We start from the raw sequence: 57,671 nt of genomic DNA, 5'->3' as shown, positions 1-57,671 counted from the left end.
AAGGTTATATGGATATCAGCAAAGGCTATCTGGATGAGTGCAATCAAGTCGCTCCGGACGACAGAGCTTTTGAGTTTTTTATGAACCGCTTTCGTTTACTCGAAGCCTGCCCTAAACAGGATTTCAGCGCTTATACCGGCCTGCCCATCACATCTGTGGAGGATGCGCTTGCCAAAGCAGAGCAACTGGGGTTAATTAGCAGTACTGAAACAGACTGGCAAATCAGCCCGAAAGGTGCGCGCTACCTGAATGATTTGCTGTCGCTATTTATTTGATCCAATTAACTACAAAAAATAATGAAGGTCCAATTATGCATTTACGTTATTCAGCACTGGCGCTGGCGGTAAGTTTAGCAATAGTAGCAGGTTGCAAACCCGCTTCTACTCCTGTTGATCAAAGCAAAGTGATTGAAGCTACTGTGGTTTTAACTGAAAACCAAAAAGCTGATGCGCTGTTTGAACAAATTTTCCAGCAATCCGTCGAGAATAGCCCTGAGACTCAAACCGGCTTGGGTTTAAAAACGAATTATGATCAGTGGGATGATCTCTCTGAAGGCCAACGTCAAAAGGAATTAGAGCAAACTAAACAGCAATTAGCGCAGGTACAAGCGCTGAATATGCAAAGCCTCGACACCGGCCGTCAACTCAGCGTAAAGCTACTGACGGCCCGTCTGCAAGCACGTTTAGACGACGCCAAATGGGACTTATACAGCTACCCTGTGAATCAAATGTATGGCACTCACTCTAATGTGCCGTCGCTGTTGATTAACCAGCACAGCATCAGCAATGAAAGCGACGCCAAAGCTTATATTGGCCGCTTAAAAAATGTCACCACCTACTTTAAACAGTTGGAACAACAACTACAGGTACGGGCTGACGCTGGCATTCTGCCGCCGAAATTTGTCTTCGCTCATGTGATAGGGGCCAGCCGTAATATTATCAGCGGCGCACCTTTTGACGGCGGCAACGACAGCACACTGTTAGCCGATTTTCGTGGCAAAGTGCAGGAATTAAAACTGGAACAAGCAGAAAAAGATCTGCTGATCAAAGAAGCTGAACTGGCTTTAATTGGCAGCGTAAAACCCGCTTATGAAAGCCTGATCAAGTTACTGCTCGCTTTGGAAGAAAAAGCTGGTACTGAAGATGGCGTTTGGCGCTTTAAAGACGGCGATAAATTTTACGCTAACCGCTTAGCCCGTATCACCACCACCGACTACAGCGCTGAAAAGATCCACAACCTGGGTTTATCTGAAGTGGCCCGTATTCATAATGAAATGCAAGCCATTATGAAAAAGGTTGGTTTTAAAGGTGATTTACAGCAGTTTTTTGCCTTTATGCGTGACGATCCGCAGTTTTATTACCCGGACACCGCAGAAGGTAAAGCGGCCTATTTAGCCGAAGCTACCCGTATTATCGATACGATGAAATCACGGCTGGACGAGCTGTTTATCGTCAAACCTAAAGCCGATATGGTGGTCAAAGCGGTAGAGCCTTTCCGTGAGCAATCGGCCGGTAAAGCCTTTTACGAACAACCTTCAATGGACGGTAGCCGCCCTGGCATTTATTACGCCAACCTGTACCGCATGAGTGGTATGCCGAAGTACCAGATGGAAGCCTTGGCGTATCATGAAGGTATCCCAGGCCACCATATGCAAATCGCTATAGCGCAGGAGCTAGACAACGTACCTAAGTTCCGTAAGTTTGGTGGTTATACCGCTTATATTGAAGGCTGGGGTTTATACACTGAATTGCTGCCTAAAGAGATTGGTATGTATCAGGATCCCTACTCCGACTTTGGCCGTTTAGCGATGGAGCTGTGGCGCGCCTGCCGTTTAGTGGTCGACACTGGTTTACACGACAAAAAATGGACTCGAGAGCAGGCGATTCAGTATCTGGTCGACAATACGCCAAACTCCAAAGGCGAGGCCGTCAACGCTATTGAGCGTTACATCGTGATGCCTGGACAAGCTACCGCCTATACGGTCGGCCTGCTGAAACTGTTGGAGCTGCGTGAAAAAGCTAAAACAGCGCTGGGCGACAAGTTTGACATCCGCCAATTCCATGACGTAGTGCTGAAAAACGGCGCTGTGCCATTGGACGTACTGGAGCAGTTAGTGGATCAGTATATTCAGTCGGCAAAAGCTGCGGTTTAATATCTACTTTTTTAGTCAGGGCGCCCTTGTGGCGCCCTTTTGGTCTGAACGACCCACAACTAAAAATCAAGCTTCTACCTGCAAAACCTTACTTTGGCTTGCCCAGCTAGTGATCAAATAAGGTAAAGCTATTAACCGGATTCGTAACAGCTTTGCCGTTTCGTTATGCCGAAAATTTCTACAGACTATGCCTTATTCCATTGTTATGACTTAAGGATAGGCTTTCATGGTTACTGCTTTTATGCTCTGCACGCCCCAAAAACCTGGGGCGACATTATGCCTGGCTTTCGCTTTTTCAGGCTTATTGGCCTGCGCTACGGCACGGGCAGAGACGGCCCCCACAAGCTTCGATAATCCTATTATTAAATACGATACCCAGGACCCAACCCGACAGGTGGGAGATTTGATCTACACCGCAGATCCGGCCGCTTTGGTGCTGGGTGACACTTTGTATTTGTACAGTACACACGACGAGGCCTTGCCGGATGGTAAAGATTACCGGATGTACGACTACCGGCTCTGGACTAGCAAGGACTTAGTCAACTGGCAAAACAAAGGCGCGGTATTTCGCTACTCTGACTTTGCCTGGGCCAGAGGCGATCAGAAAACCGGCAACGCCTATGCCCATCATGTGATCCAACATAAAGATGCTTCAGGCAAAACCAACTACTACTTCTATGCCGCAGTAGAAGGCGGACAAACCGGCGGGAAATTTGGTTTCTCTATCGGCGTCGCCGTATCGGACAGCCCTGAAGGCCCCTTTAAAGACGCCCGTGGTATGCCGATGATTTTGCTGGAAGATACAGCACAATACAAAGACCACACCTGGCGTAATATAGACCCGGCGGTGTTTGTTGATGACGACGGCAAAGCCTATCTGTATTGGGGCAACAAGCAGTTATGGTGGGTGGAACTGGAAGCCGATTTAGTCCATCTGAAAGGCGAACGCTACAGCCTGGATGCAGAAGGACGGATGCAAAACCGCGATGCCAGCAAGGTGAAAATCCATGCTGTCGATACCTTGCCGAATTTCGAAGAAGGCCCGCATCTTTCCAAACACAACGGTATTTATTATCTGGTCTATGCGGCAGGTTTTCCGGAAAGTCTGGCCTATGCCACCAGCTCATCAGCAACCGGCCCCTGGCAGTACCGGGGCATCATTATGCAGCCGCTACCGAACACCACCACTATTCACCCGGCCATGTTTGATTTTAACGGCCAGACCTATCTTGCCTATCACAGCGCCGACCTGCCAGGAGGTGGCAATTACCGCCGTTCAGTCAGCCTGGACAGGGTGTATTTCAATACAGACGGCACGATAAAACCCATAGTGAGAACTTCTAAGAAATAGTGAGAACGTCTAAGAGATAGCCCGGACTTCTAAGAAATAACCATAAAATCTGTTTATTCAGACGATAAAAAAGGAAAGGAATGAGATGAAAGATCCAATGATACAGCTCAGCTCGTTAGGTGTTAGTAAGTTCCGGCTGGGCTTTCTGCTGGCCGCTTGTTTATGGACAGCACAGGCAGTGGCGCAGGCCAACGATGTTATGACACCTATCCCATCGCCCGATCAAAGCAATGCGATAGAGCTTGGTACTGGCCCTCTGCCAGATGCCAAGGCGCAGGAATCCTGGCATTCGCAGTACGGCAGCCGTTTTGCGCGTAATGTCACAGTCGCCACCCTCACGCCCTTTTTACCTGAAGCAAACAAAGCCAGCGGCGCTGCAGTCATAGTGGCACCAGGTGGAGGCTTTCGCACTTTGTCGATGGACAACGAAGGCTGGGATGTCGCCAAAGCTTTAGCTAGTCAGGGCATTGCCGCCTTTGTACTGAAGTATCGTTTAAACCAAACACCGGCCGATATGGCAGCCTTTGAGCAAGAAATGGCGCAAATGTTTTCCGGTACTGCCCGTCGCCCACCCCGCCCTGATCCGGCCGAGATGGTGAAGCGTCTGGCACCGCAACTGGAAGACTCCAGCGCGGCCTTTGCGCTTATCCGTAAGCGTGCCGCGCAGTGGAAGGTCGACCCGGACCGTATTGGCATGATAGGTTTTTCTGCAGGCGCCATGCTGACTATGGCTACAACGCTTGTAGGTAAAGATGCTAAACCTGCCTTTATCGCCAATATCTATGGCCCATTGGCTGAAGTCAAAGTACCTGCCGATGCACCACCGTTATTCGTAGCTCTTGCTGCAGACGATCCATTTTTCGCCAATGGTGACTTTGGCCTGATCAAAAGCTGGCAGTTGGCGAAAAAACCGATCGAGTTTCATTTGTACGAGCAAGGCGGCCACGGCTTTGGCATGTACCCGAAAGAAACCACCAGTACAGGCTGGTTGAGTGCCTTTAGCAGTTGGCTAAAAATGCACGGCATGATGCAGCCGAAAAGCTGAAAACCGGATGGCTCGGCTGGCTAGCTCAACATTGCTCTCAACAAGAAACTTAAGCCATTGAAAAATAAAACCAAGGAGTCAGCTAATGATCAGTATTCAAGTGTCTAAAACTTATGTCTGGCCCATCAGATTGGTTTTTATTGCTCTGGCTTTTGTTGTTGCTGATCTGATCTTAGATAAAATTGCACAGGGTTATGTCATTTCTTCAGGAGGCAGCCAGTATCTGGCCGGAACTACAGTGTTTTATACCAGCCTACTGAAATATCTAGTCCTGGATTTTGTTTTGGTACTTTTTGCTGTTCGTACCATTCCAAAAGAACAGGAGCCGGAGAAACCAAACTAACCTTTAGTCGAAAATCCACTGGCTGTTGCAGGTCCCTAGACTCAAACATCTGCTGTTTTTTCCATCAAAGTCTTTAATCTAAGTCTAAGATCCACAACAGCATTTGCATTCCTGTTGCCTTTTTGCTTATGCTGCCAACAGTATTCAGAAGGCCAGCAGCATGATTGAACTTCACCAGTATTGCCCCGAGCAACAACAATGGCAGATCAGCGATTTTCAGGCGCTGCGTTACCCTTTGCTCACTGATACCAAAATCTGGATCAACTTAACGGCCGCCAATCAGATGGAACAACGCCAGGTGCTGGAGTTTTTCCGCATTCACCCTGTAATAGCTGAGGATTTTTTACGTGAGCGCCATCCGCCGAAGATGGAATTCAGTGACAGCTTTAGCCTGCTGATTTTACGTGGCTTTTCTGGCCCTGATTTCAGCGATTATCCGGGGCATAGTCAGATTTCTGTGCTGTTTAACGATCAGGTGATTCTGGTGAAATACCATTGCCCACTGAATGACAGCAAAATTGATCTGCCCTTTTCTTCGTTTAGCGGTCTCGACAGATTTAAAGACTGGGTGAAAAAATACATTCATGCAGTCTCCGGCACTTATCTGGAGAAACTGCTGCAGTTTGAAGATGAGTTAGGTGAGCTGGAAGACAGCATGCAAAGCAATGGCAATGATCAAAAAATGGCGCAAATTATGAAGTATCGCTCGGTATTTCGTAAAATTGACCGCAATCTGGCGTACCAAAAAGAAATGTTTTCTGATCTTTTGTATGAAGAAGACGCCAGCCATCCATTTAAACGTCATTTTGAGGCGATAGAATTACGCGATTTTTACGAGAAGTTTGAGCGCCTGCACAGTATGACCCAAATGTATTACGATCAATTAAGTGATTTAGTAGATGGGTATATGTCGACCTCTTCGCATCAAATTAACGAAAAAATGAAAGTGCTGACCATGCTCAGCGCTGTGTTTATTCCGCTGACCTTTATTGTGGGCGTCTATGGCATGAATTTTAAGTACATGCCCGAGCTGGAAAACCCGTCCGGCTATTATATTACCTGGGGCTTAATGCTGGCTTTGGCATTAGGCCTACTGACTTTATTTAAAATCCGCCGCTGGTGGTAAAGCGGTTTAGGCGCATTGATGGTTGAAAATAGTCCACTGGATATTGAAGAGATAGTCCGCGACAGTTTTGATGAAAACGAAACTGAACAGCTGGCGGAAAAACTGGACCAACTGGAGCCGGAAGAGATCGCTTTTGCGCTGGAAGCCATGCCGCTGGAACAGCGGGTTGGCACCTGGCTGACACTGGAAAAAGAACAACAAATCGCCGCCTTAACCTACATGAGGGTGGATGCGCGCAGCAACATCTTTAAGCAGCTCGAAACAGCACAACTGCATGAACTGGTTGAAGAAATTGATGTTGACGATCTGATTGAACTGCTGGATGAATTACCGGACGCTATTTATCAGTACGCCTGTTCACGATTGGATCAAAGTGAAAAACGCTGGCTGGATCAGGCCTTAACCTACGATGACGAACAATGTGGTCGTTATGCTGACCACGACGTACTGATCTTAAGCAAAAACGCCAAAGTGCGGGATGCGGTGCGGTTATTTAAAAAACTAACCGAAGATGCTGAATATCAGGAAGCCTTGTTTGTGGTCGACCGCACCGGCCGTTATGTCGGTTTATTGCAGGGCATACGTTTATTAGGCCAGCCGAACCATATGCCTGTGGTGGAATTTATCGACGCCGAAGCCCCAGTGGTGCAAGGTGATATGGAGCTGGATCAAGGCTCGGATTTAGTGGCCCGCTCCGGTTACAGCGCTTTGGCTGTGGTCGATAGCGAAGGCAAACTGTTAGGCCGTTTATCTATAGGTGAGGCCTTAGAAAACGTGCGTCGTAGCCTCGAAGGCCAGTTTATGCATACGGCGGGTCTGGACGAAGAGGAAGACTTATTCGCTCCTATTATCAACAGCGCCAAACGCCGTGCTTTATGGCTGGGTATTAACTTACTGACCGCCTTTTTAGCGGCATGGACCATAGGTTTATTTGAAGCTACCTTGCAGCAAGTGGTGGCTTTGGCGGTGTTGATGCCGATAGTGGCTTCGATGGGTGGCATCGCAGGCAGTCAAACTTTAACTCTGATTATCCGGGGTTTAGCCCTGGGGCAAATAACCCCACAAACCTACTGGACTTTGATGCGCAAAGAGCTTGGGGTTGGCGCTATTAACGGCGTGCTCTGGGCTTTGGTGATTGCTGGTATTACCTATCTTTGGTTTGGTGACTGGATTATTGCCACTGTCATTAGCCTGGCCATAGTGATCAATATTTGCGTCGCGGCCTTTAGTGGCGTGGTGATCCCGGTTTGGCTGGAAAAAATGAAAATAGACCCGGCCCTGTCCGGTTCAGTGATCTTAACTACGGTGACAGACGTGATAGGTTTTTTTGCCTTCCTCGGCCTGGGTTCGCTGTTCTTACTTTAAAGCGGTATGGCTTTAATGTAAATTTTTTGATTTTATACAGATACTTGGCTGCTAAAGCACACTAGAATACTCATAACAAAAAAATTGAAGGTGTTGTTATGAAAATTGCGGTGTTATCGCGCAATAGTGAGTTGTATTCAACCCGCCGGCTGGTTGAAGCAGCACAAGAACGGGGTCATCAGATAGAAGTGATAGACCCGCTGATGTGCTACATGAACATCAATAAAACCAAATCCGGTATTCACTACAAAGGTGAAGTGCTGGAGCAATTTGATGCCGTGATCCCCCGGGTTGGCGCTTCCATTACCTTTTATGGTACTGCTGTGCTGCGTCAGTTTGAAATGATGGGCGTCTATGCATTGAATGAATCCAGCGCCATCAGCCGCGCCCGCGATAAACTCTGCTCGCTGCAACTTCTGGCCCGCGAAGGTATAGGCCTGCCTATTACAGGTTTTGCCGATAAACCCGGTGATATCCCTGATTTAATTGAGATGGTCGGTGGCGCACCGCTGGTGATCAAACTTTTAGAAGGTACTCAGGGTATTGGCGTGGTGTTGGCCGAAACCCGCACTGCCGCCGAAAGTGTGATTGAGGCTTTTATGGGCTTAAACGCTAATATTCTGGTGCAGGAGTACATCAAAGAAGCTAATGGTGCGGATATCCGCTGCTTTATTATTGGCAATAAAATAGTCGCATCAATGAAACGTCAGGCCAAAGCCGGCGAGTTTCGTTCCAATTTACACCGCGGTGGCACAGCCTCTGTTGTTAAACTCAGCGCTGAGGAAAAACGCACAGCTTTGGCTGCGGCTAAAACCATGGGCCTGCATGTGGCCGGGGTAGATATTTTGCGCTCTAACCATGGCCCTGTAGTGATGGAGGTCAACAGCTCGCCAGGTCTTGAAGGTATAGAAGGTGCAACCGACATAGATGTCGCAGGCCGGATGATTGAATATCTGGAGAAACATGTGCCTTTGCATCAGGCTCGGATGCAACAAAAAGCGCAGCAAAAAAAGCAGGTGAAATAGCCCATGTCCACAGCAGAAAGCAAAGTTGCCCCCGAAAAACAACAGCCTTTTAGCTTAGGGGGCACAGTGATCCAGCCGGGCCAGCGTGCCGTGGTGGATATTCCTTTTGGCAAACTATATACCCACACTGAGCTGAATATCGGCGCTCATGTAGTGCATGGCAAAAGACCTGGTCCGGTGTTACTCATTACCTCAGCTTTGCATGGCGATGAAATCAATGGCGTGGAGATTTGCCGTCGGCTGCTGAAGATGCCTAAGCTCAACCAGTTACGTGGCACTTTGGTGGTGGTTCCTATCGTTAACACCTATGGTTTTGTCCAGCAATCGCGTTATTTACCCGACAGACGCGACTTAAACCGCAGTTTTCCCGGCAGTGAAAAAGGCTCACTCGGTAGCCGTATGGCCTATCAGTTTACCGAACGTATTTTAAAGCAATGCACCCATGTCATTGATTTACACACAGGCGCTATTCATCGTAGCAACCTGCCTCAGGTTCGGGCCAGTGCCAAAGACAAAGTGGCGTTGCAAATGGCTGAGGTATTTAACGCCCCTATTATTATCAAAGCAGCCAGCCGGGAAGGCACCATGCGTGGCACAGCTAACGCCTTGGGTATTCCTATTATTTTGTACGAAGCAGGTGAAGCGCTGCGTTTTGATGAACAGTCGATCAAAATTGGTGTGCACGGCATTTTAAATGTGATGCAAGACCTCCGTATGTTCAGCCCAAGCAAGAAAGCGGTGAAAACCGGCTCTTTATTTAGTAAAAAAAGTAGCTGGATCAGAGCAGAACACGACGGTATAGCGCGGTATTACGTCGGCCTAGGGCAGACGGTACAACAAGGTGACGTATTGGCGCATATCTACAGTCCCTACTCCGACTTTGAAGTGGCGGTTGAAGCCAGCTTTAATGGCATAGTAATAGGCCGCAATAACTTACCGCTGGTGAACGAAGGTGAAGCTTTGTTCCATATAGCCGAAGTAAGCTCTTTGGATGAAGCAGAGAAAACGCTGGACGCCATCACAGACGAAGTGGATGCGGCTATGCCTTCGATTTTAGGTGTCGTATAAAACAGCCTCAGAGCAGACCCGCAAGGCCTGTCTGAGGCGATTGTCTTTAACTGATGGCCGCTGTGGTTACTATGCCTACAGTGGCAATACGTTGCCCAACCATATCCCGCACATAAAGCCTGACCTCGCCGAAATCTTTGCTTTGATCGTTTTCAGGCGCACCAGCAAAAGACTGACGTAATAATTCATCGAGCGATAAACCAGCTTCAGCCGACAGTTCGATGCCATAGGAATGCTGTAAATCCTCCACTTTGGTGTAGCCTTTTAAGCGTAATTCGCCAGCAGGCAGCTCCTGATGGCTGGCTTCAGACACTCCGGCACATACCAAGTCAACAAATTCACGCACATCAGGTTTCATCACAATAAACAAATGATCACCGGCATGCAGCAAGGTTGACCCCCGGGGTGGGATCACCTGATTGCCACGGGTGATCATCGCCACCACAGTGCCGTCCGGCAACGCCATCTGGGATAAACGACGACCTGACGCCCGTGAATTGTCACCCAGTTGATACTCCACTATATCCGCATCTACATCCCCCAAAGCGGTGATCTCCAGTGTAGCTGCCGGTGTTACCGGAGGGGGTTCGGTTAAACCCAAAGTACGGGCCACCCAGGGTAAAGTTGAGCCCTGTATAGTGGCTGAAATGAGCACCACGAAAAACACCACACTAAAAATCAGGTTGGCACCGGGTAAGCCATAAATCAGCGGGTAAATCGCCAGAATAATAGGCACAGACCCGCGTAACCCCACCCAGGATACTAAGGTCATTTCCCGCGCATTAAAGCCAAAAAGTTTCAGCACAGGAATCACTGACAAAGGGCGCGCTACTAAGGTCAACACTGCAGCGATCAGCAAACCTTCCAACCAGACATCAAGCAAAGAAGAGGGGTCAATCAGCAAACCTAAAAACACGAACATGATAATTTGCCCCAACCAGGCCAAACCGTCGTGAAACAAAAAGGTACTGCGCTGAAATACAAACCTACTGTTGCCTATCACCACACCAGCAATAAAAATGGCAAGAAAACCACTACCGCCCAGATTGGCTGCGATACCAAAAGCCAATAAACCAAAGGCCGCAACCATCACAGGGTATAAACCTGAGGTGGTTAAATGAATGCGGTTTATGATACGCACGGATAGCCAGCCACCTAGTAAACCTACGGCAGACCCTATGCCCATTTGCTGGACAAACAGCATCAATAAACCAGTACCGGGTTCCAGCCCTTTCACCATGACTTCTAACAAGCCCACGGTCAGAAAAATCGCCATAGGATCGTTGGTTGCACTTTCAATTTCCAGCGTCGATTTCAGCCGCGGATTGATATGAATACCGGCATTACGCAATAAGGAAAATACAGCAGCAGCGTCGGTAGAACCGACAATGGCACCAATAAGTAAGCCGTAAAATAACGATACGTCCAGAATATAAGCGGCCGCCACACCAGTGATAGCTGAGGTCACCAAAACCCCCAAAGTGGCCAGGACAGAGGCCGGCTTCCATACCTGTTTGATAGACGCCATAGGCGTTTGCAAACCGCCGTCAAACAGAATAATAGCTAATGCTAACGAGCCAAGCGCATGCGCAATTTGCGCATTATCAAACACTATGCCGCCCGGGCCGTCTTCCCCGGCCAGCATACCGACCATCAAAAACAGCACCAGCACAGGTAAACCTAAGCGGGCCGACAACTTGCTGGATAAAATGCCGAAAATAATCAGAATCGCGGCTAATAAAATAATTTGATCGATGACAAACATGAATAGGTTCCTCGTATTGAGGCTACAGGCCAAACCTACAGCATAACTTTATTGGGTAGCACCAGACTTTTTAGTTTCAGAAGCTAGATACTACCGGGCAAAAATAGTCAGTTTATTCAGTACCACCGGAGGAGCCCGCGCTAAAAAGGCCACAGCCCGCTGGGGATAATATGCCGTAGTTAATGCGCTATAGCTCTGGCTCAAGGCTGGCCCGATGACGTGGCTATACAGTTGCGCCAGCCCCTGGTCATCATCATCTGATAACATCAAATGTTTCACAGGTGATGATGTTACAGAGGTGAGTTGGGCCACACTATGAGTGGGTGAACTTTGAGGTGAAGCCAGCCACTGATCGGCAGCCAAACTCTGCACTGAAGGGAACAGCGAACTTAGATAAAAGAACAGCGCAATAAAACTTAACGGCTTCATTGTCAGCCACCTGAACACATAAGAGAAATAACCCCTTGATCTACAGAGCTCGTTAGCTTGGTGGCTTGATCATACCATCGGATCAGCAGCAGAGCCTGACAAATTTAGTCAAAAAATTAGATTTTTCAGTCTTTTAGCTTATCGTGTTTTGCTCTGAAGTACCAATCATCTTTAAAAGGCTGAATTTAAGCGCATATCTATGTCCATCTCTTGTCCTGGGTGGTTTTTTTATGCTGTGATGATGAACGACCCACTGGTTCAAAAGAAAAAAAAGGATTTCAGAATGCGCCTGCTGCCCCTCGCCTGTTTAATCAGCTCTGCTTTTATCAGCACCAGTAGTTTTGCCGTGCCAAAGCAGTTAGCTCACGCTATTCATACCGATTACCAACAGCATCTGGAGCCGCTGTTTAAGCACTTTCACCAAAACCCAGAACTGTCATTTATGGAGTTTAAAACCGCTGAGCGTTTAGCCAAAGAGCTCAAAGACGCGGGTTTTGAAGTGACCACTGGCGTTGGAAAAACTGGTGTGGTGGCGATTCTAAAAAATGGTAAAGGCCCACTGGTGATGATGCGAGCGGATATGGACGCCTTGCCAGTGGAGGAAAAGAGTGGTTTGCCTTACGCATCGAAAGTAAAAACTAAAGACTGGCATGGCAATGAGGTGTCGGTGATGCATGCCTGTGGCCATGATATGCACATCACCAGTTTAGTAGGTACGGCGCGTCAGATGGTCAAAATCAAAGATCAGTGGCAAGGTACCCTGATGCTGATAGGCCAGCCTGCCGAAGAATATGTGGGCGGTGCCCAAAGTATGCGCGACGATCACATCTGGCAGCGTTTTGGCACACCGGATTATGCGATGGCGCTGCATGTCTCCAGTGAAATTGAAGCGGGTAAAATTGTCGCTGTCGAAGGTTCGCCCTACTCGGGTGTCGATTCAGTAGATATCCATATTCATGGTGTTGGCGCTCATGGTGCCAGCCCACATCGGGGCAAAGACCCGATAGTGTTGGGTTCGCAAATCGTACTGGCACTGCAGACTATTGTCAGCCGCGAAGTGGCCCCCAAAGAGCCCAGTGTCATTACCGTCGGTTCGTTTCACGCTGGTTCAAAGCACAATATTATTCCGGATTCAGCACACTTACAGCTGACAGTGCGCAACGATACCTTAGAAACCCGCGAGCAACTGATTAGCGCTATTAAACGAGTGGCCACCAATATGGGCCGGGTCGCGGGTTTGCCTGAAGACAAACTGCCAGAAGTGACAGTCGACCCACAAACCACCCCGCCTACAGTCAATGATATTGCACTGACGCAAAGGTTAAAGCAGCGCTGGGTCGGTCATTTTGGTGCAGATATCCTGGATCAGAATTACAAACGTTTAGGCATGGGCGCTGAGGATTATCCGTTTTTAATTATGAACCCGACCATCCAGAGTGTGTATTTCCAGATTGGCGGTACCCCCAAAGCGGACTTTGAGCGGGAGAAACAAGGCGGCGCTCCAGTGCCGAGCCATCACAGTCCATTATTTAAAATTGCACCAGAGCCTGCCATTAAAACTGGCGTAGAGGCCACTGTTGTCGCTTTGCTGGACCTGATGCCCAAACCCTAAATGAGGCTTCAGAGAATACAAACCAAGGCTTGCCTCAGGCAGGCCTTTTTGTAAGATAAAGTTACAAATGAGTTTCGACTCAGAAGCAAAATCAGGTTAGTCTGACTATCACATCCTCAGTCCGGCTGTTTCAAACCGATGATGTTCCATAATCAATAACTAAAAGGAAAACGCAACGTGCGCCATTCATTATTAGCTCTTAGCATCGCCGCCTTATTGGCCGGCTGTAATCCGGCACAAGATAGCAAAACCACCACACCTGCTGCAGCAGAACCTGTCACCGCCGCAGAAACTAAAGCAGCGTTGTCTGAATCAGAACGGTTAAACCAATGGTTTGAAACCAAATACGAAGAACAGTTACAAATGAGTCCGCTGCAGATGACTTTCTTAGGTCGTAAAGATAAGCAGGACCAGATTGACGATGTGACTGAAGAAGCCGAAGACAAGCAACTGGCCTGGGCTGCAGCTTCTGTGGAAGAATTAAAGTCTCAGTTTGACTACAACAAGTTAGATACTGAAGCTAAAACCTCATACGACTTATGGATTTATCAGTATGAACAAAGCCGCGATGCCGCCGCATTCCGCGTTAATAGTTATGTGTTTAACCAGATGCAAGGGGTGCACGCCTTACTGCCTCAAGTGCTGATGAACTTCCATAAAGTAGACGAAGTGGTCGATATGGAGGCTTATGTCAAACGTATTGGCGGTATCGCCAAAGCTATTGCCGACTTACAGCAACGCGCCGCTAAATATGCGGAAGCTGGGGTACGGCCACCCCGTTTTGCCTACGAAGGTGTACTGGAACAAGTCAATAATCTGTTAGACGGCGCGCCTTTTAAACAAAGTGACAAAGATGCACCGTTGTGGGCGGATGCCAAAGCCAAAGTCGAAGCCCTGAAAAAAGCCGACAAACTGGATGATAAAAAAGCTGAACAGTTACTGGCGGATGCAAAATCGGCCTTAACCACTCAATTCCAACCTTCTTATGAGGCTTTATCAGCATTTTTAACCAGCGAGTTGGACAAAACTCAGGTGAATGTGACGGGTGTATCGACTCAGCCCAACGGTGTGGCGTACTACAACCATCGCCTGGCTCAGTCAACCACCACAGATCTGACTGCAGATGAAATTCACCAGATAGGTTTAAACGAAGTTGATCGTCTGACCAAAGAGATGATCGCAATTAAAGATAAAGTGGGCTTTAAAGGCTCGTTGAAAGAGTTCTTCACTTTTATCAAAACGGACGCCCAGTTCTTTTACCCGGATACAGATGAAGGCCGTCAGGGCTATATCAAAGACTCAGAGGCGTACTTAGCCTTTATTGAGAAAAAACTGCCTGAATACTTTGGTATTCTGCCCAAAGCAGCCTTAACGGTAAAACGTGTTGAAGCCTTCCGCGAACAACCGGGCGCTGCTCAGCATTATTACCCTGGCACACCAGATGGTAAACGCCCTGGCATTTATTACGCGCATTTATCGGACATGAAACAAATGCCGAAAAATGAAATGGAGGCGATCGCTTACCACGAAGGTAGCCCTGGTCACCATATGCAAATTTCTATTGCGCAGGAACTGACCTCAGTGCCTACTTTCCGTACTCAGGCAGGCTTTACCGCCTACGTTGAAGGCTGGGCTCTGTACTCAGAACTGCTGGCCAAAGAAATGGGCGCTTATCAGAACGACTACTCAGACTTTGGCCGCTTAATCACAGAAATGTGGCGTGCCGTGCGCTTAGTCGTCGATACAGGGATGCACAGCAAAGGCTGGACCGAACAACAGGGGATTGAATACTTTAAAGAAAAAACTCCTGTTGCTGAAGGCGCTGTGGTGTCTGAAGTAAGACGTTATCTGGTATGGCCGGGTCAGGCGACGGCTTATAAAATTGGTATGTTAAAAATTCTGGAAATCCGCGCTAAGGCCAAAGAGCAGTTAGGCGATAAGTTCGATATCAAAGGCTTCCATGACACTGTTTTAGGTGGCGGTGCATTGCCGTTACAAGTGCTGGAAAAACGGGTGCAGAACTGGGTCGATAGCGTAAAAGCAGCTTAAGCCTTGATTAGATTGTCTGAAATGGCCCCTGACCGGGCCATTTTTTTTTGCAAATCTGCCTCAGCATACAACCAGCCCCTCTGTGTTTACGTATTAGCTAAGGTTTTTCTCACAACAGGATGATGTTATGTTCAGTTATGCCACTTTAGGTTCAAACAATCTGGATAAGTCAGTCGCTTTTTATTTGGAGCTGCTAAAAGAGCAAGGTGCAAAAACACTGATTAAAATGGACCGGATCGTATTTATTGGCAAGAGTATGCAAAGCCCGATGCTGGCAATTTGTATCCCGTACAACAAAGAACCAGCCACTCCGGGCAATGGAACTATGCTGTCTATTGCACCAGGTAGCAAAGAAAAAGTAGACGAGTTGTATCATAAAGCGATAGCGCTGGGAGCCCGCTGTGAAGGCGCCCCCGGACAACGGATCCCTAACACCTTTTATGGTGCTTATGTGCGGGATTTAGACGGTAATAAGCTTTGCTTTAATCATTTCGGTTAATTTCTCATCCTCTGTTCAGAGCAGGAGTAAGGCGCGCCCTAACCTGCTCTTGACCTTGGTACGACCTTTATGTCAAATTATTGTAAATAAGTTGAACCTAAGGTCAGGTTCAACAAACACTCTGCCTGGTCCCGCTTGGGACAACACTATGTTATGAAAGGATTCGTCTATGCGCACCTTGCTGCTGCTTACCAGCCTTGCTGTTAGTCCGCAGGTTTACTCTGATATGCTCGATGCTTTAAAACACTACGAGCAACAAGACTACCATAAAGCCTCGACAGAGTTTTCTGCGCTCTTGCCGCTTGGAAATGAACTGGCTGCTTTTAATCTGGCCGTGATGCATTACAAGGGACAAGGCAACGCAGCCGACCCTGTCAAAGCGCTGGCCTATTTTCAACTGGCAGACCGGCTCGGCGATAAAAGAGCGGCATCTTTAGCCACCTCAGTCTCCGCTACACTAGGGCCTGCACAACAGCAGCAGGCGGCTGAACAATTTCAGGCGCTGTTCAGGACAGTGCAGATCGACGATTTACAGGATGACGAAGTAGATTTAACCGCGTTGCCCGAGGTGATCAGTCGTAAAGAGCCGGCTTATCCGTCTGAAGCTGCTCACAAAGGTATATTTGGCTACACAGTGATGAAGTATTTAATAGACGAGCAAGGCCAGGTCAGTACTGTGGAAGTGCTGGGTTCCTTTCCGGATAAGTCCTTCAATAAATCCTCAATCAGAGCAATCAAATCCTGGAAATACGCAGCCTCAGGCCAAAAGCATACAGGTAAGGTAATACTTCACTATAGCCTGGGTCCATTGCAACCTCATCAGGTCAAACACTTTATGCAGCAGCATAAGTTGATGGAATACGCGGTAGCTGGTTCACCTCAACACCAGTTTCTGCTGGGGACTCTGATGGATATGCTGGCAACGAACTCCAGCTACTTTGTGCAGTCAGATCCCAAGCTGGCGTTGGACCCTGCGGCTGAATTACCTGAGCAGTTTTTTAAACGCAGATCCGGTCTCAGTCGGCTTATCGAAGGCTTTTCGGGCAGCGCTATGGTAAAAACCGATGCCAAAGGCACCGTGACTGCAGTGCTCAATGCCGATAAAATGACCAAGCAGCAGGCCACTACTCTGTTAGTTGGAAAACAGTTAAATGAGGATGCCAGCGATGGCGTTTTCAGGCTCTGGGCTGATCCGGGTAAAGCGGCCTACATCACACCTGTTGTTTACGTTTCAGAATTACATACTGGTGGCTATTGGTGGACCATGGCGGCCAAAAATGGCAATGTAGACGCCCAGCGCCAGTTGGCTATGGTGTCTGAACGCTGGGAAAACTATCTGCTTCGCGCCAATGATCCACAAGTACAAGCCTGGAGTGGCGTCAGAAAAATAGTGCAGGGGCAGAAAGCTGAAGGCCAATTGTTACTGGAGAAAGCCATAGCACAACATTATCCTATCGCAGCAGAACTAAAAGCTGCGCTGTAGGTTTGCCGGCGAACAGCCCACATTGCTGTGGGCTTTAATTTAAGACTTTTTTTCCAGCGCAGCATGCATATCTTCCAGCCGGATCCCTCTGGTATCAATACCATGACGTTGCAATAAAAAAGCAGCCATCACTAACGCAGCCATAATCACCAGGCCTGACCATGCCATCTGATCAAACAACCCGATGACACCAAGCAAAGCACCTAAAATACCGCCGAATTTTGAGCTGGCAGCGACAATACCTGATCCTGTACCACGCAAATGCACCGGATATATCTCTGCGGCATAAGGAATAAGCATGGCAATAACGCCACTGGAGCTGACCAGCAGCAGTGCAATAGATACGGAAAGCAGTGTCACTGAACGGCTGTCAAGCCAATCAAAAATGCAGAAACTCAGCAAAGACAAGGCTGTGAGCAGAATAAACAGCAACAGGGTTTTGATACTGCTCCAGCTATGATACAGCCAGATCACCACAGCCACACCGGGCAACGCAAAAAAAGCCGATTTAGTAATAATAGCGCTGGCCTGCCCTGCTAAACCCATTTCGCCTAAATTAGTCGGCAGCCACAACATAAAACCAAAGTTCACCAAGCCCCAAGCCACACCTGCGGCCACTAAACCTAAAGTAATACCAGCATAATGCCCTTCAAGTAGCTGCTTAAACCCGGCCTTTGGCGCTGCAGGTTGTTCTTCAACTACGATGCTGCTTTGATCCTGCGCCTGCACAGCACTAAAACGTTGCAGCACCAAACGAGCCTCGCTGGTTAAGCCCTTGCTCGCCAGATAACGCGGCGATTCAGGAATGTAACGGTTTAAAAAAATCACCAATAAACCTGTTGGCAACCCCAGCATCCATAAAATACGCCAGCTAAACAGCGGCTCCAGCACAGCGGCAGAACCGGACGCTACCAGATAGCCTGCCGCAGTGCCAAAACCCCCCAGCGCCACCAGTAACCAACCTCTGTGCGCCGCCGGAATAGTTTCAGCCATCAGGGTAAAGGTAATAGGCAACAAGCCGCCGGCCGACATGCCCATCAAAAAACACATCACCAGATTCCACTCAAAAGACGGCATAGCACCACAAATAGCGGTACCAATAAACATTAAGGCAGACAACAAAATAGCCGCTCTGCGGCCAAACAAATCCGCCATCAGCCCCCAAATCACTGAGCCAATGGTGGTGCCTGTCAAAGCCACCAACGCCAACACACCCGCTTCTTTAGAGCTGATGCCGTATTCGTCTTTCATGCCCGGCATGACAAAACCTAAAGTAGCTGGTTTCATTACATCCACGATCACCGCCGCCATCAGTACCATCACCAAAGTCCAATGCTCCTTATTCAGTGGCAATTGGTCTGCGACGTGAAAGTGTAATCTGCTGTTGTCATTGCTGCGCAGTTGGTCCAGCCGTGGCATCAGGCCATAGACAGCCAGCACTAATCCCAGTGGGATCAGGCCCATCCCTACCAGCATATTGCTGTCCATCGGCATACCCACCATCTGATAATTCATATGAGATGCATGGATAAACATCGGGATATGCGCTAACACCCCCAACGTGATACCAATACATCCCAGCCAGAAGGCGAACGGATGATAAAAATTAATCCCCTGTGATTTCATCGCACTTGTCTCTGTGGGCGGCCCCTGCCGGGCATCTAGTTGAAGCGACAAGCATACTGGGCAATTTACTGGAATAGCAAGAACAGAAACCGCAGGGTGCGGCTCAAAGCTGTTGATTAGAAAACAAAAATTAGCGCTGTTTTGGCTGTTCAATTCAGCTACCATAAATATTCATTCTGTCAGCCTTAGAGCCCTGTACAGGGACTCTGGCTTGCCCTATTCCAATTGAGGATTCTATGCGTCGTTTTTCTGTTATTTTGCTGTGTTTATTCAGTGGTATTGCCTTTGCTAAACCCGGTGAACTGGTATTTTCCAGCGACTTTGAACAGGATGCCCATCAATGGAATATTCTCGCTGGTTGTCAGCGCAGCTCTGAGATGGCGCGTACTGGCGCAAGCAGCTTGTTTTGTCAGGATGGCAGCAGCTCTTTAGTCAGCCGTTACCCGGTATCTGAGCTGGGTTTACTGGAGTTTTGGGTCAAGCCTCAGTCCGCTTTTGCCAGTTATCGTATTAATATTTTAACCTCGTCTTCTGTCGCTTTGGATGCGCAGTGGCAACAGGTTGGTTTAATTGAAGCGCCTGCAGGTAACGAAGCCTATATGGCCCATCGGGTGTCTATTGATGATCCGGGCCGCAAATACCTGCGCTTAGATATAGAAAGCTTACACGGTGGTCTGGCACTGGATGATGTCACGCTGGACCGTATTTTGCTCGACACGGCGCTGCAAAAAAACGAGCAGAAAATTATCAGTGGCATTCTGGATAAACTGCAAACCAACAAGAACTACCAGCTACAAAGCGAGTCTTTCCGCACCATTGGCAAAAATTATGCAGCACAACTGGAAAGCCAGCGCCAGTATCTGGAATACGCCAACGCTATTTATTCAACCATCACTTTTGCGCTGGCCAGTTCAGAGCGCAATAAAATGTCGAATCCGATGGCTTATGCGTCGTTCCGCACTATCCTGGCCGACACCAAAAGAGTCACCTCGCCTTTGCAGCAAGCCCGGCTCAATTCGATGGTGAAGCCTTTTGGTGATTTAACCACCGCCACTTTAACTGTGGTCAGCGGCGGTTTGTATGCCGCTTTTGCCGAGCCTTTTAAGTCTTTTCTGGCGACAGCTTTTGATAAATCCAATTATGAGAATGCCGATTTAAACCGCAAAGATCGTAAGTTCGCCGAAGAAAACGGCTTAAAAATTTATGAGCAGGCGGAGAAATTTTTAAACGAGCTGGAAAAAGAGTTGGTGCAGGTCTCGGCGTTGGAAAACGATTTGCAAAGCATGCTGAAAATGGTGGAAGTATTCCGCAAGGATTTAGATAAACACCTGCGCGATTATCTGCAGCATGCTGGTCTTGCCCGCACTCAGGAAAACTACAGCAGAGTGATGAGCAAAGACGAATCCATTCGTGCTTTGGTGATCAACGAAGTAGGCGAAAATGTCACCACTAAAGCTCAGGGCTATCTGGCCGCCAATGACAATACGCAGTTGATCCAGTACATGTTAAAAACCTCAGAGCAGCTTGAGGGCATGCAGGAATTTAAAGAACGTTTTAACCAAATCACCTCGTCGGCTATTACTTTTTACGACAGATTTGAACGTTCGGTCGCACCGGATCAAAACCCCTTTACGGACGCCAAAGATAAAGCGGCCTGGGAGCAACACGCGCAAAAAGCCAGAAGTTATATCAAACAGTCCAAAGAGGCTTTTAGCAAAGCTTATATGTAAGGCTGCTGCAGAGGAAAGAAACCAGTCAAAGCACGTCCACTTTGACTGGTCAAAGCAAAGCAGGTTATTTCGTCGTGCGTGGCTTGGTTTTTGGCTTAGCCTTAGGTTTTACCTTGTTGGCGCTGTCCAGATCAATCCGGGTTTCACTGGCTTTGTTCGAACGGCCTGATAACACCTTGCGTGAAATAGTTTTTAACAACGACTCCCGATTACTGACCTCAAAGCCTGGTACCATCACCCGCTTAATTTTACTGCCAATCAGCTTTTGAATACGCTCTAAGGTCTGCTCTTCTTCACGGCTGACAAAGGAAATCGCCAATCCTTCTGCGCCAGCACGGCCGGTGCGGCCTATACGATGCACATAGTCTTCCGGCAGATAAGGCAGGTTAAAGTTCACCACATAATCCAGCCCCTGAATGTCCAGCCCCCGGGCCGCCACTTCAGTGGCAATCAGTACCTGTAACTTTGCCGATTTAAAGTCGGCGATAGCACGACGGCGGGCGCCCTGACTTTTATCGCCATGGCAGACCGCAGCGTCTATTTTTTTCATTTGCAGACCCGCCAATAAGCGGTCGGCCTGCTCTTTGGTACTGGTAAAGACCAGCACCTGGAACCAGTTATTTTCCAGCAGCAATTGCTCAAACAATTCAATTTTGCGGCTCTCTTCCACCGGATATACCAGATGCTCGACGGTATCCGCTGTACTGTTGGCTTTGGCCACGCGAATTTGCTGATGATTTTTCAGAATTTTATGCGACAGCTCGTTTACTGCTGGTGAAGTGGTAGCAGAGAACAACAGGGTTTGACGGTGGTTTGCTGTCATTTGTATCAGCTTCAGCACGTCTGTGACAAAGCCCATGTCCAGCATACGGTCGGCTTCGTCCAGCACCACAAATTCAACATCAGTTAGAATCACATGACCAAGCGCCATATGCTCAATCAAACGGCCCGGTGTGCTGATCACTATATCAACACCAGTGCGTAATTTATTCGCCTGCCCACCCATTTTGACGCCACCGTACAGCGCAGTTACGCTGATCGGCACAAATTTAGCGTATGCACAGATAGACTCGGCAATTTGTTCTGCCAGCTCGCGGGTCGGTGTCAGGATCAGCGCGCGTGGACGCTGTGCTACAGTCGCTTTAGGTTTATCCAGCATGCGTTGTAACACTGGGATCGCAAAAGCAGCAGTTTTGCCAGTGCCGGTTTGCGCTGTTACCTGCAAATCTTTGCCACGGCGCGCCGGCACTATGGCCTGCTCCTGCACCGGAGTCATAGTACTGTAGCCGCATTCCACAAGAGCACGTTGCAGATCCGGAGCCAAATCTAAAGATGAAAATTGCATAAAGAGTTCCTCTGTAGAATAGCTACAGTAAAAAATGAGGGCAGAATATACAGCATTTTAGCGCCTGATGAGACTATTCTTTGCCATTGGCAGAGTTTCATCCGGCGTTGCTGTATGGTTCCGGCTGTGAAATCGAGTTGATTTTCCTTGAAAAGTGAAATGCTTATCTGCAGCGACAAGCCGCTTTCCTTTTAGCTTTCGTCAAGGTCGTCACGGTCAAAATCAAATTCCCGTGGTTGATGCTTACAGGCTCTGGCCAGGATCTCCACATAGAAACTTTCCAGTTGTTGTTCTACAGCAGCATCAATATGTTTATTGATTTCAGAGGTGAATACTTTTTTAGCTTTATCTTCTGAGGCACCAAAACGGCAGTCGAAGGTCCAGTAATCCATACCAGCGGGCAGAGTTTTACGGCGCTCTCTTTTCAAATACTTTTTGATATCGTATTTGATGGCATCCACCCAACGGGCCGGTTGCAGTTTAGGGTGGGTTAACGCTATGGTTTTTTTCATTACAAATCCTGAATGGGTAGGCCGGCGCGCATTCTACATGGAAGAGCACAAGATCACTATAGCCGCTCCGGCCCACATCAGGCCAAACCTGACTCACTATTTCCAGTATTCGCTGATTTTTATCACTTTGTCAGCGCGAAACTCAAACACAGCCAAATGATTTTGTATCACCCCCTGGTGGACTTCCTGCCGCTCTACCGCCACAACGTTGTACCCCGGTAGTTGACTGAGAATACGATAACGGGGGGCAGTTTTGTCATACTTTCCTAAAGCCTGCAGCCGTAGTGTATTGTCGTAGAGCTATTTTTTGCTGTAGTTGCCACCATAGACGTCATGCCGATAGACAAAGTCGTCGCTATACAATGCAAAAAGTTGATCAACATCAGCCCTGGTGGAGCCTTTGAGCATCACCTTATTTTGTGCCTGGGTGATCTCTGCAACTTTTGCTTTGAGCTGCTCTGCTGATAACACCTGCAGTTCTGCCGCCTGCAGGCTGAAAAGCATCAAACCGGATAGAATAGTCAGAAATTTGTTCATATCGCCCCCTTGTCTGGGTATTTACTACCACTAATTGATAGCAACTACGCAGTGGAGCTCAACCAGTGGCGGAATGTATGGGACAAGCGGACGGGTCGACAGTCGCTTAACAGGGATAGCAGACCTGAAACATCTGACGGACTGAGCCATATTCCCTGAGCTCAGTACCGGACTATTTCATCGTGACCACATCAAAAGGCAGCAGTTGCGGGACACGCTGTTGTAGCTGCGTTTCTATTTGATCAAGCTCAATCAGGCGCTGGCAAAACAATACAGATTTTTGTTCCAACTCGTCGGCTTTTAAATCCAGCCCTGTATTAATCTTTGCTAATAATTCATCTGCAGGTTGCCAGTTCTGACTTTCGGTCCGTTCAAAATCATCTTCACTTTGACGCAACGCATCGCGCAGTGCATCCCAAACCGCACCCACCGTATATTTGGCCAGATCTTTCAGTTGAGTTTTTAACTCACCATGTAAAAAAGCGTCCAGTTCATTCAGACTCTGTGGTGCCAAATAAAAATGCTCGCCACTTCGGACAAAGCGTGATGTCAACTGATAGGTGGTTTCCCGGATCAACGCCTGCCACTCTTCCTGCTGCGCTGTGCTGCCAATACCGACCAACATATTTTCAATAGCCGTTAAACCAAGTTCGACACTGTCTACTGCGATACTGACCAGCTCAGGTACAAACTTGCGTAATCCCTGGGCATATTGGCGAACCAACTCCTGCTCAGCAGGATTTAACGTGATCCACTCACCACGAATAAATAGGTCTTTGTCCTGATTGATCTGAAACACAGTGCGGTTGGTGTTTTGGATACGGATTTGTTCCGGTGAAATCAGAATACCGTGACGAAACGCCATAGTGCATTCAGCCGCAAAACCTTGCCCACTAAAGCACATCAGAAACAGGATCAACACAAGGCGCAAAATATCAACTCTCTTTCAAGCGTATAAGTCTGGCAATGACGCCTAGCTTAGGTGAAAAAGATGGCAAAATCATCTGGAAGTAACGCATTGCTGTGGTCTTTCATCGAAAAGACCACAGCACAGACAGCCTTATTCGTCACTGAACCGGACTAAACGAACATAAAGCCGAATAATCTTTTCTTTCGTATTGTTTTTACCACTGTACATTGCGATGGCCCATGCCCTGTCAGGCTGATTGACCAGCGTGGTGCCTGTCCACATATTTTCGCTGTTACTGGCCGGAAATGCAGTCAGATTAATCGCAGGGTCAACACAGCTACGCTCGACCAGCGTCAGTACTTCTTTGGCGTTGGGTAAACGCCAGGTACTAAACCCTGCCAGAGTGCTGCGTTTGGCCTCAGTTAAAGCCTCGGCCCAATCCAGTTGCTGCGCTGTTCCGGTACAACTACTGCTGGAGCTGTCCCAGCTTTGTCCGACCAGACAACGGGACCACATCAGCTTAGTCGTTGTATCCAACACAGTACCGTCTGCATTGAGCTGAAAACGACTGATAGGTTTAGTGGTGGTAATATCGCTGTAACATACTTGAGCTGCATGGGCGGGTAATACCACCATCAGCATGATCAGAACATACTTTGACATAAAACTCCCTTATGGCGAGCGCACCAGGCGCACATAACCCAACTGATTTTGCTGTTTTGGCAAGGTATTGTCGTTGCCGTTGCGGATATCAAATACCCAGGCGGAAATCCCGCCGCCGCCCTCGGCGCTGGTTTGAGCGGTCCAGTAAAACATATTGTTTTGGATGGCATAATCGGGTTCAAACCGGAAAAAAGCCGGGTCTAACAAATGATTTTGACCTATACGACTGAAGTCAGCGATAGACATCAACTCTTCCAAAGTGGGTAAACGCCAGTTTGCGCCACCACAGTACGCCGTCTCGTTTACCTCTTCGACATACACTTCAATACCGCAATTCTCTGCACTTGGGCAGGTACTTAAAGCGGCTGCCGGTACACCCGCTTCATCGCCGTTACCGGCATTGGTATTAACAAAACTGTATCTGTTGTTGGCCGCACGTAAGGTACTTGCCGGGGGAGCTGAGATCACGGGCTCTTTAAGCTCCCAAATCAGTCCGGTGACATTATCCCGTACACAGGCAAATTCATTGGCGGTGTCAGGTAACTCATCACCAAACGAATCCAGCTTGGTAAAATCAAAAGCTTTTTCACCTTTGCCGATTTTACGCAGATATTGCACAACACTGTCACGTCCGCCATCGCCGTCCTGGCGCGGATAACTGTCATCACCGCAAGGGATCACGCCGGAGAGGTCATAACAATTCACCACACCAGTGTCAGGCAAATCCCCCAGTACCGCATTGCTGACCGTCACCAGCATCGTATCCGTGGACGTCTGGTTATTGCTGTCTGTTGCGGTTAACTGCAGTTCCAACTGACTGGTACCTGAGATATCCGGTGCAATAAATGAGGCCTGACAGGAGGTGGGGTTCATCAGCACCAATGCCTGACCTTTTAACTGACTCCAGCGACAACCAAAGCTGCCACTCACAGTGCGGGTACCGCGGCCATCCAACTGCACTTCAGCAAATTCCCGCACCTGCTGATCGGGTCCGGCATCGGCGATAATTTGTTGTGTACTGGCGCGTATTGGAACTTTAATACTGCCCTGAGCTGTTAAACCTTCATCGTCAGTGACCGTCAATGTCAACTCAATATCAGTCTGAGTCGCTACCAAAGGGGCAACAAAACTAAGGGTTGCAGTAGTAGCCCCTGTTAAGGTCACTGTCGGGCCCGAGGATTGAGTCCACTGGTAAGCGGCCACTGCACCATCTGCATCCAAATCATAAGAGGATGCAGCGCTGATACTGACGGTGAGCCCCTGTGCGACCGGCAATATCGAAGGCTGGGTAATTTGCAACACAGCAACAGGCGCCTGGTTTTCAGCTTTAACTATAACCTGCACTTCATCTGTTAAGTTCTGTCCCGCAGGTGTGGTGTAGGTCACCTGAAACACTAAAATACTGTCAGCTTTGACCTGAGGCGCAGTCAGAGTCACGGCTGCCGTACTGGCCGGCATGCCTGTAACTGCGGTGCCGGATAATTGCCGCCAGGCAAAAGTTCCACCTGATGGATCACCCAAAGCGCTTAGTGTGAAACTATCTGTTTCATTAACCGTCTGATCGACCCCGGCATTGACACTGGATGCGGAGCCTGTCGATCCGGAATCATCACCGCCGCCACCACCGCAACCAGCCAAAGCAGCAGTTAATAACAGTAAAATAAACCATCGTTGTGTTCGGAGCATTGTCTTGTTTCCACCACAGGCTGGCGTCAGTGCTGCCCATCAGCACCAACAACAGCAAAAAGTTGACATCAGAAATAATTTAACAAACTGAAGCAAAAGACAGGCCAGTTTTGCCTTAAGTTAAAGCAAAACTGCGATTAGACAGGCGATCACAAGGCTTCGACAACAACACCCTGCTCAGACAACCGGATACGGGACGGACCATATTCTTTTTTGGTTCTCAGCACCTCGTTGCCAAAACTACTCTCCACGCCGGCAAAGAGTTGCTGAGTCACCTCAACGCAGACCGACAATAACAACTGCCGTCGTTGCTCTTCCAACTGTTTAATGTCAGCAATAAAGGCCGCAGCAATGCTGCGATGCTCCTCAAACTCTTCTACCATAGCGGCCATTTGTTCTTGTACAGCCGCAGATTTTTCCATTTGCTTGAGCTGCTCAACATGCTGTTTCACCAGTTCCATCTCAGCTTTTAAGCTGGCCAGGCTGGCTCTTAACACAGTCTGTTTTTCGATCAACGGATCCATTTGTTTATTCAATATGATTTGCAACAAACTGCCGGACGGAGCCCCCAGATTGCCACAACGTAAGCCATTGCCCAGGTAATAACGGCCTCCGACGATTTTACCATTAGCTTTTTCTTCCGTGCCTGCCAAGACTGAATCTGCTTCGACCTGACAGTGCAGCAATTGTTTGGATACTGTCAGACGTCCTTCACATTTAAGAGCAGCATATTGTGCCAGAGTACAGTGGATATGGCCTTTGGCCCTGAGTTGAGTACTCAGCTCGGTATGCTCACTGACTTCACCTATTTGATGGCCAATGATCGCACCACCTATGGTGATATCACCGCCAGATTCAATCAGATCACCTTCAAATAGACCTTTGACAAATACATTGCCTCCGGCAATAACTTTCATCGCAGCGGCCACGTCGCCGTTAATCACTACAGCGCCTTTGAAGATAATATGACCTGAACCGGCATCAACTTTGTTGATCACAAACACTTCGTCGACAGCGACACTGGCATCCATCAAACGTGGCATGCCATCTTTGCTGGCGATTAACAGATCCGGGTTAGCGGGACTGATCTCTGATCCCTCAGCCGCGCCCCAGGGCAACTGCTGGCCGTCCAAAGCAGACAAACGGGTTCCGGTCACCGTCATGCCCTCTTTACCTTTGGTAGGTGGCAGACGGCGCATCAACGCTTCACCTGTTTTTACTGACGCAATAGCACCAAAATCGCGTAAATCCACTTTGCCCTCAGAGCGGGCAACGGGCTGTTTGTTGCGGTTGGACATATCGCGGATCAGTAGTTCAAACACCGAGTCGCGACCGGGAACAGGTAAACGCCCTACGGCGATTTCTGCTTTGATTTTACTGCCTGGCTCTGCACGACTGGCCTGAGCTACTAACTGCAGGATCTGCTCTTTTTGAAAACCAAAGACAATACCCGCTTCCTGCCCTGCTTTTACCGCGTCGTTGGCAGAAACCGGGTTACCCCCATAAGCAGCGGTGATTTCAGCAGTGGCGTGCATTGCATCGCTACTGATTTCAATCTTAAGCTGAGCATGCACGCGCTGAGCAACTTTGTATTTCAATACATAGCCTTCAGCTTGTAACTGCTGCTTAATTTTCTGTTGAATTTGCTGGTATTCCAGCAGTAAATTTTTGATTTGGTCCTGCAATAACAGGCAACGGCCGTAGCCTGCCTGTTGTAATTGCTCTTTCAGTACATCGATGGTCAGATTGGTCTGAGTCACAGGCATGTGAATAAAGACTAAATCGTCCTGGAGGCTAAACTGACACGCTAACACATTTACTGTCACAAGCAATTACCACTGAAATAGAACAAGCCACCATCCTGTCAAATTCACCCGGCCGCAACCGCTGGCGAATTTGTCCCTGATCACCCGTTAAATATAGTTCTCTTGATGGATACGGATAAATAAATCTGTTCCTGCTTTACTATAATCGACTTTGTATTCTTTATTGTTTAATGCCTGCACAAACAATAATGTCTTATTTTCACTGAATACATCAGAGCTGGCGATATCGACTAATTCCAGATAACGGGCTTTTGCGTCTGCTTTGCTAGACGGCACTTCTTCAGTAAATATTTTTACGCCATGGCGAGTGGCAACAATAACCGGATCACCCGTATCATTCACTATGACTAAATCGACCTTTTTTTGCTTATGGATCAGAGTGTTACGCCCACTAACCAAAAATGATTTTTCGTAATTATTCATAACTGACATACCGTTTTTAATTTCGTTTTATCGCGTCATTATGATACAGACGCACGTCAAGTGTCTAGGTGACTGTATTCTCTAAACATTGTAACCGGATTTGATTCACTTTTCGGCAAAACTCAGCAGGTTCTGCACCTATAGCACTGAGAGGAATAAACAGATCAAAGCCAGTAAATTGCCTCAATAATTGCATGCGTCGGGCGAACATTGCAATAGCACCGCTGTAACTGCGCGTCTGGCCCCTGTATTCCCCGACTTCGACCATCAGCTCTGTAGGACAGGTACCGGAGGGACACTGACTGCCCAGTGCAGCGATCAACAGGTGGCGTTGTTCAACCATCAGATGCACAGCTAAACGCGGCTGCAGTTGATTAAGAAACTCATCATAATTTTTAAGCTTGACACCTACATAAGCAATTTCGTTACCGTCCAGCTCAGGCACGGCGATAAATCCAAATCCGTGCCAGGGAATACGCCAGCAGCCTTTATGATGAATGTAACAAAACCCTTGCTGGTCAAGCTCGACCACATACAACGGCTCTGTCAATTTGGCATAACCGGCAATCAGCCCCAGCACGCAACAAATCAGCAGCAAAACCCAGGCCGAACTGTGCAACAGATCCGGCGTGAGCAGCAAGAACAGCAGCCATAGCAACAGAGCTGCACTGCTGACCAGCAGAGTCTTAACCCCCCCTTTGGCGGTGGCCGCTCTGTATTGCAATTTATCCATCAGCTTATGTACCAGAAATAAAATACGGCCATCAGTACCAGCCATACAAGGTAAAACCGCATATTCTGACAAAACTCACACTTTTGTTCCGACATTCACTACTCCGATACGACCAACACCTGAGTCATTGCGATAACCTGTGCTCTTTGCTAGCTATTATTCCCTACAATAAAGCCCATTATTCTAAGAGTACCAGACTGGGGTTGCCGTGACGCAAAAAAATTCGAAGCTGATATGGGTGTTATTTAGTGGACTCGCTGTATTTGTTATTTATCTTTTCTTTCAAAATCAATCACCTGAGCAGGAACAACGGGCGTCAGGCTCTGCCACTTTAGTCACGACGCAACTGGTTACTCATTCAGCCTTAGTCCGTCAGGTCAGCAGTCTTGGTACTGCACTTGCCAATGAATCGGTGCAAATTGTCAGTAACACCAATGATTATTTGATCGAGCTTCATATCAACGAAGGCAAAACCATTGAAAAGGGCCAGCTCATCGCGCAGTTAAATGATGTCGAGGAACGCGCCCGGGTCGCTGAACTGTCAGCCTCGTTGGTTGACCAAAAACGTCAGTTGGAACGAGTAAAAAATCTGGCCAAAACTCAGGCCACAGCTCAGTCGTTACTGGATGAGCAACAAACCCGGGTCAATACCACACAAGCACAATTGGACGCCGTCAAAGCCCGTTTAAATGAAATGACCATCCGTGCACCTTTTACCGGTGTTTTAGGGTTACGTCAGGTCAGTGAAGGTGCTTATTTAACAGCGGGCACAGTGCTCACCACACTGGATGATTTAAGCAAAATCCGGTTGGAATTCAGTGTGGCGGAGTATTATCTGGCTCAGCTACAACCAGGTATGACAGTCCATGCCAGCAATGTAGCCTATCCGGGCAGCATTTTTACTGGTCAAATCAAAGCCATAGATACCCGCTTAGACCCTGTCACCCGTTCGGTAAAAGTGCATGCCTTAATCAGCAATGATGAGATGAAATTACGCCCTGGTATGCTGCTGAATGTCAGCGTCACTCTGGCAGAGGTGCAGGCACTGCAAGTATCAGAAAAAGCCTTAGTACCGCTGCAAAACAAGCAGTATGTGTTTGTCGTCAATCAGGACAACACTGTCACCCAAACTGAAGTTCAAATCGGACAACGTATGCCGGGTCTGGTGGAAGTTGTCTCAGGGTTAAAGGCCGGCGATCAGATAGTGATTGAAGGCACCACCAAAATCCGCTCTGGTGCTGTGGTCGTTCCTACTGTCAGTAAAGCGGGGCTATAAGCATGTGGTTATCTGATGTTTCGGTCAAACGACCGGTCTTTGCCACTGTAGTGAATTTGATTTTACTGATTTTTGGTATTGTCTGTTTCACTATGCTGCCACTTCGGGAATTCCCTGATATTGACGCGCCTATCGTCACCATCAGTACCGACTATCCGGGCGCTTCGGCTGAAATTGTTGAAACCAAAATCACCCAGCCTATTGAGGATATGATTTCAGGCGTGGAGGGTATTAAGAATATCAACTCCAATAGCCGGGATGGCCGCTCCAACGTCACCATTGAATTTAACATCAGCCGCGACATAGACGCAGCAGCCAACGATGTGCGTGAGCGGGTGTCGCGTATTCTGGACAACCTGCCGGATCAGGCCTACCCGCCTGAGGTGTTTAAAGCCGACGGCGACGACGATACGATCGCCTGGTTTGTACTGAACAGCGAAACCATGACCAACCTGGAGTTATCCGACTATGCCGACCGTTACATCGTCGAGCGTTTTTCAGTCGTCGATGGGGTGGCACGTATTCAGATTGGTGGCGAACGTCGTTATGCCATGCGCTTGTGGCTTGACAAAGACGCCATGGCCGCCCGGGGGGTGACAGTGCAGGACATTGAAACTGTGCTGCGCGCTGAAAACGTGGAACTACCGGCTGGTAACATCAAATCTGAAGACCGCAACTTTACAGTCCGGGTGGTTCGGACTTACAAAACACAGCAAGACTTCAGACGTTTAGCTATTAAACGGGGTGAAGACAATTATCTGGTGCGTTTGGGCGAAGTGGCACAGGTGATCCTGAGCTCGGAGGATGAAGAAAACGAATTCCGCGGCGATGGCAAAAATCTTTTGGGTATCGGCATTATTAAACAATCCAAAGCCAATACGCTGGATGTGGTGCAAAATGCCCGTGCTGAAATGGAAAAAATTAAAGCCGCCTTGCCTGCTGGCACCACTATTGAACCGGGTTATGACTCGTCGCTTTTTATCGCTGAATCCATTAAAGAGGTATACAACACTCTGGGGATTGCCATGGGCATGGTGGTGCTGGTGATCTTCCTGTTCCTTGGTAATTTACGCGCCACTTTTATCCCGGCTATTACGGTGCCTGTGGCTTTAGTGGCGGCGGTGACCGTGCTTTATGCGCTGGACTTTTCGATTAACTTACTGACCCTGCTCGCGATGGTATTAGCCATAGGTTTAGTGGTGGATGACTCCATAGTCGTTTTGGAAAACATTTATCGGCGGATTGAGGAAGGTGAACATCCGTTACTGGCTTCCTACCGAGGCGCCCGCGAAGTAGGTTTTGCGGTTGTAGCCACAACTCTGGTGTTAATTGCGGTTTTTGTGCCGCTGGTATTTATGCAGGGAGAACTGGGGAAACTCTTTACTGAATTTGCGTTAGCCGTCGCGGCGGCTGTGGCCTTTTCGGCCATTACCGCTTTAACCCTATCCCCTATGCTGGCCAGTAAGTTATTAACCCATAAAAAACGTGAATCCCGTTTCAGTGCCGCGATGCATAAAGGGTTTGCCAAACTGGAGGAGCTTTACAGTCATCAGCTCAACGCCGTAATAGTCCGTCGCTGGCCCACTATGGCGGTGCTGGTGATGAGTTTTGTCGCCACTGTGCTGCTGCTGAAATTAATTCCGTCCGAGCTGGCGCCACAGGAAGACAGAGGCACCTTTTTTGTCAATATGAGTGGCGCTGAAGGCGCCAGTTACGCCAATAACAGCCGCAATATGCGCTTGATTGAAGATTTACTGATGCCCTACTACGAAAAAGGTGAGTTTAACCGCTTGCTGATCCGGGTTCCGGGCTGGGGCAATTCAGGTGGTGTGGCGATAGTAGGCACCGAAAACTGGAATAACGGCAAAAGACGCACTTCAGAGCTGATGCAGGAAGTCAGTGGCAAACTGAATGAATTGCCTGATGTCAAAGCCTTCACCTTTATGCGCAGCGGCTTAGGCGGCGGTCGGGGCGGTGGTCGTCCTGTGCAGTTTGTGATTCAGGGCAATACCTATCAGGAATTGGTGCAGTGGCGCGATATAGTGCTGGCCAAGGCGGCACAAAATCCAAACTTGCAGATGCTGGATCACGACTACAAAGAAACCGTGCCTCAGGTGCTGGTGGAAATTAACAGTGAACGCGCCGCCGATTTGGGCGTTTCTGTCGGTGCCGTAGGTCAGGCGTTGGAAGCCATGCTGGGTGGGCGTCGGGTTACTACTTTCCTGGACAGAGGTAAAGAATACGATGTGATTTTGGAAGGTGAAGACAAAGATTTTGCCAAACCCGGCAGTATCAGCAATGTTTATGTGCGGGCTAAAGAATCAGGCCAACTTATTCCTCTGGATAATCTGGTGGTACTGAAAGAAGAAGCCACCACCTCCAGCTTAAACCGCTACAACAGAATGCGCAGTATCACTATTACTGCCAACCTGGCGCCGGGCTACAGCTTAGGCGAAGCGCTGGAGTTTTTGGAAAAAACCGTCAAAGACAATATCGAAGGCACAGTGGGTATTGACTACAAAGGTGAGTCACTGCTGTTTAAAGAAAGTGGCGAATCGACCGTGCTGATTTTTGCTTTGGCACTTCTCATCACCTTTTTGGTGTTAGCAGCGCAGTTCGAAAGTTTTATCCATCCTTTTGTCATTATGCTGACAGTACCACTGGGTTTAGTTGGTGCTTTGGCTGGTTTGTATTTAGCCGGTATGACGCTGAATATTTACAGTCAGATAGGTTTGGTGATGCTAATAGGTTTAGTGGCGAAAAACGGTATTTTAATCGTTGAATTTGCCAACCAGTTGCGCGATGCCGGTGTAGAGTTTGAACAAGCCATCAAACGCGCTTCTGCCCTACGCTTACGTCCTATTGTGATGACCGCCTTTACCACAGTCTTCAGTGCTATTCCGCTGATCATCACCACAGGCCCGGGCTCTGAAAGCCGGATGGTGATAGGTATGGTGATCTTTGCTGGTGTCGGTGTGGCGACCTTACTGACCATTTATGTAGTACCAGTGGCTTATATGGTGCTGGCCCGCAATACCGGCTCACCGCTGGCAATCAGTAAAGAATTGGAATTGCTGGACAAAGAAGCGGCAGATAAGGCGCCCGAGCACTAAGGCGTCCGATAAAAACTGCTGACAAGACCCTGCGCAACGCGGGGTCTTTTTTTATATCCGCATAGAGCCTGCTGACAAGTGACAGTCGCTGCGTTGTACCTGATTACAATCGGCTCGATGGGGTCAGTGTCGTTATATTTTTTCGCTGATAACGCTGCACAGTGCGGTCAATAAGGCCTTGCTCATGCAGTTTTTTCCAGGCCTGCTGTAGTTTCACCAACATAGCTTTGGATAATGTCCTTTTACTAAAGCCAAAATAAACCGGGCTTTGATACACCAGCACTAAAGGTTGATACTTTTTCGCGTTCTTATACTGATGGGTCTGCCAGTACTGCAGCACCGACACATCTTCTAAAATCGCATTGACCCTGCCCGCCTCCAGCAACGCCAGCTTGTCCTGAATACTGCTGATGCTGACCAGTTGCCGGGCAAAAAATGGACTTTGTTTTAACAGCTCAAACTCTTCACCGTAATAGGCGCCATTGAGCTCAGCAATTCGGCCAAGATCAACATCTTGCGATAAATCCTGAAGTGTCGATATCCGAGGCAAAGTGTCGGGATCACCAATTAACCAAATGGATTCGATATGATGAGGACCAATAAAAGCAAAGTCGGATTTTCGCGCTTCGCTGTAGGACAAATGACTGACCACATCCAGTTCGCCACTATTGATCTGGACCAGGGAACGTAACCAGGGACTATTGATAAACGTCAGCTCACACCCCACCTCCCTGGCTAACAGTTGCAGCAACTCTACACTCTGTCCTTGCCAGCCTTGCTCTTTTAAAATCAAATGGGGAGGAAAGTCTGTTTCTGCAGCCATCCGCAGCACACAAGCCTGCACACTGACAGAACAAAGCACTACAGTGGCAGCTAACGCAGACAATAACCTTTTGCGCATTCCTGATCCTGTTGATTCAATACACCAGTTCTACTATTACACGACATCATTTGCTTTACCAGACACAGGCTGGCTGCACAGATAAATATCTGGGTCATGGCTTGTTTCCTCTTTCCATTCGTTTTATTGTCGATTATGTAAACATTTAGTTTCATTCATTAATACAAAGATAGGGAATCATCAAAGTGAATAAGAAAATACTGTTGTCCGCAGCCTTTTGCTGGGTATTTACCAGCACAACAGCGCTGGCTGCTGAAAAAGGAAAAATTGGGTTATCGCTGGATATTGCGGTTGAAGGAGGCTTTTTTAATTCGAAGTTGGCGACAGTCAAAGTAAAAAGTCTTGTTGCAGGAGGCGCAGCGGAAAAGGCTGGAGTCTTGGTAGGCGATCAAATTCTGAAGATTGCAGATTGTGCTATTCCCGGTTGCCCTGCCGGTGATGCCAAAGATTTGCTGAAGAAGAATAAAGGTGAGTCTGTCAGCTTTTTAATTAAACAAGCCGATGGTACTGAACTGACGAAAACAGTCATTGCAGAGTAACCCTCCCTCAAGCTAAAGACATCCAGACCGCCGGACATTTCTGCTGACGTCCGGTGTCGTGCTCTGCTACACTGCACTAGTTTTGTTGAAGGTGTTCTGCGACAGTGTGAGACTGTTGCAATGAACTGAAAAGGGAAACAGGTGCAAATCCTGTACTGTACCCGCAACTGTAAGCCACTCTACCCAGAGTCCGGCAAGTCAGATGTCCTGCCTTTACAAACCTCAGGCGTCGCAATGTTTTGTGACACACAGTGCGGGCTTACACTGTGCCGGAACTCTGCGGTATTGAACCGCTTTTCCTGGTCCCTGCCCGTTATTTTATGGAGCTTTGTTGTGGGCCAGACCCCGGTTGTCGAATTTTCTCAGGTACAGTTGTGCATCCATCAACAGCAGATCTTAACAGAGCTGAGTTTTGCTATAGCTCAGGGGCAGTTTGTCGCTTTGCTGGGTCCCAATGGCGCAGGCAAAACCAGCTTATTACGTTTACTGCAAAAAGAGTATCAGCCAAGCTCGGGCCTGATTAAATTACAAGGCCAGCCACTGAGCAGTTTTAGCCAATCTGAACTGGCGGCTAAGGTGGCGCTGGTCAGTCAGTTGCCCGGTCCTTTATTTGATTTAACTGTGGCTGATGTGGTGCTGATGGGGCTGATTCCGCATAAAGCCTTATGGCAAACCAATACAGAGCAGGACCTGCAGCAACTCAGGCACAGTCTGGAACTGGTTGGCCTGGCGGCTAAACAACACCATTCCTTTGCTCATTTATCCGGAGGTGAACAACAACGGGTGTTATTAGCCAGAGCTGTGATGCAAAAACCGCTGTTGTTATTGCTGGACGAACCCACCAATCATCTGGACTTGTATTACCAGCATCAGGTGCTGCGTATTGCCAAAGCACTGAATATTACTGTGATTGCCAGTATTCATGATTTAAATCTGGCATCGCGTTATTGCGACCGTTTATTGCTGCTGAACCGAGGTCGACTGGTGGCTGATGGCACAGCGGAGCACGTACTGCAACAAGAGTTACTGACCGAGGTATTCCGTATTCCCTGTTTAATAGACCAAAATCCTTTTGGTGATTGCCCACGGGTTAGCTTTGGTTACAAGGACATTCGATGAGCAAAATCTGGTTAGCCGCCTTGCCTGTGCCTTTCGTTGTTTTACTGGCTATCGCCTTGTTTGTGCTGGTTGGAGTGCTGGCTTTAACTACAGGTTCTGTGTCCGTCTCTGTTGCAGGCTTATTCGGCTTTACAGCTCTGGATGAGATGCAATCCACAGTATTATGGCAACTCAGATTTCCGCGTTTGTTGCTGGCGTTGCTGGCTGGCGCCGGTTTAGCTCTTTGCGGCGCATTATTACAAAATGCCAGCCGCAATCCGCTGGCTGATCCTTATTTGTTTGGCATAGTCTCAGGGGCAGCTTTAGGGGCGACCATAGCGACTATTCTGCTCCCCGACTGGCAGTTGTTCACCGCCTTGTTTGCCTTTGTTGGCGCTTTGCTGGCGGTGTTTCTGGTACTACTGATAGGTGCCAGCAGCCGCTGGCAACGCTTGGAAAGCCTGTTACTTTGTGGTGTTGCGGTCAGCTTTATGCTCAGCGCCATCACCACCACCTTGTTGTATTTATCTGAACCTTTTGCTGCCAATCGTGTGATGTTCTGGCTGATGGGCAGTTTGAGTCAGGCCAGTCTGACGCATGTGGCGTTGATAAGCCCACTGGTATTGCTCACCTTGCTGCTGGGTTTGTTGTATCGCCGCCAGCTTGATGCGTTGGTGTTGAGCGATGAAAGTGCTCGTAGCTTAGGGGTGAATGTGCAGCCCTTGCGTTTCATTATTCTGCTACTTTGTGCTGCGGTCAGCGCTGCTATTGTCGCCTGTTGTGGCGGTATAGCTTTTGTTGGGCTGATGATCCCGCATCTGGTGCGCTCCTTGTTTGGTTTATCCAGTGTCGCCTTGTTGCTGGGCTCAGTCTGGTTAGGCGCAGTGTTTTTGGCGCTCGTTGATACCTTGTCGCGCAGCCTGTTGCCGGATCAGGAATTACCTATAGGTGTCGTCACCTCCGCTATTGGTAGTCTGTTCTTTTTGTCGATGTTATTTAAATACCGGCGTGGTTAAACGGAGTTTTTTATGATGTTAGCTGAAATACCTGCTCTGGATAAAACGGCGACCACAGCAATACAACAACGTATTGATTTAAAAACAAAACCTGCAGGGGCTTTGGGGAAGCTGGAGGCATTGGCGCTGCAACTGGCGCTGATCCAAAACAAAAGCCCTTTATCACTAAATAAACCCGTGCTGCTGATCTTTGCCGGCGATCATGGCATCAATGTGCATGGCGTTAGCATAGCGCCCAGCGCCGTGACACAGCAGATGGTGCGCAATTTTTTAACCGGGGGTGCGGCAGCCAACTGTTTTTGCCGCAGCAATGGCATTGAGTTAGCTGTGATAGATGCCGGTATCTTATCTGCCCTGCCCGACGCACCGGGTTTAATTCAACAATCCTTAGGCTCTGGCACCGCAGATTTCAGTCAGAGACCTGCCATGACACTGGCACAGGTCGACGCAGGTTTGGCTTTAGGCCGCCATATCGCGCGGCAACATATTCTGGCTGGGTGTGATCTACTGCTGTTGGGTGAAATGGGCATCGCCAATACCAGCAGTGCCGCAGCTTTACTGGCCGCTGCCACTGGTTTGCCGGTTGAAACTTGTGTCGGTCGGGGGACCGGTATCAGCGATACACAATTTGAGCTCAAACTGAGTTTAATCAAACAGGCTTTAGAGCGGCCTTATGCCAAAGATCCAGTATCCATATTGGCGGAATTTGGTGGCTTTGAACTGGTTCAGCTTTGTGGCGCTATCTTAGGTGCGGCTGCTTTGCAAACACCTGTGTTAATTGATGGTTTTATTGTCTCAGTGGCGGCGTTATTAGCTTGTCAGATAGCACCGAATTGCCGCGATTATCTAATTTTTGCCCATCAGGGCGCTGAGGCCGGTCATAAGGCGGTGTTAGATGCCTTGAATGCCATCCCCTTGCTGGATTTAGCTTTACGCTTAGGTGAGGGCACAGGGGCCGCTTTGGCAGTGCCACTGCTGCGTGCTGCCATCAGTTTTTACAACGATATGGCCAGTTTCGCTGATGCCGGTGTAACCCAAGTGGTAGACAGCAGTGATTAGTCATGCTTTCAACTGGTCGCTCCGGCAATGGCAACTGTTTTGTCTGGCATTGGCATTTTTCAGCCGTATTCCAGTGCCCGCATCAACTCCCTATAGCCCTGAACTACTGAATCAAAGTAGTCGTTATTTAAGCCTGGTCGGCCTGTTATTAGGAACAGTACAAGCTTTGCTATTGCTTGCCACAGCCCAACTGCTGCCCTTTTCCATCGCTGTGCTGCTTAGCTTAGTCGCAGGTCTGGTGTTAACCGGTGCTTTTCATGAGGACGGTCTGGCCGATACAGCCGACGGTTTAGGTGGCGGACTGTCTTTGGAACGCAAGCTGGAGATTATGAAAGACAGCAGAGTCGGTACTTATGGCCTGGTCGCGCTGTTCTCTGTGTTTTTAATCAAATGGCAAAGCCTGCAGGCTTTAGACAGTCAAGCGGTTTGGGCCTTAGTGCTGGTGGCGGGATTATCGCGCGCCACTGCAGTCAGCCTGACCTTTGTCTTGCCTTATCAACAGTTGGATGCGGTCAGTAAAAGCAAACCTATCGCCACTTCTTTGCAAAAGCGTGCTTTGGTCTGGATTTGGCTGTTTGTTCTACCACTTTTGTCTTTGCTGCCTGTATCTTTAGCCTTGTCTCTGCTTGTGACGCTTATCTTATGTTTTGCACTGCTGTTTGTTTATTATCGAAGCCAGTTACAGGGTTATACAGGTGATCTATTAGGTGCAGCGCAGCAAGTCACTGAACTGAGTTGTTATTTGGTCTGGCTGGTTTGGTGGAGGCAACAGGGATGAAAAAGACGCTGATTTTAGGCGGCGCCCGCAGCGGTAAATCCAGCCTGGCAGAACAGCTTGCGACACCATCAGAGCAGATCTGTTACATCGCCACAGCCACAGCTTTTGACGTCGAAATGAGTCAAAGGATAAAACTGCATCAGCAACAAAGACCCAAACACTGGCAACTAGTCGAATGCCCTTTAATACTGAGTGAAACCTTAACTCAGCTTTCAGCCTCGGGCCAAACAGTGCTAGTCGATTGCCTGACCCTCTGGCTGAATAATCAGCTTTATCATAGTCCGGATCAAGACTTTGCGCTGTTACGCCAGCAGCTCGCTGATGCTGTTGCACAGTTTGAAGGCCAACTGATTTTGGTCAGCAACGAAGTAGGTATGGGGCTGGTGCCTTTAGGCGAGCTAAATCGTATTTTTGTCGACCAGCAAGGCTGGCTGAATCAGCAGCTTGCCAGGGTATGCGATGAGGTGATTTTTGTTGCCGCCGGGTTGCCGCTGTATTTAAAACGAGGCACTGATGCAGCAGATTGATTTAGTCCGTCACGGTCCTGTCGCTGGTCCTGCGGCTTTATACGGTTGGACAGACGTAGCGCTACGTCAATCTGCCCCGGCCTGCCTTGAGTGGTTAAACAAACAAGCTTATCAGCAGGTGCTGAGCTCACCATTACAACGCTGTCGCCACAGTGCCGAAACTCAGGCAAAACGTCTGGGGCTGCAACTTGTGCTTGAGCCGGATTTTAAAGAAATGAATTTTGGCCGTTGGGACGGTGTGGCTTTTGATGAGCAAAGCCCAGAGTGGCCGCTACAACAAGACTTCTGGCAGCAGCCTTTTGCAGTCACCCCACCTGAGGGTGAATCTTTAACTGATTTTCAGCAGCGGCTGTTACAGGCCTTTACACGACAGAGTCGGTATCAGAATGGTCAGGCATTATGGCTGCTGCATGGTGGTGTGATCCGTCTGCTGTTGGCTCACTTACTTCATATCGATCTGAGACAAAGCCATTGGCTACAACACTTATCCATTGGCTATGGCAGTGTCAGCCGGATCAGCCGTTACAACGCACAAAGTCCGTGGCAAATCCATTGTATTGCCGCACCGGGCTTCTCATTTTTACAACAGGATTTTTCATGACCGATCTCAAACAACACAACCATAAAAAGCGCCAGCAAAAACTGAAAGAACAGGTCGATAGCCGCATCGCCGCCGCCACCACCGACAAAGCTTTATTGCTGGTGATCACCGGCAATGGCAAAGGTAAATCTACTGCTGGTTTTGGCACTGTAGCCCGGGCAGTAGGCCATGGTTTAAAAGCCGCTGTCGCCCAGTTTATTAAAGGCACATGGGACTGTGGTGAACGCAATTTATTACAGCAACACGGGGTGGAATTTGCGGTCATGAACACTGGGTTTACCTGGGATACCCAGGACAGAGCTGCCGATATTGCCGCCGCAGAACTGGTTTGGGCTAAGGCCGAACAGTTTTTACAGGATGACAGTATTCAACTGGTATTGCTGGATGAGCTGACTTATATGGTGAGTTACCACTACATAGAATTAGACAGAGTGGTGAATGCACTCAATAACAGGCCCTCTACTCAGCATGTGGTGATCACAGGTCGCGCTGCCCATCGCACTTTAATCGAGATGGCCGATACCGTCAGTGAAGTGCAGTCAATCAAACATGCTTTCGACGCTGGCATACAAGTGCAAAAAGGAGTGGACTGGTAATGAAGATGCTACGCATGGTGCTGTGCTGCTGCGCGCTATTTACAGCGGCTGTGCAAGCCAAACCGGCTCAACGTATTGTAGCGCTCTCGCCTCATCTGGTTGAGCAGCTCTATAGCCTTGGTGTTGGTGACAGAATTGTCGGCACGACAGACCATGCCGATTACCCTGAGGCTGCGAAAAACATTCCTCGTGTTGGCAATTATGCGCACTTGCAAATCGAAAAAATTCTGGCGCTAAAACCGGATTTGGTTCTGGCCTGGACAGACGGTAATCCGCCAGCGGATTTAACTAAGTTACGCCAGCTAGGTTTAACCCTAGTGGATTCGAATCCATTGCAACTGACCGATATAGCCAAAGAGCTGCGTTTGTTAGGCCAACTGACAGGAGCCGAAGCTGAAGCTGAGCAACAAGCACAGTTGATGGAACAAGGCTTGGAAGAACTAGAGAAAAACTACGCAGGCAAAACTAAAGTCACAGTGTTTTACGAACTATGGCAACAACCTTTGTCTACTGTGGCGCAACAAGCCTGGCCACAGCAACAACTGGAGCTTTGTGGTGCCGCCAACCCTTTTGCCAATGCCATAGGGGATTACCCTCAGGTGAGTTTGGAGCATGTAATCGCCAGTCAGCCGCAACTGATTATTCAGCCGGTGTCAGTCAATGAGCCGCGTGCTCTGCTCGACTGGAGCAACTGGCCAGCCATTCCGGCCGTTAAATACCAACAATTTAGCCAACCTAATTCAGATCTGGTGCATCGTACCACCAGCAGAATGCTGCAGGGAGTGCGGCAACTTTGCGCCGACATTGACAAGACGCGGCAATTTTTTGCCAAAAAGTCCTAAAGTTATTCAAGCACACGCCGATAGGCTGATTAGTCAGAACTATACTGAACAGTATTCAGCCCCCAAGGGAGTGTATGTATGTCATCTGTAAACGGTGTCGGCGCGTCAAATGCTTCAGCCCAGGCTCAAGCCAACAAAGCAGAAAGCAGTGAAAAAACCGAAGAGAAAAAACTCTCGGGTTACGATGCTTCCCGTATGAACAAGCAAAAGCTCAATGCCGCCATTATGGAAAACCAGCTTAAACTGAGCGCAGGTGAAGACGATAACTCGATGAAGTTACTCTATAAAACTGCACTTGAAGGCATTAACAAAGAACTGGAAGCTGAATTTGGCCCCAATGCCGCTGAAAAAATTAAAAACAGCGGTGTCGATACCTCGCCACAGGCTACTGCCGATCGTATTGTCGGTTTCGCCACTGCTTTTTATCAGAAATACGCAGAGCAAAACCCGGATATGCCGGAGGAAGAACGTTTAGACAAATTCCTCGCTTTAGTGGGCGGTGGTGTCGACAAAGGTTTTGAAGATGCCCGCAGTGTTCTGGATGGTTTAGGTGTGCTAAATGGCAAAATTGCCGAAGACATCGACAGCACTTACTCGCTTATTCAGGATGGTTTCGCCAAATTCCGTGAAATGATTTTAAACCCTGATAAAACCACAGAAGATCAGGATATATCTGAATCTGTTGCCGCCAATACCGGCAGCGAACTGCGGTTTTCAGTGAAAGTGTAAGTGACTTCTGCTGTGTTATGACTCCTGACGTGCTGGTTTCGTCTAAGCCTTGAAACCAGCGGTTTTTTAAACTGGCCTTAGCTTTTTAAGGCCAGTTCTTTTTTTCATTTACCGCTGCTTAAAGCTGTTTGAATCAACAGCGCAGGATTCGCTTTATTGCCCTCTTCACTGATCCAAATCTGTTTATCCTGATCAATACACACTCCTTCTACCTGACCTGTAGTAGGTAGCGCTTTCGTCTCCAGCACTTGCAGCTTGTTATCATAACGGGCGATTTGAGGCTGAAAACCAGCATTGCTTAAATAAGCCCAAATCGCTTTACGTGGATCCGGGTACCCTACCAGCCACCACTCTTGTGTGCCTTGCTCAAATACCGCATCTGTGACCAAAAAGCCGGGGCTGACAAAAGGCATAGCTTCGCCAAGCTTTTGCTGTGTCAACTCAGGATCCAGTTTATAGCGGGCAGGAATTTGGCTTTGCCAGCTTTTACTGATCAGCCACAAAGTGTTTTGCTGATACACCAGAGCTTCAAAATCCAAATCATGTTGATACGGCTCAGGTTTTCCAGCCGTTGGCAGTAGTATCTCCAGCCGTTCAGGCCGATAAGGTTGCTTTAAACCAGACCAGTTCAGCGGTACTTTATAAATAAACAGAGTTGTTCTATGGCCTGCATTATTGCCGGTATCGGCCAGATAGAAAAACTTATCATCTGAGGTGATCGCCTCCCAATCGCTGTTTCTGACTGACAACTCTAGCTGTTGCTTGACCGCCCCGGTCCGGTCAAACCGGTACAACACCGGCTTCCCCACTGAATCATTAAAGCTGATAAAGTCCTGCTGCTCACAGTGTAACCCTGAGGTTTCCAGCAATGTTGGCGGCAAAGCGACCATGGACTGACCTTCAGCAGGTGCTGGTTGGCTGACGCTGCAGCCAGTTAACAGCAGCAACAGGACCAACAGTCCTGACAAGATGTGATGTCTGAATGAATGGCTCACAACAACTCCCCGCAATGGCGCAGCCGACGCTGCAGGCGCGGCGTGCACACTATCGCCAGCAGTGCTGAGCCGCCTGCTTGACCCGCGCCATCGATGACCGGACTGTGTGTTCTGCTACAAACGACAACAATACTGAGCCAAAGCCTTTTGTACATCCAAAATAGCACTGTCTTTACTAAAGGTTTTGCTGATAGGGCTGTCGGTGCCACTCAGCCAGATATGTAAGTCAGATTCCAGGTCAAAGTGCCCTTTGGTTTCGGCACTGAAGCGCACAATAGAGCGATAAGGCACGGACATAAACTGCTTTTTTGACCCGGTTAAGCCTTGTTTATCGACGAGGATCAAACGCCGGTCAGTAAATACAATCAGATCACGTATCACTTGATAGGCCTGTTGCAGCTTCTCGTCCGGCAATAAAATCTGGCTGAATTCAGTTTCAATATCAGCCAGGTCAATTTGTCCTGCATTACCTAATAAACCGCTAAAAAGTCCCATCTGTATTCCTTGTTCATACCTGTATGCCTGAGCTTATCTTTGCCTCAGACTTAGCGCAAGGACTAAAAACTCAGCACTTTGCCATCCCAGTTCAGTAATAAACCACTGTGTTCAGCCTGGAGCTGCTGAGCCACTTGTGCCAGATTCTGAGCGGTCCGGGCCGGCGTCTGCAACTGCCCCTCCGGTAAATTACGCTGAAAAGGCGCAGACAAAGCGGAGTCTGTCGTACCAGGGTGCAGTGTGACCACGGCGGCTGTTTTATTGCTGCGTTTGAGTTCAATACTGGCGGTTTTTATCCATTGATTCAGCGCTGCTTTGGCACTGCGATAGCTGTACCAGCCGCCTAGTTGGTTGTCACTGATGCTGCCTACTTTAGCACTTAACTGCAGATAACGAATCGCTGAAGTTTTAGTTAAATAAGGCCAGAGCCCCTGCAAATACATCACTGGCACTTCCAGATTCAGTTGCAAAGTTTTACGCAGCAACAGAGCGCTGCTTTGACTTAAACTTTTTTCCGGCGAAAGTTTTGGCTCAGTCTGCTGATGCAACCAGCCGATACAATTGAACACCAATCCGACCTGGTATTGCTGCAAAGTGCTGATCAAGGCGCTAAAAAAGCCTTGATGCAACGTCCAGTCTGCCGTCTGCGCCAGATCAGGCGCCTGGATCACCAGAAGCTGCGGATTTCTGAGCTCTGGGCTGTGACGGGACAACCAAATCACCGGCAAACCTTGCTGCAGATAATGCATCGCCAGCGCCTGCCCTATCGCACTGCTGGCGCCTATAATCAGTACTGCGCTCACTCTGTCCCCTCCTGCTGTTCGGCGTAGGTCAGCACGGCTTGCGCCAAACTCAGCCCGGCCAGATAAGCATTCTCAACCCGCCCGCCATAACTCCAATCACCACCAGCCCATAACGGCCGCTCAGGCAAAGCCAATAATCCCGGCAGGGGTACTTGGTCCCTTTGACTGGCATAAAGCCATCTGTGCGCCACCAAGGCCCTGATCTCGCCCTGCACACCAAGTTCCTGTTGTAAAATGTCAGTGGCTTTTGCAAACCAAAAGTCTGCAGACTGCTCCAGATGTAACGCGCTGAATGCGGCATTAAAATGCAAAATGTAACAGCTACTGCGGCCGGTCTTATGCTGTTGATGACTGATAAACCTCAGTTGAGGGTGCTGACAGAAAATAGCATCGCCCCAGGGGATAGACTGGGCTTGCACAGCCACAGCCCAACAGGGCTCCAGTACATCAGATGCAGAGCGAAAAAGTTCAGGCAAACCACTTTGCTTCAGCAACTGCTGCGCCTGCACTGGCGGTAGGGTCAGCAATACAGCGTCAAAATCGCTATAGTCCTGGCCAGTGTCGCTATGCAGTGTCCAACCTTGTTGTTGATAGTCCAGCCTCAGGACACGACAGCCGGTGATCAGGGGTATGTCCTGTAGTAAAGCAGTGACCGGACTGTGCATTGACGGGATCCCGATAAAACGCTGTTGTTTATCTTCTGAAGCCGTCAGGGAAATCACTCCTTCATCATCGGATAAAAGTGCGGTCTTGCAGCGCCATAACTCAACCTGGCCTGCCTCAAGCCACTGCTTAACCTGCTGTGTAAATGCTTCGCTGCGGGCAGTAAAATACTGAGCCCCCATATCCAGGTAGCCTTGTTCTGTCCTTTTACTGCTCATACGGCCACCTGCGGCACGACCTTTGTCGAATACGGTGACCTGATGGCCTTGCCGAACCAGACTTGCCGCTGCTGCAGCTCCCGTAAGGCCGGCCCCTAACACTGCTATTTTTTTCATGGTTGTATTTCTTTACATCGATCACTTAGTGTTGAACTGATATCGAACTTACGCTGTATCATAAGCTTAAGATCAACGATGGAGACAAACCTGTGGCTCAGACAGAAATAGCAACCTTTGGAGCTGGCTGCTTCTGGTGTATTGAATCGGCGCTCAATCAATTGCGCGGTGTCAACACCGCAATCAGTGGTTATATGGGAGGCCAGACGCGCAATCCGGACTACCGTCAGGTCTGCACTGGCACCACTGGCCATGCGGAAGTGGTGCAGGTGGAATTTGAGCCGCAGCAGATCAGTTTTGAGCAGTTGTTGCAGATCGTATTTTTTCTACATGACCCGACTCAGCTTAATCGTCAGGGCAATGATATAGGTACTCAATATCGCTCTGCGATATTTTACCATTCAGAGCAACAGCATCAGCAGGCAGTTGCTTTGATTAAAGCGGCGCAGCCATTGTTCGATTTACCTATAGTGACAGAAGTGACCGCGGCCAGTAGTTTTTATCCGGCTGAAGCGTATCATCAGGGCTACTATTTACAGAATACCAACCAACCCTATTGCCAGTTTTTGATCACGCCTAAGTTGGCTAAATTCCGCCAGACCTTTGCCAGTTTGCTAAAGGCTTAAAACAATTCGGCTTAGAGTAAAATTATCAGCAACAAAAGGGAGGGTCAGAGCCAAGGCTCCGACCCTGGTGATTAAAAATCAGGGGTCCAGTGTAAACGTACAGACCATTCAGCGCCTGCTGTGGCATAACCTGGCAAGTATAGATAATCTTTATTGGTCAGGTTGTCCGCTTTAGCCGCAATTTGTAGCTCGCTGCTTAACTGGTAACTGACACCGGCTCCCCATAAGGTGTATCCACCCAGTTGTGGTGTGGCAAAATCACCAGTCTGGAAATCACTCTGGTAGTCTGAGGTGACAAATAGCCGCCAATCCTGCCACTGATAAGCCCCCTGCCAATGCACTGTATGCTTAGAACGTTTGATCAGAGGCTGATTTGTGGTTTCATCTTTGGCATCCGTATAGCTGTAAGCCAGTTGCTGATGGAGCTGTTGCCAGCTCTGGCTGATACTGAATTCAGCTCCTTTGATTTCGGCTTCACCAACGTTTTGTGGCACCCAGTTGCCATCCTCCGCCGGAGCCCACTGGATAAGGTTATTCACTTTTTGCTGATACACTGAGCTTTCAATCTGCACATCACCAGCCTGGTACTTTATACCCAGCTCGTTGGAGGTTGCGGTTTCAGGCGTCAACTCTTTATTGCCACCGGATGGATAATACAGGTCGTTAAAGCTTGGCGCTTTAAACGCACTGCTGCGGCTGGCTCGTAGCAATAACTCGTTGCTCAGTTGATAACCTAAACCCAGTTCATAGGTGTTGGAATGACCATACTGACTTTGTTTGTCATGACGGCCCGTGACATCGGCCAACCAGACACCGGACTGATAACTGACGCCGGCAAATACGGCTTTATTGATGCGGGAATCAACCTCATAAGCCACATCACTGTCTGACACATCTTCCTGATACCAGTTCACACCAGTTAATGCCGTGAAACTGCGACTCAATGCACGGCTGTATTGATAATCCAGCTCCTGCCGCTTGGTTGCAAACAAACTGGCAGGGCTATCTTCGCCCCAGTTTAAGTCTTCTGTTTGATTCTCAGAGATACTCAGTTTCTGACTGGCTTTGTCGCCATCCAATGCCCAGCCTACACGGCTTTGGCTGGTTTTCGTTTCCACCTGATCAGCGCCAGGGCCCCATGCCGGGTCAAAATCATACTGGCCGCGGCTTCTTAGGACATGGTGATCGGCAGACCAGAGGCCGTACTCTGTGCTGTACTCTGCACCTAACTTGCCATAACGTTGATCAAAACCATCGTTGTCCGCTTGTGTGCCCGGACGCACATCAAAACCTTCAGAGTCAGACCAGCCTAAATTCGTCCGTACCTTCAAAGCGCCATACTGCTGGCTGGTGGCGATATCGGCTTCATGGCTCTGATACCGGCCGGTTTTTAACTGCACTGAGGTGTTTTCTGCTTTACGCGTAGTGATAGCAATCACACCAGCTAATGCATCCGAGCCGTATAAAGCGGCTTTTGGCCCTTTAATGACTTCTATTTGTTCAATTTGTTGCAAAGAAAGTTCAGCTAAAGAGGCATAACCTAAAGTGGCAGAGCCAGTACGGACACCGTCAACCAGTACCAGCGTATGACCTGCCGCACCCCCCCTTAAAAACACAGTGCTGGTCTGGCCTTTGCCACCAGAACGGCTGATTTGTACACCAGATACCTGACGCAATAAAGCGGGTAGATCAGATACCTGAGCCTGTTCAATTTGCTCACGGTCCAGCACAGTGACTGAGGATAAGATCTGCTGCACAGGCGCAGGCTGACGGGTGGCGTACACGCTGATATGTTCCAGTGGATCGTCTGAGCTGTCATCAGCCTGGACAGTCAGTGCAAAAGCAGGCAGGCCAGCGACTACTGTCGCCAGCAAAGATTTTTTAAACATGATGTCTCCCAAAGACGCCCACCGCGTCCTGAATAGTGAATAAACTTTTCAGGCCGGTCTCCGGGCTGACAACAGGTCATAGATATCCGAAGCATTTGCGGTTGCAGTCAACAAAGCTGCAGCTTCAATTACAAAGGATATATAAGCGACTTTCATCCCTTCCCATCCAAAGACAGTGGTTTGATCAAAGCCAGAGCCAAGCTCTCTGTTGTTTTACCGTTGCGGGGGCAGCTCTGGATTTTCACCAGATTCCCGTTTCACCCTCAAATGTGACAAACATTTGGCAGGCACCTGAAAAACGCGGCGTCAGTGTAGCTCTGAGCCGATGAAAGTCAACAGAAATCCAGACGTCTTTATCCTGCGTTTCGACCAGACAATTACAGCATGGGCACTGTCCAGCTTGCATCCGGGCCGGCTCATCAGCCTGAATTCGCTACACAGGAGGTTCGATCTGCGGGTTCTTTCGCTTATAATGGGCTTATAACTTTCAATGGAAAAAAGAGAACGCTATGCCTTCATTTGATATTGTTTCTGAAATTGATTTGAATCAAGCCAAAAATGCAGTTGAAAACGCCAAACGCGAGCTTGAAACCCGTTTCGATTTTCGTGGCGTAGATGCCAAAATTGAACTGAACAAAGAGCATATTGAGTTGACTGCCGAGGCGGATCAGCAAGTGATGCAACTGTTCGATATTTTTGCCACTAAAGCCAGCAAGCTTCAGCTCGATATCGGCAGTTTCAAAATTGAAAAAGAAGACCGTCACGGCAAATACATCACCCGTCATATCACAATCAAACAAGGTATTGACAAAGAGATGGCCAAAAAGGTCGTGAAACTGGTCAAAGACAGCGGTATTAAAGTGCAGGTTGCTATTCAGGGTGAAGAGCTGCGCGTTACCGGAAAAAAACGTGATGATCTGCAAGAGGTCATGCAGTTAGTCAGAAGCAGCAATCTGGGTCAACCCTTCCAGTTTAAAAACTTCAGAGACTAAGTTTTACTCTGATACAGGGCGGTGACAAAGAGCTATTGGCTCAAGGCGATAGCTCTTGCCATCGGCTTGACCATCACATGGTTTAGCCGGATCTCTCCTGATGTTTTGCCGGCTCAGCCTCTTTTGGCGATCACTTTTTAACAGATCCGCAGCACCAGACAGCAACCTCTGTGGCTTTGAGGCTGGAGATTGTAATCCTAAAGCTGATACAATCCGGCCAGGTCTTACAAAGAAGAGTATCTTGTGAAGCGTCATCTCTACCATGCGATATGCTTGCTGGTTTTTACCGCTGCAACTTTTGGTTTTCTGACTGAAGTGAAAAGTAGTGGCATCAACCTGAACAGCTACGACAAGCATCTGCATTTTCTTATCTTTTTTTGTCTTACCGCTCTGTTGCAGTGGAGCTACAAACCTAAATTGTGGCAAGCCGTCGTTATTATGGCTGCATATGGCGTTGCTATTGAGTTTCTGCAGAATTATCTGACCAGTTACCGCAGAGCCGAATTGCTCGATTGGGTAGCCGATATACTGGGTGTGGCTGCGTTTTATTTGTGCTACGTTGCAGTCAAAGCATGGCGCCATCGCAGCCGATGATCGCGCAGCCGTGGACTGTCGTAGGCGAAGGTGCTATCGGCCTGCTGGCGGCAGCCCACTTACATCAGGCAGGCTATCCGGTACAACTGCATCGTCGTAGTGCCGGCAGTTTCGCTTTTACCCTCCGCTCGATGGATGCGGTTGTCTCTTTGTCGTTGCCCAACACAGTGCACAGCCCCTACTGTTTTATCCTTCTCCCTGTCAAAGCTTATGCGGTTGCAGAAGCAGTGCAGCAGTTACAACCTTTGCTGGCAGCCAAGGCTCAGTTGGTGTTAAGTCATAATGGGATGGGCACTGTGGAGCAGGTGTTGCCTCTGCTGCAGCCTGAACAAGGGCTGTGGTTTCTCAGCACCAGCCACGGCGCTTACAAACCAGATCGTTCAACCGTGCTCCACAGCGGCCTAGGACAGTCAGTATTGGGTGCGCTCAATAAGGCAGCTCTGCTGCAGCAACACAATGTTGAAGCAGCGATGCAAGCCGCTTTAGGTCCTCTGCAGCTTCAAACTGATATCTGGCCATCACTCTGGCAAAAGTTGGCTGTCAATGCGGTGATTAACCCGCTGACGGCTTTGCATCAGTGCAAAAACGGCGAGCTGGCAAGCAGCAACTACAGCGCGGCGATAAAGCTGCTGATTGAGGAATTTGTGCAGGTTGCAACGCTGTCAGGACAGAATTTCAGTGTCGGAGCTCTACACCACAGAGTCAACCAAGTGATTGAACAAACCGCTGATAATTATTCCTCGATGCAACAGGATTTTGCCAAAGGCCGTCCAAGCGAGCTTGACTACATCACCGGATTTTTACTCAGGCAGGCAGCACAACATCAATTGCAGCTACCTGCTCACCAGGCGATTTATCAGCTATTAAGTCAAAAGTCGCCGCGATAAACTCCCACATTCGGGTGGCCCTGCTCTTTGAGCAGCAAAGCTTGCAAACGACTCATCACGCCGCGTTCACAATACAGGTAATAGTGCCGTGTCTGATCAAGCTGACCGAACTGACTGGCTAGTTTGTAAAAAGGCAGATGCAGCACCTGATGGCTGACGCCTGTTAAAGGTTTGACGTCCACTTCGTCCGGCGCCCGGATATCCAGAATAATCGCATCCTCTGCCATCCCCCTTTCATCCAGCACTGTGCTGATTTGTTGTTCGGCCTGAAATTCAACGGTACGAATGTCCAGTACATTGGCCTGCAGCGCCAGTTTTTCCAGCGCAGCTAAATCCAGTTGTTGTTCTGCCTGCAAAACCTTGCTTAACTCAGCATTGATGGTAGGTTTATTCGAAATCACTCCACAGTATTCGGGCATAGTTTTTGCCATATCTTCAGCACCAATTTTGCGTGCCAAATCAATGATCTCTTGTTTATCCTGATAAATCAGTGGACGCAGCACCAGCATGTCTGTGGCTTTGTCAATCACACTTAAATTGGCAATAGTCTGGCTGGCCACCTGACCGACACTTTCGCCGGTCACTATCGCCTGAACGCCCAAACGCTCAGCGACAATAGCAGCGGCACGCATCATCTGGCGCTTGAGCACAACGCCCATCAGACCGTTTTCTACGTTCTGCAGAATTTCCGCCACTACAGGAGCAAAATCTACGCTGATAAATTTAACTTTGTGCGACAAACTAAATTTTTGCCACAGGTAAAACGCCATCTGACGCACACCAGTTTCATGCGCTGCACCGCCTAAATTAAAAAACAGGTAGTGAGTACGCAGACCTTTGCGGATCATCAGATAACTGGCGACCGCAGAATCAAAGCCACCGGAAATTAACGACAGGACATCACTTTGACTAGGCAAAGGAAAACCGCCCATACCATCAAACACCTCTCGAACGATGATCAACTGGTCACGTTTAATCTCAACGCGCACCACCTCATCCGGATTTTTTAGTTGCACACGGGCTGAAGGGATATGCTGATTAAGCCCACCGCCAATGTATCGCTCGGCTTCCAACGAACTGAATTCATGATCGCCAGTGCGCTTGACCCGCACGCAGAAGCTTTTCCCTGCCAGCCTCGCTGAAAACACAGCTTTGACCTGCTCAAAGATGTCATGCAACGAGCTGTAGCTACCGGATTGCATTTCCATGAACTGCACTATGCCGGGAATACAGGCTAAATGATCAATCATCTGTTGGCGCAATTTGGAGCTGTCCGAGTCAAGCTGTACCAGTAAATGGTCGTAGTTATTTTTTACTGTGACAGAAGAGTCTAACCGCAACAAAATAGTTTTCAGATTCTGCTCCAATAGCATGGTCTGACGTTTCCGGACCGATTTACTTTTAATCGATATTTCCGGGTGCAGTTTGACTAAAAATTCCATCACAAAGAGCTCGCTAAAAATAAAGGCGCGGATTATACCGCGCCTTGGTGAAACAGTTTAGTTTTATTATGGCTTTGGCTAGGGGTTCGGGTTGCCCTGGGCGGCAGGTTCCAGACTGATCGGCTCAGATTCTTTCGCTTTGCCTTGCATGATAGATATCTCTACCCTGCGATTCCGTTTTCTGTTGTTTTCTGTGTCATTTGGCACCAAAGGACGGGTTTCTGCATGACCAACAACTACTAAGCGGTTTTTATCAAAACCCGGAGCTTTAATCATTTCGGAGGCAACAGACACCGCCCGTTGAGCCGATAAGTCCCAGTTGTTGCTGTGTAACTCATCAGACACCTGATCATCATCAGTATGACCCGATACAGTGATCTCACCCGGTACCTCTTTCAGCAAAGCACCTATATTCTGAATGATTGGCTTGAATTTGGGTTGTAAAAATGAAGAACCGGACGGGAATGAGCCATTTTCACGAATACGGATAATGATCTGCTGCCCCAATGACTCCAGCTCAATAGCTCCATCCATAATTTGTTTTTCTAATTGCTCGGCTATTTTTTTCAACAGCTCGTTGGTTTGTTCCTGCAACTCCCCTGCTGCTGCAACCTCAGGAGAATCCAGAGGCTCTTCAGCCGTACTGGTGGACTGCCCACCGGTTTTGTCCTCCCGTTGCTCCTGCCGGCCACCGGCTTCATCTTCTTTACCAGCCTGAAAATTTAACATTTGCTGTGTCATTTCAACGGTTTGTTGTTGAATGGTATCAATAGGAGTCGGATCAGGACGACCCGGCCTGAACTCCATCGCTATCACACTGGTGCCTTTAGGAATGTCTTTGACTTCAATTTTATTCTGTACACCGAAAGCGTATTGCATAGAACCCGCTATCTGCTTGAATTTCAACACATCCATTTCTGAGAATGACAGCAGCAATACAAAGAAACACATCAGCAGTGACATCAAATCAGCAAAGGTTCCCATATAGGAGGGTAACCCCGGAGGCGGACACTTTTTACACTTGGCCATATCAGACCCTACTCAGCAGCGGCAGGAGCTGCCGGGTCACGTTTTTTCGACTGCAAATAATTACGTAATATGCCCTCTATTACTTTAGGATTTTGTCCATCCTGAATGCCCATAATGGCATCAAGGATCAGTTCATTATTGGTTTTTTCTTCCTCATTACGCACCGCCATTTTTTCTGACAGCGGTAAAAAAATACAGTTCGCCTGCATAGCACCGTACAAGGTGGTCAATAAAGCAACAGCCATCGCCGGGCCTATGGCTTTCGGATCGGACATATTAGATAACATAGCGACCAGTCCGACTAAGGTACCGATCATGCCCATAGCTGGGCCCAGATCGCCCATTTGCTTAAACACCTGAATCGCCACATCATGGCGGGCATAGGTCAACTCAATATCTTTTTCCAGGGTACCGCGTACCACATCCGCATCATGACCATCGACCAGCATATTGATGCCTTTTTGCATAAACGCATTGGGAATTTCAGCCTCTTCCAATGCTAAAAAACCACCTTTACGCGCCGCATCTGCCAGTTGTACCGCCTTTTCGATTAACTCCTCGGCCGACTCGATTTTAAACATAAATGCCTTACCGGCAGCTTTCATTGAGTCTGCCAACTGGGTAAAGGTAAACTTGATCATCACCGCCGTTATACTGCCACCAAACACGATGACAATAGACACAAAATCGTAAAACATCGCGATGTTGCCACTGGCGCTGAGCCACATAGCCCACCCCATCATGCCCATGACTGCGACTAATCCTATGACGGTTGCTAAATCCACTCTGTATCTCCCGGAAAACTGAATGCAAATCGTTGATTTTATACCAGCGTAAAGTTGGTTTTATCTTAGCTTATAGTGAGTTATCGGCAAAAGTATGGGATAGTTAACTATAAATTCAGGCCTCAAACAAATTTATCCTTTCCCAACGCGGTCCTGATTGCTCATAATAGCGCGCTGGGCTTGGTCAGACACCCATTATCAGGCGAAAATATGACAAAAAAGAAAACAGATTTCAGCCATTTTGAGCAGAGTATTGCTGAGCTGGAGCAGATAGTACAGCAGTTGGAACAAGGCGATTTGAGTCTTGATCAGGCCTTACACCAATTTGAACGGGGTATTGAACTGTCCCGCACCAGCCAACAGCAACTGCAGGCTGCCCAGCAGAAAGTCCAGTTATTAGTCCAGGACGCCGGGCAAGAGCGGCTGGAACCTTTTGTAACCACCGAAGGTGAATGATTTGACGTTAGATTCTTTACGCTTGTATCAGCAACGACTGGAACAGGTACTGCAGCAGCAATTAAATAAAAAATCTCTGACCGACCCGCGCCTGCATCAGGCAATGGCGTACAGCTTACTGCTTGGTGGTAAACGCATGCGGCCCTTTTTGGTCTATAGCTGTGGTCAGATGTTAGGGGCTTCGTTAACAGATTTAGATGGTCCGGCAGCCGCGATAGAAGCTTTGCATACCTATTCTTTAATTCATGACGACTTGCCTGCTATGGATAATGATGATTTACGTCGTGGCAAGGCCACCTGTCACAAAGCGTTTGATGAAGCAACGGCTATTCTGGCTGGCGACGCGCTGCAAAGCTTCGCTTTTGAACTCATCAGCAGCCATGATTATCAGCAGGTTCAGCCGCAGCGCATTGTCGCTATGATCCAACAACTGGCGCTGCATGCAGGGTACAGCGGGATGTGTGGTGGTCAGGCGATCGATCTGGCCCATACCAATCAGAGAATGTCGGTTGACGCCCTGGAGCAAATGCATCAGTTAAAAACCGGCGCTTTGATTGAATGTTCGGTACGTTTTGCTTATCTGGCCAGTCCAGTAGATAATATTGCACATTTGGACGCGTTAGTTCGCTACAGCAGAGCCATAGGTTTGGCCTTTCAGGTGCAAGACGATATTCTGGACATTGAAGGCGACACAGTGGTTCTGGGTAAAACCGCAGGTTCGGATCAAAAAGCCAATAAAGCGACCTATCCAGCCTTGTTGGGTCTGGACCAGGCCAAACAAAAAGCACAGTTATTAGTGGAAGAGGCATTAGCCGCTTTACGCGAACTTCCTTATGCAACAGACGAACTGGTGGCACTGGCCCGGTACGTTATTGCCAGACAGTTTTAGATACAGGCATTCTCATGACATTAACTAGTCAGGATTTCCCTCTGCTTCACAAAGCCAACTGGCCAGCCGAATTGCGCCAGTTACCACAGGATGAGCTACCCGCTCTGAGTGATGAATTACGGGCGTTTTTATTGAAAACCGTCAGCCAAAGTAGTGGCCATTTTGCCTCAGGCCTTGGCACTATTGAGCTGACCGTGGCTCTGCATTATGTCTACAACACGCCGTTTGACCGGCTGATTTGGGATGTGGGTCATCAGGCCTATCCACATAAAATTCTGACCGGTCGTCGCGATCAGATGCACAGCATCCGCCAGAAAGATGGTTTACATCCTTTCCCGTGGCGGGAAGAAAGTGAATACGACACCCTGAGTGTTGGTCATTCCAGTACTTCGATCAGTGCGGCTTTGGGGATGGCAATTGCAGCCCGTGCCGAGCAGAAAAACCGCAAAGTCGTGGCGGTGATCGGGGATGGCGCAATCACAGCAGGTATGGCTTTTGAAGCCCTGAATCATGCTGGCGAAGTGAAACCCGATATGCTGGTGATCTTAAACGATAACGAAATGTCGATTTCAGAGAATGTCGGCGCGTTAAATCGTTATTTTGCCCGGATTTTGTCTGGTAATTTTTACACCAGCCTGCGTGAAGGTGGTAAAAAGATTTTAAGTGGTGTGCCGCCTTTGCATCAGTTGGCTAGCCGTGCTGAAGAACACTTTAAGGGCATGGTCACTCCCGGTACTTTTTTTGAAGAGTTAGGCTTTAACTACATAGGACCTATTGATGGTCATGATGTGAAAGGCCTGGTCGATACCATCCGCAATATGCGTAATCTGAAAGGCCCGCAATTGCTGCATGTGGTGACCAAAAAAGGCAAAGGCTATCTCCCTGCTGAGCAAGACCCCATTGGTTACCACGCGGTCAGTAAATTTGACCCCGCGGCTCAGTGTCAGCCCGCCAAAAAAGCCGGTAAAGCCACCTTCTCCAATATTTTTGGTCAGTGGATTTGTGATATGGCCGCAGTGGATCCGAAGCTGCAAGGTATTACACCAGCGATGCGCGAAGGCTCAGACTTAGTCCAATTTTCAAAAAATTACCCTGATCGTTATTTTGATGTGGCCATTGCGGAACAGCATGCGGTGACTTTAGCCGCCGGTATGGCGATTGAAGGTTTAAAACCTGTAGTGGCTATTTACTCCAGCTTTCTGCAACGGGGTTATGATCAGCTCATTCACGACGTTGCCATTCAAAATCTGGACGTATTGTTTGCGATCGACAGAGCGGGTGTCGTAGGGGCCGATGGTCCGACTCACCAGGGCGCCTTCGATTTAAGTTTTATGCGCTGCATTCCGAATATGCTGATTATGGTCCCTTCGGATGAAAACGAATGTCGTCAGATGCTCTACACCGGTTATCAGCACAAAGGCCCTGCGGCTGTGCGTTATCCACGAGGGAGCGGTAATGGTGAGCCGCCTGAGTCTGTCATGACTGAATTAGCTTTGGGTAAAGGCGTGATCCGCCGTCAGGGCGAAAAAGTGGCGCTGCTGGCATTTGGGCCATTATTACAAGCCTGCCACACAGTGGCGGAACAACTGAACGCGACTCTGGTGGATATGCGTTTTGTAAAACCATTGGATCAGCAACTGCTGACTGAACTGGCGACAACTCACAGTCACTTTATCACCATTGAAGACAATGCATTAATGGGGGGAGCTGGTTCCGCAGTCAATGAGTATTGCATCGCTGAACAATTGCCGGTGAAGCTATTGAATATCGGCTTGCCGGATATTTTCATCAAGCATGGGACTCAGGAACAGATCTACGCCGAACTGGGATTAGACTCCGCAGGCATTCAGGCCAAGGTGACAGCCTTTCTCAGCGCTTCATAACTGTCGGCAAAGGGCAGAGGCGCGGTTTAACCGCACCTCTGCCCTTTGCCCTTTGCCGGGCGGTAGCAGTCAGAGCAATCAACCGAAGTAGTGTTTGACTTCAAACCAGGCCAGACCGTCTGCCAACAGCTTCTCAATCTGTACATCGATATGCCCCGAATCTTCAAACTCAAACGCATCCACCTGCGGATCAAAACCTAACGTAGCACAGCCATTACGACCTGATTGTTTGACTTTGCGAAGGGCGATTTCAGATAACTGCAATGAGATCTCCCAGGAGATGAGCTGTCCACCGACTAACTCCAGCGGGAAGCAGCTATAGCCAATGGAACAGGTTAAAGATACAGTACGGCCATCCGGGATCTGAAAATGAGCCTGAGCCACCAGTTGATTCAGCTGTAATGCCACATCCTTTACTGATGCAAATTCCACATCCCGCAACACCAGTACAAACTGCTCGCCCGCATAACGCACCACATAATCGGCGCCACGGCTTTCTCGCAGCAGTAAGCCACTGATTTGCTGCAACA

At 48.6% G+C, this 57,671-nt stretch carries 55 protein-coding genes and 2 riboswitches (2 of these 57 running past the window's edge); of the genes, 33 read left to right on the top strand and 22 right to left on the bottom strand.

Features of this window, described 5'->3' with window-relative positions; all coding sequences use genetic code 11:
- From hemW to SD53_RS13850, 9 genes are all read left to right on the top strand, one after another.
- Positions 1-275: the end of a radical SAM family heme chaperone HemW gene (gene hemW, locus SD53_RS13890; protein WP_046520769.1), read on the top strand. It extends 886 nt beyond the left edge of the window; the window shows 275 of its 1,161 coding nt (coding positions 887-1,161); its start codon lies off the left edge, out of view; it ends in the stop codon at positions 273-275.
- Positions 276-310: 35 nt separating this feature from the next.
- A complete protein-coding gene (locus SD53_RS13885) occupies positions 311-2,152 on the top strand; it encodes a DUF885 domain-containing protein (protein ID WP_046520768.1) in 1,842 nt (613 codons plus the stop codon).
- A 226-nt stretch (positions 2,153-2,378) separates the two neighbouring features.
- Complete coding sequence (locus tag SD53_RS13880; protein ID WP_052749385.1) at positions 2,379-3,503, top strand: glycoside hydrolase family 43 protein; 1,125 nt, start codon at positions 2,379-2,381, stop codon at positions 3,501-3,503.
- A gap of 85 nt (positions 3,504-3,588) precedes the next feature.
- On the top strand, positions 3,589-4,548 hold the full coding sequence (locus SD53_RS13875; RefSeq protein ID WP_046520767.1) for an alpha/beta hydrolase: 960 nt from the start codon (positions 3,589-3,591) through the stop codon (positions 4,546-4,548).
- A gap of 85 nt (positions 4,549-4,633) precedes the next feature.
- Positions 4,634-4,891, top strand: coding sequence for a hypothetical protein (locus tag SD53_RS13870; RefSeq protein WP_046520766.1), 258 nt, complete (start codon positions 4,634-4,636; stop codon positions 4,889-4,891).
- A gap of 160 nt (positions 4,892-5,051) precedes the next feature.
- The gene (locus SD53_RS13865; protein ID WP_052749384.1) at positions 5,052-6,017 is read left to right on the top strand and encodes a magnesium transporter CorA family protein; all 966 of its coding nucleotides are present in this window, start codon (positions 5,052-5,054) and stop codon (positions 6,015-6,017) included.
- A gap of 18 nt (positions 6,018-6,035) precedes the next feature.
- Positions 6,036-7,382, top strand: a complete 1,347-nt coding sequence (mgtE, locus tag SD53_RS13860; RefSeq protein ID WP_046520765.1) for a magnesium transporter — start codon at positions 6,036-6,038, stop codon at positions 7,380-7,382.
- Positions 7,383-7,480: 98 nt separating this feature from the next.
- The gene (gene rimK / locus SD53_RS13855; protein WP_046520764.1) at positions 7,481-8,407 is read left to right on the top strand and encodes a 30S ribosomal protein S6--L-glutamate ligase; all 927 of its coding nucleotides are present in this window, start codon (positions 7,481-7,483) and stop codon (positions 8,405-8,407) included.
- A gap of 3 nt (positions 8,408-8,410) precedes the next feature.
- On the top strand, positions 8,411-9,475 hold the full coding sequence (locus tag SD53_RS13850; RefSeq protein WP_046520763.1) for a succinylglutamate desuccinylase/aspartoacylase family protein: 1,065 nt from the start codon (positions 8,411-8,413) through the stop codon (positions 9,473-9,475).
- Between the two features lie 46 nt (positions 9,476-9,521).
- Here SD53_RS13850 and SD53_RS13845 read toward each other — a convergent pair whose 3' ends face one another.
- Positions 9,522-11,240, bottom strand: coding sequence for a potassium/proton antiporter (locus SD53_RS13845; protein WP_046520762.1), 1,719 nt, complete (start codon positions 11,238-11,240; stop codon positions 9,522-9,524).
- A gap of 90 nt (positions 11,241-11,330) precedes the next feature.
- Entirely contained in the window at positions 11,331-11,669 is a 339-nt protein-coding gene (locus SD53_RS13840) for a hypothetical protein (protein WP_046520761.1), read from the bottom strand.
- 283 nt (positions 11,670-11,952) lie between these two features.
- Between SD53_RS13840 and SD53_RS13835 the strand changes: the two genes are divergently transcribed.
- From SD53_RS13835 to SD53_RS13820, 4 genes are all read left to right on the top strand, one after another.
- Positions 11,953-13,281, top strand: coding sequence for an amidohydrolase (locus tag SD53_RS13835; protein WP_046520760.1), 1,329 nt, complete (start codon positions 11,953-11,955; stop codon positions 13,279-13,281).
- 177 nt (positions 13,282-13,458) lie between these two features.
- Positions 13,459-15,330: a DUF885 domain-containing protein gene (locus tag SD53_RS13830; RefSeq protein WP_046520759.1), complete on the top strand. Its 1,872-nt coding sequence runs from the start codon at positions 13,459-13,461 to the stop codon at positions 15,328-15,330.
- A gap of 127 nt (positions 15,331-15,457) precedes the next feature.
- Complete coding sequence (locus SD53_RS13825; protein WP_046520758.1) at positions 15,458-15,829, top strand: VOC family protein; 372 nt, start codon at positions 15,458-15,460, stop codon at positions 15,827-15,829.
- Between the two features lie 169 nt (positions 15,830-15,998).
- A complete protein-coding gene (locus SD53_RS13820) occupies positions 15,999-17,312 on the top strand; it encodes a TonB family protein (protein WP_046520757.1) in 1,314 nt (437 codons plus the stop codon).
- Between the two features lie 39 nt (positions 17,313-17,351).
- On the opposite strand, the gene SD53_RS13815 is transcribed toward SD53_RS13820, so the two are convergent.
- Positions 17,352-18,938: an MFS transporter gene (locus SD53_RS13815; RefSeq protein ID WP_046520756.1), complete on the bottom strand. Its 1,587-nt coding sequence runs from the start codon at positions 18,936-18,938 to the stop codon at positions 17,352-17,354.
- 236 nt (positions 18,939-19,174) lie between these two features.
- On the opposite strand from SD53_RS13815, the gene bdpA reads away from it, so the two are divergent.
- Entirely contained in the window at positions 19,175-20,668 is a 1,494-nt protein-coding gene (gene bdpA, locus SD53_RS13810; RefSeq protein ID WP_046520755.1) for a BAR domain-like protein A BdpA, read from the top strand.
- 64 nt (positions 20,669-20,732) lie between these two features.
- Here bdpA and SD53_RS13805 read toward each other — a convergent pair whose 3' ends face one another.
- The 9 genes from SD53_RS13805 to SD53_RS13765 all read right to left on the bottom strand — a co-directional run bounded on the left by SD53_RS13805 (position 20,733) and on the right by SD53_RS13765 (position 29,348).
- Entirely contained in the window at positions 20,733-22,013 is a 1,281-nt protein-coding gene (locus SD53_RS13805) for a DEAD/DEAH box helicase (RefSeq protein ID WP_046520754.1), read from the bottom strand.
- 191 nt (positions 22,014-22,204) lie between these two features.
- The gene (locus tag SD53_RS13800; protein WP_046520753.1) at positions 22,205-22,525 is read right to left on the bottom strand and encodes a DUF6172 family protein; all 321 of its coding nucleotides are present in this window, start codon (positions 22,523-22,525) and stop codon (positions 22,205-22,207) included.
- Positions 22,526-22,825: 300 nt separating this feature from the next.
- Positions 22,826-23,062 (bottom strand): hypothetical protein, encoded by a 237-nt coding sequence (locus SD53_RS13795; RefSeq protein ID WP_046520752.1) that lies wholly within the window; start codon positions 23,060-23,062, stop codon positions 22,826-22,828.
- A 172-nt stretch (positions 23,063-23,234) separates the two neighbouring features.
- On the bottom strand, positions 23,235-23,927 hold the full coding sequence (locus SD53_RS13790; RefSeq protein WP_046520836.1) for a DUF2884 family protein: 693 nt from the start codon (positions 23,925-23,927) through the stop codon (positions 23,235-23,237).
- A 195-nt stretch (positions 23,928-24,122) separates the two neighbouring features.
- Positions 24,123-24,635, bottom strand: a complete 513-nt coding sequence (locus SD53_RS13785) for an Lcl C-terminal domain-containing protein (RefSeq protein WP_046520751.1) — start codon at positions 24,633-24,635, stop codon at positions 24,123-24,125.
- Between the two features lie 9 nt (positions 24,636-24,644).
- Positions 24,645-26,321, bottom strand: coding sequence for an Lcl C-terminal domain-containing protein (locus tag SD53_RS13780; protein ID WP_046520750.1), 1,677 nt, complete (start codon positions 26,319-26,321; stop codon positions 24,645-24,647).
- 149 nt (positions 26,322-26,470) lie between these two features.
- Positions 26,471-28,147, bottom strand: a complete 1,677-nt coding sequence (locus SD53_RS13775; RefSeq protein ID WP_082101875.1) for a flagellar assembly protein A — start codon at positions 28,145-28,147, stop codon at positions 26,471-26,473.
- Positions 28,148-28,234: 87 nt separating this feature from the next.
- Complete coding sequence (locus SD53_RS13770) at positions 28,235-28,570, bottom strand: hypothetical protein (protein ID WP_046520749.1); 336 nt, start codon at positions 28,568-28,570, stop codon at positions 28,235-28,237.
- Between the two features lie 64 nt (positions 28,571-28,634).
- Positions 28,635-29,348 (bottom strand): DUF2982 domain-containing protein, encoded by a 714-nt coding sequence (locus tag SD53_RS13765; RefSeq protein ID WP_052749383.1) that lies wholly within the window; start codon positions 29,346-29,348, stop codon positions 28,635-28,637.
- A 163-nt stretch (positions 29,349-29,511) separates the two neighbouring features.
- On the opposite strand from SD53_RS13765, the gene SD53_RS13760 reads away from it, so the two are divergent.
- Positions 29,512-30,579, top strand: a complete 1,068-nt coding sequence (locus SD53_RS13760; RefSeq protein ID WP_046520748.1) for an efflux RND transporter periplasmic adaptor subunit — start codon at positions 29,512-29,514, stop codon at positions 30,577-30,579.
- 2 nt (positions 30,580-30,581) lie between these two features.
- Positions 30,582-33,692 carry an efflux RND transporter permease subunit gene (locus SD53_RS13755; RefSeq protein ID WP_046520747.1) on the top strand — a complete coding sequence of 1,037 codons (3,111 nt, stop codon included), beginning with the start codon at positions 30,582-30,584 and terminating at the stop codon, positions 33,690-33,692.
- A gap of 103 nt (positions 33,693-33,795) precedes the next feature.
- Here SD53_RS13755 and SD53_RS13750 read toward each other — a convergent pair whose 3' ends face one another.
- Complete coding sequence (locus tag SD53_RS13750) at positions 33,796-34,593, bottom strand: substrate-binding periplasmic protein (RefSeq protein ID WP_046520746.1); 798 nt, start codon at positions 34,591-34,593, stop codon at positions 33,796-33,798.
- A gap of 185 nt (positions 34,594-34,778) precedes the next feature.
- Here SD53_RS13750 and SD53_RS13745 point away from each other — a divergent pair, with 185 nt between their 5' ends.
- The 10 genes from SD53_RS13745 (at position 34,779) to SD53_RS13700 (ending at position 42,378) form a co-directional block, all read left to right on the top strand.
- Positions 34,779-35,132 (top strand): PDZ domain-containing protein, encoded by a 354-nt coding sequence (locus SD53_RS13745; protein ID WP_046520745.1) that lies wholly within the window; start codon positions 34,779-34,781, stop codon positions 35,130-35,132.
- A 72-nt stretch (positions 35,133-35,204) separates the two neighbouring features.
- Positions 35,205-35,361: riboswitch (cobalamin riboswitch) on the top strand.
- A gap of 104 nt (positions 35,362-35,465) precedes the next feature.
- The gene (locus SD53_RS13740) at positions 35,466-36,251 is read left to right on the top strand and encodes an ABC transporter ATP-binding protein (protein WP_052749382.1); all 786 of its coding nucleotides are present in this window, start codon (positions 35,466-35,468) and stop codon (positions 36,249-36,251) included.
- Positions 36,248-37,246, top strand: coding sequence for a FecCD family ABC transporter permease (locus SD53_RS13735; protein WP_046520744.1), 999 nt, complete (start codon positions 36,248-36,250; stop codon positions 37,244-37,246). Before SD53_RS13740 ends, SD53_RS13735 begins: the two co-directional genes overlap by 4 nt.
- Positions 37,247-37,258: 12 nt before the next feature.
- Complete coding sequence (cobT, locus tag SD53_RS13730) at positions 37,259-38,305, top strand: nicotinate-nucleotide--dimethylbenzimidazole phosphoribosyltransferase (RefSeq protein WP_241481807.1); 1,047 nt, start codon at positions 37,259-37,261, stop codon at positions 38,303-38,305.
- Positions 38,298-39,083, top strand: a complete 786-nt coding sequence (locus SD53_RS13725; protein WP_206539941.1) for an adenosylcobinamide-GDP ribazoletransferase — start codon at positions 38,298-38,300, stop codon at positions 39,081-39,083. The genes cobT and SD53_RS13725 overlap by 8 nt, the downstream gene beginning before the upstream one ends.
- The gene (cobU, locus tag SD53_RS13720) at positions 39,080-39,610 is read left to right on the top strand and encodes a bifunctional adenosylcobinamide kinase/adenosylcobinamide-phosphate guanylyltransferase (protein WP_046520743.1); all 531 of its coding nucleotides are present in this window, start codon (positions 39,080-39,082) and stop codon (positions 39,608-39,610) included. The genes SD53_RS13725 and cobU overlap by 4 nt, the downstream gene beginning before the upstream one ends.
- Positions 39,597-40,211: a histidine phosphatase family protein gene (locus tag SD53_RS13715; protein ID WP_046520742.1), complete on the top strand. Its 615-nt coding sequence runs from the start codon at positions 39,597-39,599 to the stop codon at positions 40,209-40,211. Before cobU ends, SD53_RS13715 begins: the two co-directional genes overlap by 14 nt.
- Positions 40,208-40,807: a cob(I)yrinic acid a,c-diamide adenosyltransferase gene (gene cobO / locus SD53_RS13710; protein WP_046520741.1), complete on the top strand. Its 600-nt coding sequence runs from the start codon at positions 40,208-40,210 to the stop codon at positions 40,805-40,807. The genes SD53_RS13715 and cobO overlap by 4 nt, the downstream gene beginning before the upstream one ends.
- Positions 40,807-41,649: a cobalamin-binding protein gene (locus tag SD53_RS13705; protein WP_052749381.1), complete on the top strand. Its 843-nt coding sequence runs from the start codon at positions 40,807-40,809 to the stop codon at positions 41,647-41,649. The genes cobO and SD53_RS13705 overlap by 1 nt, the downstream gene beginning before the upstream one ends.
- Before the next feature lie 78 nt (positions 41,650-41,727).
- Positions 41,728-42,378, top strand: a complete 651-nt coding sequence (locus SD53_RS13700) for a DUF5610 domain-containing protein (RefSeq protein WP_046520740.1) — start codon at positions 41,728-41,730, stop codon at positions 42,376-42,378.
- Between the two features lie 104 nt (positions 42,379-42,482).
- Here the strand turns inward: SD53_RS13700 and SD53_RS13695 are convergent, their stop codons facing one another.
- The 4 genes from SD53_RS13695 to SD53_RS13680 all read right to left on the bottom strand — a co-directional run bounded on the left by SD53_RS13695 (position 42,483) and on the right by SD53_RS13680 (position 45,669).
- Positions 42,483-43,325, bottom strand: a complete 843-nt coding sequence (locus tag SD53_RS13695; protein ID WP_157850023.1) for a hypothetical protein — start codon at positions 43,323-43,325, stop codon at positions 42,483-42,485.
- A 162-nt stretch (positions 43,326-43,487) separates the two neighbouring features.
- A complete protein-coding gene (locus SD53_RS13690; protein ID WP_046520738.1) occupies positions 43,488-43,868 on the bottom strand; it encodes a PH domain-containing protein in 381 nt (126 codons plus the stop codon).
- A 62-nt stretch (positions 43,869-43,930) separates the two neighbouring features.
- On the bottom strand, positions 43,931-44,671 hold the full coding sequence (locus SD53_RS13685) for an SDR family NAD(P)-dependent oxidoreductase (RefSeq protein WP_082101872.1): 741 nt from the start codon (positions 44,669-44,671) through the stop codon (positions 43,931-43,933).
- Positions 44,668-45,669 carry an NAD(P)/FAD-dependent oxidoreductase gene (locus tag SD53_RS13680; protein ID WP_046520737.1) on the bottom strand — a complete coding sequence of 334 codons (1,002 nt, stop codon included), beginning with the start codon at positions 45,667-45,669 and terminating at the stop codon, positions 44,668-44,670. Before SD53_RS13680 ends, SD53_RS13685 begins: the two co-directional genes overlap by 4 nt.
- Positions 45,670-45,761: 92 nt before the next feature.
- Between SD53_RS13680 and msrA the strand changes: the two genes are divergently transcribed.
- On the top strand, positions 45,762-46,295 hold the full coding sequence (gene msrA / locus SD53_RS13675) for a peptide-methionine (S)-S-oxide reductase MsrA (RefSeq protein ID WP_046520736.1): 534 nt from the start codon (positions 45,762-45,764) through the stop codon (positions 46,293-46,295).
- A 71-nt stretch (positions 46,296-46,366) separates the two neighbouring features.
- Here msrA and SD53_RS13670 read toward each other — a convergent pair whose 3' ends face one another.
- Positions 46,367-48,184, bottom strand: a complete 1,818-nt coding sequence (locus SD53_RS13670; RefSeq protein ID WP_046520735.1) for a TonB-dependent receptor domain-containing protein — start codon at positions 48,182-48,184, stop codon at positions 46,367-46,369.
- Between the two features lie 34 nt (positions 48,185-48,218).
- Positions 48,219-48,494, bottom strand: a riboswitch (cobalamin riboswitch).
- Positions 48,495-48,693: 199 nt separating this feature from the next.
- On the opposite strand from SD53_RS13670, the gene SD53_RS13665 reads away from it, so the two are divergent.
- The 3 genes from SD53_RS13665 (at position 48,694) to SD53_RS13655 (ending at position 50,657) form a co-directional block, all read left to right on the top strand.
- Entirely contained in the window at positions 48,694-49,176 is a 483-nt protein-coding gene (locus SD53_RS13665; RefSeq protein WP_046520734.1) for a YajQ family cyclic di-GMP-binding protein, read from the top strand.
- Between the two features lie 243 nt (positions 49,177-49,419).
- On the top strand, positions 49,420-49,770 hold the full coding sequence (locus SD53_RS13660) for a VanZ family protein (protein WP_046520733.1): 351 nt from the start codon (positions 49,420-49,422) through the stop codon (positions 49,768-49,770).
- Complete coding sequence (locus SD53_RS13655) at positions 49,749-50,657, top strand: ketopantoate reductase family protein (RefSeq protein ID WP_046520732.1); 909 nt, start codon at positions 49,749-49,751, stop codon at positions 50,655-50,657. The genes SD53_RS13660 and SD53_RS13655 overlap by 22 nt, the downstream gene beginning before the upstream one ends.
- On the opposite strand, the gene thiI is transcribed toward SD53_RS13655, so the two are convergent.
- The 3 genes from thiI to pomA all read right to left on the bottom strand — a co-directional run bounded on the left by thiI (position 50,639) and on the right by pomA (position 53,913).
- Positions 50,639-52,099: a tRNA uracil 4-sulfurtransferase ThiI gene (thiI, locus tag SD53_RS13650; RefSeq protein WP_206539944.1), complete on the bottom strand. Its 1,461-nt coding sequence runs from the start codon at positions 52,097-52,099 to the stop codon at positions 50,639-50,641. The genes SD53_RS13655 and thiI overlap by 19 nt on opposite strands.
- A gap of 78 nt (positions 52,100-52,177) precedes the next feature.
- Complete coding sequence (locus SD53_RS13645) at positions 52,178-53,128, bottom strand: flagellar motor protein MotB (protein WP_046520730.1); 951 nt, start codon at positions 53,126-53,128, stop codon at positions 52,178-52,180.
- Positions 53,129-53,136: 8 nt separating this feature from the next.
- Complete coding sequence (pomA, locus tag SD53_RS13640; RefSeq protein ID WP_046520729.1) at positions 53,137-53,913, bottom strand: flagellar motor protein PomA; 777 nt, start codon at positions 53,911-53,913, stop codon at positions 53,137-53,139.
- 210 nt (positions 53,914-54,123) lie between these two features.
- On the opposite strand from pomA, the gene SD53_RS13635 reads away from it, so the two are divergent.
- From SD53_RS13635 to dxs, 3 genes are read left to right on the top strand one after another with little or no spacing between them, the layout of a single operon-like run.
- On the top strand, positions 54,124-54,369 hold the full coding sequence (locus SD53_RS13635; protein WP_046520728.1) for an exodeoxyribonuclease VII small subunit: 246 nt from the start codon (positions 54,124-54,126) through the stop codon (positions 54,367-54,369).
- A 1-nt stretch (position 54,370) separates the two neighbouring features.
- Positions 54,371-55,258: a (2E,6E)-farnesyl diphosphate synthase gene (gene ispA / locus SD53_RS13630; RefSeq protein ID WP_046520727.1), complete on the top strand. Its 888-nt coding sequence runs from the start codon at positions 54,371-54,373 to the stop codon at positions 55,256-55,258.
- Between the two features lie 14 nt (positions 55,259-55,272).
- Entirely contained in the window at positions 55,273-57,141 is a 1,869-nt protein-coding gene (gene dxs, locus SD53_RS13625) for a 1-deoxy-D-xylulose-5-phosphate synthase (RefSeq protein WP_046520726.1), read from the top strand.
- A 78-nt stretch (positions 57,142-57,219) separates the two neighbouring features.
- On the opposite strand, the gene SD53_RS13620 is transcribed toward dxs, so the two are convergent.
- Positions 57,220-57,671, bottom strand: partial view of a ligand-binding sensor domain-containing protein gene (locus SD53_RS13620; RefSeq protein WP_241481806.1) — the 3' end only. Its footprint extends 2,584 nt past the window's final position; only the last 452 of its 3,036 coding nucleotides appear in the window; the start codon falls outside the window, past its right edge — the gene reads right to left on this strand; its stop codon occupies positions 57,220-57,222.

This window comes from Rheinheimera mesophila (assembly GCF_000986865.1).
Classification (GTDB): domain Bacteria; phylum Pseudomonadota; class Gammaproteobacteria; order Enterobacterales; family Alteromonadaceae; genus Pararheinheimera; species Pararheinheimera mesophila.
Note: the sequence above shows the minus strand (reverse complement) of the source record. Positions and strands in the feature narration are given on the sequence as shown.

What these genes read in the sequence shown, in the direction of transcription:
- SD53_RS13885 (WP_046520768.1), top strand. Translation starts at nt 311, where the DNA reads ATGCATTTACGTTATTCAGCACTGGCGCTGGCGGTAAGTTTAGCAATA.
- SD53_RS13880 (WP_052749385.1), top strand. Translation starts at nt 2,379, where the DNA reads ATGGTTACTGCTTTTATGCTCTGCACGCCCCAAAAACCTGGGGCGACA.
- SD53_RS13875 (WP_046520767.1), top strand. Translation starts at nt 3,589, where the DNA reads ATGAAAGATCCAATGATACAGCTCAGCTCGTTAGGTGTTAGTAAGTTC.
- SD53_RS13870 (WP_046520766.1), top strand. Translation starts at nt 4,634, where the DNA reads ATGATCAGTATTCAAGTGTCTAAAACTTATGTCTGGCCCATCAGATTG.
- SD53_RS13865 (WP_052749384.1), top strand. Translation starts at nt 5,052, where the DNA reads ATGATTGAACTTCACCAGTATTGCCCCGAGCAACAACAATGGCAGATC.
- mgtE (WP_046520765.1), top strand. Translation starts at nt 6,036, where the DNA reads ATGGTTGAAAATAGTCCACTGGATATTGAAGAGATAGTCCGCGACAGT.
- rimK (WP_046520764.1), top strand. Translation starts at nt 7,481, where the DNA reads ATGAAAATTGCGGTGTTATCGCGCAATAGTGAGTTGTATTCAACCCGC.
- SD53_RS13850 (WP_046520763.1), top strand. Translation starts at nt 8,411, where the DNA reads ATGTCCACAGCAGAAAGCAAAGTTGCCCCCGAAAAACAACAGCCTTTT.
- SD53_RS13845 (WP_046520762.1), bottom strand. Translation starts at nt 11,240, where the DNA reads ATGTTTGTCATCGATCAAATTATTTTATTAGCCGCGATTCTGATTATT.
- SD53_RS13840 (WP_046520761.1), bottom strand. Translation starts at nt 11,669, where the DNA reads ATGAAGCCGTTAAGTTTTATTGCGCTGTTCTTTTATCTAAGTTCGCTG.
- SD53_RS13835 (WP_046520760.1), top strand. Translation starts at nt 11,953, where the DNA reads ATGCGCCTGCTGCCCCTCGCCTGTTTAATCAGCTCTGCTTTTATCAGC.
- SD53_RS13825 (WP_046520758.1), top strand. Translation starts at nt 15,458, where the DNA reads ATGTTCAGTTATGCCACTTTAGGTTCAAACAATCTGGATAAGTCAGTC.
- SD53_RS13820 (WP_046520757.1), top strand. Translation starts at nt 15,999, where the DNA reads ATGCGCACCTTGCTGCTGCTTACCAGCCTTGCTGTTAGTCCGCAGGTT.
- SD53_RS13815 (WP_046520756.1), bottom strand. Translation starts at nt 18,938, where the DNA reads ATGAAATCACAGGGGATTAATTTTTATCATCCGTTCGCCTTCTGGCTG.
- bdpA (WP_046520755.1), top strand. Translation starts at nt 19,175, where the DNA reads ATGCGTCGTTTTTCTGTTATTTTGCTGTGTTTATTCAGTGGTATTGCC.
- SD53_RS13805 (WP_046520754.1), bottom strand. Translation starts at nt 22,013, where the DNA reads ATGCAATTTTCATCTTTAGATTTGGCTCCGGATCTGCAACGTGCTCTT.
- SD53_RS13800 (WP_046520753.1), bottom strand. Translation starts at nt 22,525, where the DNA reads ATGAAAAAAACCATAGCGTTAACCCACCCTAAACTGCAACCGGCCCGT.
- SD53_RS13795 (WP_046520752.1), bottom strand. Translation starts at nt 23,062, where the DNA reads ATGAACAAATTTCTGACTATTCTATCCGGTTTGATGCTTTTCAGCCTG.
- SD53_RS13790 (WP_046520836.1), bottom strand. Translation starts at nt 23,927, where the DNA reads ATGGCGTTTCGTCACGGTATTCTGATTTCACCGGAACAAATCCGTATC.
- SD53_RS13785 (WP_046520751.1), bottom strand. Translation starts at nt 24,635, where the DNA reads ATGTCAAAGTATGTTCTGATCATGCTGATGGTGGTATTACCCGCCCAT.
- SD53_RS13780 (WP_046520750.1), bottom strand. Translation starts at nt 26,321, where the DNA reads ATGCTCCGAACACAACGATGGTTTATTTTACTGTTATTAACTGCTGCT.
- SD53_RS13770 (WP_046520749.1), bottom strand. Translation starts at nt 28,570, where the DNA reads ATGAATAATTACGAAAAATCATTTTTGGTTAGTGGGCGTAACACTCTG.
- SD53_RS13765 (WP_052749383.1), bottom strand. Translation starts at nt 29,348, where the DNA reads ATGGCTGGTACTGATGGCCGTATTTTATTTCTGGTACATAAGCTGATG.
- SD53_RS13755 (WP_046520747.1), top strand. Translation starts at nt 30,582, where the DNA reads ATGTGGTTATCTGATGTTTCGGTCAAACGACCGGTCTTTGCCACTGTA.
- SD53_RS13750 (WP_046520746.1), bottom strand. Translation starts at nt 34,593, where the DNA reads ATGCGCAAAAGGTTATTGTCTGCGTTAGCTGCCACTGTAGTGCTTTGT.
- SD53_RS13735 (WP_046520744.1), top strand. Translation starts at nt 36,248, where the DNA reads ATGAGCAAAATCTGGTTAGCCGCCTTGCCTGTGCCTTTCGTTGTTTTA.
- cobT (WP_241481807.1), top strand. Translation starts at nt 37,259, where the DNA reads ATGATGTTAGCTGAAATACCTGCTCTGGATAAAACGGCGACCACAGCA.
- cobU (WP_046520743.1), top strand. Translation starts at nt 39,080, where the DNA reads ATGAAAAAGACGCTGATTTTAGGCGGCGCCCGCAGCGGTAAATCCAGC.
- SD53_RS13715 (WP_046520742.1), top strand. Translation starts at nt 39,597, where the DNA reads ATGCAGCAGATTGATTTAGTCCGTCACGGTCCTGTCGCTGGTCCTGCG.
- cobO (WP_046520741.1), top strand. Translation starts at nt 40,208, where the DNA reads ATGACCGATCTCAAACAACACAACCATAAAAAGCGCCAGCAAAAACTG.
- SD53_RS13705 (WP_052749381.1), top strand. Translation starts at nt 40,807, where the DNA reads ATGAAGATGCTACGCATGGTGCTGTGCTGCTGCGCGCTATTTACAGCG.
- SD53_RS13700 (WP_046520740.1), top strand. Translation starts at nt 41,728, where the DNA reads ATGTCATCTGTAAACGGTGTCGGCGCGTCAAATGCTTCAGCCCAGGCT.
- SD53_RS13690 (WP_046520738.1), bottom strand. Translation starts at nt 43,868, where the DNA reads ATGGGACTTTTTAGCGGTTTATTAGGTAATGCAGGACAAATTGACCTG.
- SD53_RS13680 (WP_046520737.1), bottom strand. Translation starts at nt 45,669, where the DNA reads ATGAAAAAAATAGCAGTGTTAGGGGCCGGCCTTACGGGAGCTGCAGCA.
- SD53_RS13670 (WP_046520735.1), bottom strand. Translation starts at nt 48,184, where the DNA reads ATGTTTAAAAAATCTTTGCTGGCGACAGTAGTCGCTGGCCTGCCTGCT.
- SD53_RS13665 (WP_046520734.1), top strand. Translation starts at nt 48,694, where the DNA reads ATGCCTTCATTTGATATTGTTTCTGAAATTGATTTGAATCAAGCCAAA.
- SD53_RS13655 (WP_046520732.1), top strand. Translation starts at nt 49,749, where the DNA reads ATGGCGCCATCGCAGCCGATGATCGCGCAGCCGTGGACTGTCGTAGGC.
- thiI (WP_206539944.1), bottom strand. Translation starts at nt 52,099, where the DNA reads ATGGAATTTTTAGTCAAACTGCACCCGGAAATATCGATTAAAAGTAAA.
- SD53_RS13645 (WP_046520730.1), bottom strand. Translation starts at nt 53,128, where the DNA reads ATGGCCAAGTGTAAAAAGTGTCCGCCTCCGGGGTTACCCTCCTATATG.
- SD53_RS13635 (WP_046520728.1), top strand. Translation starts at nt 54,124, where the DNA reads ATGACAAAAAAGAAAACAGATTTCAGCCATTTTGAGCAGAGTATTGCT.
- dxs (WP_046520726.1), top strand. Translation starts at nt 55,273, where the DNA reads ATGACATTAACTAGTCAGGATTTCCCTCTGCTTCACAAAGCCAACTGG.